The organism is Roseibium sp. LAB1 (assembly GCF_054658235.1).
This window is the reverse complement of the sequence record NZ_BAAGIB010000001.1, coordinates 308,316-363,444: the sequence shown is the minus strand read 5'-3', so window position 1 is coordinate 363,444 and position 55,129 is coordinate 308,316. Positions and strand designations below refer to the sequence as shown.

At 58.3% G+C, this 55,129-nt stretch carries 61 protein-coding genes, 1 tRNA gene, 1 pseudogene and 1 riboswitch (2 of these 64 only partly in view); of the genes and pseudogenes, 47 read left to right on the top strand and 16 right to left on the bottom strand.

Going from position 1 to position 55,129, the window contains the following annotated elements:
• The 23 genes from rpsC to ACYQ54_RS01625 all read left to right on the top strand — a co-directional run.
• Nucleotides 1-522, top strand: the 3' portion of a protein-coding gene (gene rpsC / locus ACYQ54_RS01735) for a 30S ribosomal protein S3 (RefSeq protein ID WP_006936448.1). Its footprint begins 207 nt before the window's first position; only the last 522 of its 729 coding nucleotides appear in the window; its start codon lies off the left edge, out of view; it ends in the stop codon at nucleotides 520-522.
• A gap of 47 nt (nucleotides 523-569) precedes the next feature.
• Nucleotides 570-983 (top strand): 50S ribosomal protein L16, encoded by a 414-nt coding sequence (gene rplP, locus ACYQ54_RS01730; protein ID WP_006936446.1) that lies wholly within the window; start codon nucleotides 570-572, stop codon nucleotides 981-983.
• Between the two features lie 21 nt (nucleotides 984-1,004).
• Nucleotides 1,005-1,205, top strand: a complete 201-nt coding sequence (rpmC, locus tag ACYQ54_RS01725; RefSeq protein ID WP_460078749.1) for a 50S ribosomal protein L29 — start codon at nucleotides 1,005-1,007, stop codon at nucleotides 1,203-1,205.
• Nucleotides 1,206-1,215: 10 nt separating this feature from the next.
• Nucleotides 1,216-1,446, top strand: a complete 231-nt coding sequence (gene rpsQ, locus ACYQ54_RS01720; RefSeq protein ID WP_148586607.1) for a 30S ribosomal protein S17 — start codon at nucleotides 1,216-1,218, stop codon at nucleotides 1,444-1,446.
• 69 nt (nucleotides 1,447-1,515) lie between these two features.
• Nucleotides 1,516-1,884 (top strand): 50S ribosomal protein L14, encoded by a 369-nt coding sequence (gene rplN / locus ACYQ54_RS01715; protein ID WP_148586608.1) that lies wholly within the window; start codon nucleotides 1,516-1,518, stop codon nucleotides 1,882-1,884.
• On the top strand, nucleotides 1,884-2,201 hold the full coding sequence (gene rplX, locus ACYQ54_RS01710) for a 50S ribosomal protein L24 (RefSeq protein WP_006936441.1): 318 nt from the start codon (nucleotides 1,884-1,886) through the stop codon (nucleotides 2,199-2,201). The genes rplN and rplX overlap by 1 nt, the downstream gene beginning before the upstream one ends.
• Nucleotides 2,194-2,751, top strand: a complete 558-nt coding sequence (gene rplE, locus ACYQ54_RS01705; protein ID WP_460078747.1) for a 50S ribosomal protein L5 — start codon at nucleotides 2,194-2,196, stop codon at nucleotides 2,749-2,751. The genes rplX and rplE overlap by 8 nt, the downstream gene beginning before the upstream one ends.
• Nucleotides 2,752-2,772: 21 nt before the next feature.
• Nucleotides 2,773-3,078 carry a 30S ribosomal protein S14 gene (rpsN, locus tag ACYQ54_RS01700; RefSeq protein ID WP_006936439.1) on the top strand — a complete coding sequence of 102 codons (306 nt, stop codon included), beginning with the start codon at nucleotides 2,773-2,775 and terminating at the stop codon, nucleotides 3,076-3,078.
• 12 nt (nucleotides 3,079-3,090) lie between these two features.
• On the top strand, nucleotides 3,091-3,489 hold the full coding sequence (gene rpsH, locus ACYQ54_RS01695; RefSeq protein WP_006936438.1) for a 30S ribosomal protein S8: 399 nt from the start codon (nucleotides 3,091-3,093) through the stop codon (nucleotides 3,487-3,489).
• A gap of 41 nt (nucleotides 3,490-3,530) precedes the next feature.
• Entirely contained in the window at nucleotides 3,531-4,064 is a 534-nt protein-coding gene (rplF, locus tag ACYQ54_RS01690) for a 50S ribosomal protein L6 (protein WP_022998247.1), read from the top strand.
• A 12-nt stretch (nucleotides 4,065-4,076) separates the two neighbouring features.
• Nucleotides 4,077-4,439, top strand: coding sequence for a 50S ribosomal protein L18 (gene rplR, locus ACYQ54_RS01685; RefSeq protein WP_022998248.1), 363 nt, complete (start codon nucleotides 4,077-4,079; stop codon nucleotides 4,437-4,439).
• A 41-nt stretch (nucleotides 4,440-4,480) separates the two neighbouring features.
• Entirely contained in the window at nucleotides 4,481-5,047 is a 567-nt protein-coding gene (rpsE, locus tag ACYQ54_RS01680; protein ID WP_006936434.1) for a 30S ribosomal protein S5, read from the top strand.
• Between the two features lie 41 nt (nucleotides 5,048-5,088).
• On the top strand, nucleotides 5,089-5,286 hold the full coding sequence (rpmD, locus tag ACYQ54_RS01675; protein WP_006936433.1) for a 50S ribosomal protein L30: 198 nt from the start codon (nucleotides 5,089-5,091) through the stop codon (nucleotides 5,284-5,286).
• A 23-nt stretch (nucleotides 5,287-5,309) separates the two neighbouring features.
• Nucleotides 5,310-5,777, top strand: coding sequence for a 50S ribosomal protein L15 (rplO, locus tag ACYQ54_RS01670; protein WP_229004084.1), 468 nt, complete (start codon nucleotides 5,310-5,312; stop codon nucleotides 5,775-5,777).
• A 47-nt stretch (nucleotides 5,778-5,824) separates the two neighbouring features.
• A complete protein-coding gene (gene secY, locus ACYQ54_RS01665; protein ID WP_460078745.1) occupies nucleotides 5,825-7,156 on the top strand; it encodes a preprotein translocase subunit SecY in 1,332 nt (443 codons plus the stop codon).
• Nucleotides 7,153-7,749, top strand: a complete 597-nt coding sequence (locus ACYQ54_RS01660) for an adenylate kinase (RefSeq protein ID WP_460078742.1) — start codon at nucleotides 7,153-7,155, stop codon at nucleotides 7,747-7,749. The genes secY and ACYQ54_RS01660 overlap by 4 nt, the downstream gene beginning before the upstream one ends.
• 179 nt (nucleotides 7,750-7,928) lie before the next feature.
• The gene (gene rpsM / locus ACYQ54_RS01655) at nucleotides 7,929-8,297 is read left to right on the top strand and encodes a 30S ribosomal protein S13 (protein WP_031268319.1); all 369 of its coding nucleotides are present in this window, start codon (nucleotides 7,929-7,931) and stop codon (nucleotides 8,295-8,297) included.
• A 71-nt stretch (nucleotides 8,298-8,368) separates the two neighbouring features.
• Nucleotides 8,369-8,758 (top strand): 30S ribosomal protein S11, encoded by a 390-nt coding sequence (gene rpsK, locus ACYQ54_RS01650; protein WP_006936427.1) that lies wholly within the window; start codon nucleotides 8,369-8,371, stop codon nucleotides 8,756-8,758.
• 90 nt (nucleotides 8,759-8,848) lie between these two features.
• On the top strand, nucleotides 8,849-9,871 hold the full coding sequence (locus tag ACYQ54_RS01645; protein WP_006936426.1) for a DNA-directed RNA polymerase subunit alpha: 1,023 nt from the start codon (nucleotides 8,849-8,851) through the stop codon (nucleotides 9,869-9,871).
• Nucleotides 9,872-9,951: 80 nt separating this feature from the next.
• Entirely contained in the window at nucleotides 9,952-10,377 is a 426-nt protein-coding gene (rplQ, locus tag ACYQ54_RS01640) for a 50S ribosomal protein L17 (RefSeq protein ID WP_055654713.1), read from the top strand.
• Nucleotides 10,378-10,638: 261 nt separating this feature from the next.
• Nucleotides 10,639-12,741, top strand: coding sequence for a methyl-accepting chemotaxis protein (locus ACYQ54_RS01635; protein ID WP_460078741.1), 2,103 nt, complete (start codon nucleotides 10,639-10,641; stop codon nucleotides 12,739-12,741).
• Between the two features lie 129 nt (nucleotides 12,742-12,870).
• On the top strand, nucleotides 12,871-14,322 hold the full coding sequence (locus tag ACYQ54_RS01630) for a DegQ family serine endoprotease (RefSeq protein ID WP_460078738.1): 1,452 nt from the start codon (nucleotides 12,871-12,873) through the stop codon (nucleotides 14,320-14,322).
• Between the two features lie 8 nt (nucleotides 14,323-14,330).
• Nucleotides 14,331-15,635, top strand: coding sequence for a replication-associated recombination protein A (locus ACYQ54_RS01625; protein ID WP_460078737.1), 1,305 nt, complete (start codon nucleotides 14,331-14,333; stop codon nucleotides 15,633-15,635).
• A 186-nt stretch (nucleotides 15,636-15,821) separates the two neighbouring features.
• Here the strand turns inward: ACYQ54_RS01625 and ACYQ54_RS01620 are convergent.
• Nucleotides 15,822-16,482, bottom strand: a pseudogene (locus ACYQ54_RS01620) (adenylate/guanylate cyclase domain-containing protein); the annotation flags it as partial.
• A gap of 487 nt (nucleotides 16,483-16,969) precedes the next feature.
• On the opposite strand from ACYQ54_RS01620, the gene ACYQ54_RS01615 reads away from it, so the two are divergent.
• From ACYQ54_RS01615 to ACYQ54_RS01590, 6 genes are all read left to right on the top strand, one after another.
• On the top strand, nucleotides 16,970-19,363 hold the full coding sequence (locus tag ACYQ54_RS01615) for a patatin-like protein (RefSeq protein WP_460078736.1): 2,394 nt from the start codon (nucleotides 16,970-16,972) through the stop codon (nucleotides 19,361-19,363).
• Between the two features lie 147 nt (nucleotides 19,364-19,510).
• A complete protein-coding gene (locus tag ACYQ54_RS01610) occupies nucleotides 19,511-20,251 on the top strand; it encodes a sterol desaturase family protein (RefSeq protein ID WP_460078735.1) in 741 nt (246 codons plus the stop codon).
• Nucleotides 20,251-21,030, top strand: a complete 780-nt coding sequence (locus tag ACYQ54_RS01605; RefSeq protein ID WP_460078732.1) for a sterol desaturase family protein — start codon at nucleotides 20,251-20,253, stop codon at nucleotides 21,028-21,030. Before ACYQ54_RS01610 ends, ACYQ54_RS01605 begins: the two co-directional genes overlap by 1 nt.
• A 56-nt stretch (nucleotides 21,031-21,086) precedes the next feature.
• Complete coding sequence (locus tag ACYQ54_RS01600; protein ID WP_460078731.1) at nucleotides 21,087-21,875, top strand: sterol desaturase family protein; 789 nt, start codon at nucleotides 21,087-21,089, stop codon at nucleotides 21,873-21,875.
• A 90-nt stretch (nucleotides 21,876-21,965) separates the two neighbouring features.
• Nucleotides 21,966-22,349: a fluoride efflux transporter CrcB gene (crcB, locus tag ACYQ54_RS01595; RefSeq protein ID WP_460078730.1), complete on the top strand. Its 384-nt coding sequence runs from the start codon at nucleotides 21,966-21,968 to the stop codon at nucleotides 22,347-22,349.
• Between the two features lie 123 nt (nucleotides 22,350-22,472).
• The gene (locus ACYQ54_RS01590) at nucleotides 22,473-23,492 is read left to right on the top strand and encodes an RluA family pseudouridine synthase (RefSeq protein ID WP_460078728.1); all 1,020 of its coding nucleotides are present in this window, start codon (nucleotides 22,473-22,475) and stop codon (nucleotides 23,490-23,492) included.
• Between the two features lie 25 nt (nucleotides 23,493-23,517).
• Here the strand turns inward: ACYQ54_RS01590 and ACYQ54_RS01585 are convergent, their stop codons facing one another.
• The 3 genes from ACYQ54_RS01585 to ACYQ54_RS01575 form a co-directional block, all read right to left on the bottom strand.
• The gene (locus ACYQ54_RS01585) at nucleotides 23,518-24,021 is read right to left on the bottom strand and encodes an AAA family ATPase (RefSeq protein ID WP_460078725.1); all 504 of its coding nucleotides are present in this window, start codon (nucleotides 24,019-24,021) and stop codon (nucleotides 23,518-23,520) included.
• A gap of 51 nt (nucleotides 24,022-24,072) precedes the next feature.
• Nucleotides 24,073-24,243 carry a hypothetical protein gene (locus ACYQ54_RS01580; protein WP_460078723.1) on the bottom strand — a complete coding sequence of 57 codons (171 nt, stop codon included), beginning with the start codon at nucleotides 24,241-24,243 and terminating at the stop codon, nucleotides 24,073-24,075.
• Between the two features lie 169 nt (nucleotides 24,244-24,412).
• Nucleotides 24,413-25,705, bottom strand: coding sequence for a DUF2778 domain-containing protein (locus tag ACYQ54_RS01575; protein ID WP_460078721.1), 1,293 nt, complete (start codon nucleotides 25,703-25,705; stop codon nucleotides 24,413-24,415).
• A 399-nt stretch (nucleotides 25,706-26,104) separates the two neighbouring features.
• On the opposite strand from ACYQ54_RS01575, the gene ACYQ54_RS01570 reads away from it, so the two are divergent.
• Both ACYQ54_RS01570 and ACYQ54_RS01565 read left to right on the top strand, forming a co-directional pair.
• Nucleotides 26,105-26,785, top strand: a complete 681-nt coding sequence (locus ACYQ54_RS01570; protein WP_460078719.1) for an HAD-IA family hydrolase — start codon at nucleotides 26,105-26,107, stop codon at nucleotides 26,783-26,785.
• Nucleotides 26,785-27,558 carry an ATP12 family chaperone protein gene (locus ACYQ54_RS01565; RefSeq protein ID WP_460078718.1) on the top strand — a complete coding sequence of 258 codons (774 nt, stop codon included), beginning with the start codon at nucleotides 26,785-26,787 and terminating at the stop codon, nucleotides 27,556-27,558. The genes ACYQ54_RS01570 and ACYQ54_RS01565 overlap by 1 nt, the downstream gene beginning before the upstream one ends.
• A gap of 62 nt (nucleotides 27,559-27,620) precedes the next feature.
• Here the strand turns inward: ACYQ54_RS01565 and mgtE (ACYQ54_RS01560) are convergent, their stop codons facing one another.
• From mgtE (ACYQ54_RS01560) to ACYQ54_RS01535, 6 genes are all read right to left on the bottom strand, one after another.
• Nucleotides 27,621-29,045 (bottom strand): magnesium transporter, encoded by a 1,425-nt coding sequence (mgtE, locus tag ACYQ54_RS01560; RefSeq protein ID WP_460078715.1) that lies wholly within the window; start codon nucleotides 29,043-29,045, stop codon nucleotides 27,621-27,623.
• A gap of 77 nt (nucleotides 29,046-29,122) precedes the next feature.
• Nucleotides 29,123-29,854 (bottom strand): peptidase, encoded by a 732-nt coding sequence (locus tag ACYQ54_RS01555; protein WP_460078714.1) that lies wholly within the window; start codon nucleotides 29,852-29,854, stop codon nucleotides 29,123-29,125.
• A 133-nt stretch (nucleotides 29,855-29,987) separates the two neighbouring features.
• The gene (locus ACYQ54_RS01550) at nucleotides 29,988-30,806 is read right to left on the bottom strand and encodes a transglutaminase family protein (RefSeq protein WP_460078712.1); all 819 of its coding nucleotides are present in this window, start codon (nucleotides 30,804-30,806) and stop codon (nucleotides 29,988-29,990) included.
• A 28-nt stretch (nucleotides 30,807-30,834) separates the two neighbouring features.
• On the bottom strand, nucleotides 30,835-31,785 hold the full coding sequence (locus ACYQ54_RS01545) for an alpha-E domain-containing protein (protein ID WP_460078710.1): 951 nt from the start codon (nucleotides 31,783-31,785) through the stop codon (nucleotides 30,835-30,837).
• Nucleotides 31,786-31,794: 9 nt separating this feature from the next.
• A complete protein-coding gene (locus tag ACYQ54_RS01540) occupies nucleotides 31,795-33,219 on the bottom strand; it encodes a circularly permuted type 2 ATP-grasp protein (RefSeq protein ID WP_460078709.1) in 1,425 nt (474 codons plus the stop codon).
• A 469-nt stretch (nucleotides 33,220-33,688) separates the two neighbouring features.
• Entirely contained in the window at nucleotides 33,689-34,639 is a 951-nt protein-coding gene (locus ACYQ54_RS01535) for an OmpA family protein (protein ID WP_460078707.1), read from the bottom strand.
• Between the two features lie 319 nt (nucleotides 34,640-34,958).
• Here ACYQ54_RS01535 and ACYQ54_RS01530 point away from each other — a divergent pair, with 319 nt between their 5' ends.
• On the top strand, nucleotides 34,959-36,491 hold the full coding sequence (locus ACYQ54_RS01530; RefSeq protein ID WP_460078705.1) for an acyl-CoA carboxylase subunit beta: 1,533 nt from the start codon (nucleotides 34,959-34,961) through the stop codon (nucleotides 36,489-36,491).
• A 119-nt stretch (nucleotides 36,492-36,610) separates the two neighbouring features.
• Here ACYQ54_RS01530 and ACYQ54_RS01525 read toward each other — a convergent pair whose 3' ends face one another.
• The 3 genes from ACYQ54_RS01525 to ACYQ54_RS01515 form a co-directional block, all read right to left on the bottom strand.
• A complete protein-coding gene (locus ACYQ54_RS01525; RefSeq protein WP_460078702.1) occupies nucleotides 36,611-36,922 on the bottom strand; it encodes a hypothetical protein in 312 nt (103 codons plus the stop codon).
• 164 nt (nucleotides 36,923-37,086) lie between these two features.
• Nucleotides 37,087-37,557 (bottom strand): hypothetical protein, encoded by a 471-nt coding sequence (locus ACYQ54_RS01520; protein WP_460078701.1) that lies wholly within the window; start codon nucleotides 37,555-37,557, stop codon nucleotides 37,087-37,089.
• 148 nt (nucleotides 37,558-37,705) lie between these two features.
• Nucleotides 37,706-38,182, bottom strand: a complete 477-nt coding sequence (locus ACYQ54_RS01515; RefSeq protein ID WP_460078698.1) for a hypothetical protein — start codon at nucleotides 38,180-38,182, stop codon at nucleotides 37,706-37,708.
• 202 nt (nucleotides 38,183-38,384) lie between these two features.
• On the opposite strand from ACYQ54_RS01515, the gene ACYQ54_RS01510 reads away from it, so the two are divergent.
• The 8 genes from ACYQ54_RS01510 to ACYQ54_RS01475 all read left to right on the top strand — a co-directional run bounded on the left by ACYQ54_RS01510 (nucleotide 38,385) and on the right by ACYQ54_RS01475 (nucleotide 47,279).
• A complete protein-coding gene (locus tag ACYQ54_RS01510; RefSeq protein ID WP_460078696.1) occupies nucleotides 38,385-40,397 on the top strand; it encodes an acetyl-CoA carboxylase biotin carboxylase subunit in 2,013 nt (670 codons plus the stop codon).
• A 116-nt stretch (nucleotides 40,398-40,513) separates the two neighbouring features.
• Nucleotides 40,514-41,167 (top strand): HAD family hydrolase, encoded by a 654-nt coding sequence (locus ACYQ54_RS01505; RefSeq protein WP_460078694.1) that lies wholly within the window; start codon nucleotides 40,514-40,516, stop codon nucleotides 41,165-41,167.
• Between the two features lie 108 nt (nucleotides 41,168-41,275).
• A complete protein-coding gene (locus tag ACYQ54_RS01500) occupies nucleotides 41,276-42,571 on the top strand; it encodes a sensor domain-containing diguanylate cyclase (RefSeq protein WP_460078692.1) in 1,296 nt (431 codons plus the stop codon).
• A gap of 74 nt (nucleotides 42,572-42,645) precedes the next feature.
• Nucleotides 42,646-42,819, top strand: a riboswitch (FMN riboswitch).
• Nucleotides 42,820-42,906: 87 nt separating this feature from the next.
• Nucleotides 42,907-43,797 carry a DMT family transporter gene (locus tag ACYQ54_RS01495; protein WP_460078690.1) on the top strand — a complete coding sequence of 297 codons (891 nt, stop codon included), beginning with the start codon at nucleotides 42,907-42,909 and terminating at the stop codon, nucleotides 43,795-43,797.
• A gap of 73 nt (nucleotides 43,798-43,870) precedes the next feature.
• Nucleotides 43,871-44,158, top strand: coding sequence for an acylphosphatase (locus ACYQ54_RS01490; RefSeq protein WP_022998281.1), 288 nt, complete (start codon nucleotides 43,871-43,873; stop codon nucleotides 44,156-44,158).
• A gap of 144 nt (nucleotides 44,159-44,302) precedes the next feature.
• Nucleotides 44,303-45,523: an NAD-dependent epimerase/dehydratase family protein gene (locus ACYQ54_RS01485; protein ID WP_460078688.1), complete on the top strand. Its 1,221-nt coding sequence runs from the start codon at nucleotides 44,303-44,305 to the stop codon at nucleotides 45,521-45,523.
• 8 nt (nucleotides 45,524-45,531) lie between these two features.
• On the top strand, nucleotides 45,532-46,398 hold the full coding sequence (locus ACYQ54_RS01480) for a glycosyltransferase (protein ID WP_460078686.1): 867 nt from the start codon (nucleotides 45,532-45,534) through the stop codon (nucleotides 46,396-46,398).
• Complete coding sequence (locus ACYQ54_RS01475; protein WP_460078685.1) at nucleotides 46,374-47,279, top strand: NAD-dependent epimerase/dehydratase family protein; 906 nt, start codon at nucleotides 46,374-46,376, stop codon at nucleotides 47,277-47,279. The genes ACYQ54_RS01480 and ACYQ54_RS01475 overlap by 25 nt, the downstream gene beginning before the upstream one ends.
• A gap of 226 nt (nucleotides 47,280-47,505) precedes the next feature.
• On the opposite strand, the gene ACYQ54_RS01470 is transcribed toward ACYQ54_RS01475, so the two are convergent.
• Nucleotides 47,506-49,473: a methyl-accepting chemotaxis protein gene (locus ACYQ54_RS01470; protein WP_460078684.1), complete on the bottom strand. Its 1,968-nt coding sequence runs from the start codon at nucleotides 49,471-49,473 to the stop codon at nucleotides 47,506-47,508.
• A gap of 248 nt (nucleotides 49,474-49,721) precedes the next feature.
• Nucleotides 49,722-50,429, bottom strand: coding sequence for a lipoyl(octanoyl) transferase LipB (lipB, locus tag ACYQ54_RS01465; protein WP_460078681.1), 708 nt, complete (start codon nucleotides 50,427-50,429; stop codon nucleotides 49,722-49,724).
• Nucleotides 50,430-50,528: 99 nt separating this feature from the next.
• On the opposite strand from lipB, the gene ACYQ54_RS01460 reads away from it, so the two are divergent.
• From ACYQ54_RS01460 to mgtE (ACYQ54_RS01435), 6 genes are all read left to right on the top strand, one after another.
• Entirely contained in the window at nucleotides 50,529-50,795 is a 267-nt protein-coding gene (locus ACYQ54_RS01460) for a FliM/FliN family flagellar motor switch protein (protein ID WP_022998287.1), read from the top strand.
• 132 nt (nucleotides 50,796-50,927) lie between these two features.
• Nucleotides 50,928-51,014, top strand: a tRNA-Leu gene (locus ACYQ54_RS01455).
• Nucleotides 51,015-51,234: 220 nt separating this feature from the next.
• Nucleotides 51,235-51,822: a hypothetical protein gene (locus tag ACYQ54_RS01450; protein ID WP_460078680.1), complete on the top strand. Its 588-nt coding sequence runs from the start codon at nucleotides 51,235-51,237 to the stop codon at nucleotides 51,820-51,822.
• Nucleotides 51,823-51,947: 125 nt separating this feature from the next.
• Entirely contained in the window at nucleotides 51,948-52,436 is a 489-nt protein-coding gene (locus tag ACYQ54_RS01445) for a hypothetical protein (protein WP_460078677.1), read from the top strand.
• A 94-nt stretch (nucleotides 52,437-52,530) separates the two neighbouring features.
• Nucleotides 52,531-52,797, top strand: coding sequence for a hypothetical protein (locus ACYQ54_RS01440; RefSeq protein WP_460078675.1), 267 nt, complete (start codon nucleotides 52,531-52,533; stop codon nucleotides 52,795-52,797).
• Nucleotides 52,798-52,970: 173 nt separating this feature from the next.
• The gene (gene mgtE / locus ACYQ54_RS01435; RefSeq protein WP_460078674.1) at nucleotides 52,971-54,386 is read left to right on the top strand and encodes a magnesium transporter; all 1,416 of its coding nucleotides are present in this window, start codon (nucleotides 52,971-52,973) and stop codon (nucleotides 54,384-54,386) included.
• Between the two features lie 28 nt (nucleotides 54,387-54,414).
• Here the strand turns inward: mgtE (ACYQ54_RS01435) and ACYQ54_RS01430 are convergent, their stop codons facing one another.
• Nucleotides 54,415-54,855: a DUF1330 domain-containing protein gene (locus ACYQ54_RS01430; protein ID WP_460078672.1), complete on the bottom strand. Its 441-nt coding sequence runs from the start codon at nucleotides 54,853-54,855 to the stop codon at nucleotides 54,415-54,417.
• A 49-nt stretch (nucleotides 54,856-54,904) separates the two neighbouring features.
• Here ACYQ54_RS01430 and ACYQ54_RS01425 point away from each other — a divergent pair, with 49 nt between their 5' ends.
• Nucleotides 54,905-55,129, top strand: the 5' portion of a protein-coding gene (locus ACYQ54_RS01425; RefSeq protein WP_460078670.1) for a TetR/AcrR family transcriptional regulator. 369 nt of this gene lie beyond the right edge of the window; the window shows 225 of its 594 coding nt (coding positions 1-225); it begins with the start codon at nucleotides 54,905-54,907; its stop codon lies beyond the right edge, outside the window.

Genomic DNA, 55,129 nt, shown 5'->3' with positions numbered 1-55,129 from the left:
TCCGGTCGTCCGGGTGTGGTCATCGGCAAAAAGGGCGCCGATATCGAGCGTCTTCGCAAGAAGATTGCCGACATCACCAATTCCGAAGTGCACCTCAACATCGTTGAAGTGCGCAAGCCGGAAATCGACGCGACCCTGGTCGCCCAGTCGATTGCCCAGCAGCTGGAACGCCGCGTTGCATTCCGTCGCGCCATGAAGCGGGCTGTCCAGTCCGCCATGCGTCTCGGTGCCCAAGGCATCCGGATCAACTGCGGTGGCCGTCTCGGCGGTGCGGAAATTGCGCGTATCGAATGGTACCGCGAAGGCCGCGTCCCGCTTCACACTCTGCGTGCGGACATCGACTACGGTGTTGCAAGCGCTCACACGGCTTACGGCGTGTGCGGTGTGAAGGTCTGGATCTTCAAGGGTGAAATTCTGGAACACGATCCGATGGCGTCCGAGCGCCGTGCGACCGCTGCTTCCGAAGGCAACCAGGGTGATCGCGGCGGACGCCGGGATCGGGGCCGCGAGCGCGCAGCTTAATTCAAGCTGCCTGCCGCTCGTAACTTAAGAAAGACGAGAGAAGAACGATGCTGCAACCGAAGCGCACAAAGTTCCGCAAGCAGCACAAGGGCCGCATCCACGGCTTGTCGAAGGGAGGCACCGACCTCAACTTCGGCGCATTCGGTCTGAAGGCTATGGAGCCGGAACGTGTTACGGCACGTCAGATCGAAGCGGCCCGCCGTGCTATGACCCGCCACATGAAGCGTGCGGGTCGTGTTTGGATCCGCATCTTCCCGGACGTCCCGGTTTCCTCGAAACCTGCTGAAGTCCGCATGGGTAAAGGTAAGGGTTCTCCGGATTACTGGGCTTGCCGTGTCAAGCCAGGCCGGATCATGTTCGAAATCGACGGTGTGCCGGAAGACATTGCGCGTGAAGCCATGCGTCTTGCTGCAGCCAAGCTGCCGATCAAGTGCCGTTTCGTTCAGCGTATCGGCGAGTAAGGCAGGCGAGGAGTTAGAGCCATGAAGGCTACCGATGTACGGGCTAAGACCCTCGACGAGCTCCGCAGTGAGCTTGAAGGCCTGAAGAAGGAGCAGTTCAACCTGCGCTTCCAACGGGCTACGGGTCAGCTTGAAAACACTGCGCGTGTCCGGCAGATCCGCCGTGATATCGCGCGTATCCAGACGATCATGCGCGAGAAGCGCGTGACGGCGAACGCGTAAGGAGACGGCCATGCCGAAGCGTATCCTGCAGGGCACCGTTGTCAGCGACGCCAATGACAAGACGGTGACGGTGAATGTGGAGCGCCGCTTCACTCACCCGCTGCTGAAGAAGACTGTGCGCCGGACCAAGAAGTACCGCGCACACGACGAAAGCAACCAGTACAAGGTTGGCGACATTGTTCAGATCGAAGAGTGCGCGCCTATCTCTAAAAACAAACGTTGGACCGTGGTCGCTCAGTGACCGCGCTCCATTCAGTGAGCATCAGGCGCCCGTGACCCGTGCGCCATCAGAAGAACAAGGCAGCCAGTCATGATTCAGATGCAAACAAACCTCGACGTCGCGGATAATTCCGGCGCTCGTCGTGTCATGTGCATCAAAGTGCTCGGCGGCTCCAAGCGTAAATATGCCCACGTTGGCGACATCATCGTCGTCTCCGTCAAAGAGGCAATTCCGCGGGGCCGCGTCAAAAAGGGCGACGTGATGAAGGCTGTCGTCGTGCGCACGGCAAAGGATATCCGCCGTCCCGATGGCAGCGTGATCCGGTTCGACCGCAATGCGGCCGTGCTGGTCAACAACAACAAGGAGCCGATCGGCACCCGTATCTTCGGGCCAGTGCCGCGCGAACTCCGTGCAAAGAACCATATGAAAATCATTTCGCTCGCGCCGGAGGTGCTCTGATGGCTGCGAAAATTAAAAAAGGCGACACGGTGGTTGTGCTGACCGGCCGTGACAAGGGTAAGTCCGGCGAAGTCATTCAGATGCTGCCGGCTGACAACAAAGCCCTGGTCCGCGGTATCAACATGGTCCGCCGCCACCAGAAGCAAACTCAGACGCAGGAAGCAGGCATCGTGGCCAAGGAAGCCCCGATTCACCTCTCCAACGTTGCGCTGGCCGATCCGAAGGACGGCAAGGCGACCCGCGTCGGCTTCAAAGTGCAGGACGATGGCACCAAGGTCCGTGTGGCCAAGCGTTCGGGAGACCTGATCGATGGCTGAGACCACTAACGTGCCGCGTCTCAAGACGCATTATGATGAAGTTGTGCGCAAGCAGCTTCTGGAGAAGTTCCAGTACAAGAACGTCATGCAGGTTCCGCAGCTGGAAAAGATCGTGCTCAACATCGGTGTTGGCGAAGCGGTCGCCGACTCCAAGAAAGCACGCATCGCAGCTGACGACCTGGCAATGATCGCCGGTCAGAAGCCGGTCATCACCAAGGCGAAAAAGTCCATCGCGACCTTCAAGGTTCGTGAAGGCATGCCGCTTGGTGCAAAGGTGACCCTGCGCCGCCAGCAGATGTTCGAATTCATGGACCGTCTGATCACCATCGCGCTGCCGCGCGTTCGTGACTTCCGTGGTCTGAACCCGAAGAGCTTCGACGGTCGCGGCAACTACGCCATGGGCATCAAAGAACACATCGTGTTCCCGGAAATCGAGTACGACAAGGTCGACCAGATCTGGGGCATGGACGTGATCATTTGCACTACGGCGCCGAATGACGACGAAGCACGCGAGCTTCTGCGCGCGTTCAACTTCCCGTTCACGAAGTAACGGGCAAGGAAGGGATCGACGATGGCGAAGAAAAGCGCAATCGAAAAAAACAAGCGCCGCGAGAAGCTTGTCAAGAAATACGCTGAGAAGCGCGCTGCCCTGAAGGCACTGGCTAAAGATGAGAGCCTGTCCTTGGAAGAGCGGTATAACGCACGCCTGAAGCTGGCAAAACTGCCGCGGAACTCCGCGCCGAACCGCGTTCGCAACCGTTGCGAAGTGTCCGGCCGTCCGCGCGGTTTTTATCGCAAGCTGAAGATGTCGCGTATTGCGCTTCGTGAACTGGGCTCCCTGGGTAAAATCCCGGGCCTGGTCAAGTCGAGCTGGTAAGGAGAAACTCCGATGGCAATTTCTGATCCGTTGGGGGATATGCTGACCCGCATTCGCAACGCGCAGATGCGTCGCAAGAACAAGGTCAGTTCACCAAATTCCAAATTGCGCGCACATGTACTTGATGTGCTCGCAAAAGAGGGGTACATCCGTGGCTACACCACGGTTGAATACGAGGGCGGTAAGTCCGAGTTGGAAATCGAACTGAAGTATTTCGACGGTGAACCGGTTATCCGCACGATCGAACGTGTGTCCAAGCCGGGCCGCCGCGTGTACTCGTCGGTGAAAAATATCCCGCATGTCTCCAATGGCCTGGGCGTGTCGATCATTTCGACTCCGCGCGGTGTCATGAGCGACCATCAGGCGCGGGACGAAAACGTAGGTGGTGAGGTTCTTTGCCGCGTCTTCTGATGCGGCATCCTCACTTTTAAAACAACGACAAGGTTGGTCATATGTCTCGTATTGGCAAAAAGCCAGTCCCCGTGCCAAGCGGGGTAACGGCATCGATCGACGGTCAGACGGTTACGATCAAGGGCCCGAAAGGCGAAAAGTCTTTCGTGCTCAATGATCTTGTTCTGGCCGAAATGACGGATGATGGGATCAAAATCGATCCGTGCAACAGCTCCAAGCCGGCTCGCTCCATGTGGGGCATGAGCCGTACCATGGTCGCGAACCTGATCACTGGCGTAACCGAGGGCTTCAAGAAAGACCTCGCTATCACCGGTGTCGGTTATCGCGCTCAGGTCCAGGGCAAGAACCTTCAGCTGGCGCTCGGTTTCTCTCATGACGTTGTCTATCCGATCCCGGATGGTATCGATATCGTGTGCCCGAAACCCACGGAAATCAACATCACTGGTACCGACAAACAGCGCGTCGGTCAGGTTGCTGCTGAAATTCGTGAATTCCGCCCGCCGGAGCCCTACAAGGGCAAAGGCGTTCGTTATGCAGGCGAGTTCATCGTCCGCAAAGAAGGCAAGAAGAAGTAACGGACCCAGATCATGGCGAACAGCAAACAAGCTTTCGAGCGCCGCCGCGATCGCGTGCGCCGTTCGATTCAGAAAGCCGCGAACGGTCGTCCGCGCCTTTCTGTCTTCCGCTCGTCGAAGCAGATCTACGCCCAGATCATCGACGATGCGAAGGGACATACGATTGTCTCTGCTTCAACGATCGAAACAGATCTCAAGAGCAGCCTGAAAACGGGCGCCGACGTCGCTGCAGCCGCAGCCGTTGGCAAGCTTGTCGCCGAGCGTGCTGCTGCCGCTGGCGTAAAGCAGGTCGTGTTCGACCGTGGCGGGTACCAGTATCATGGGCGCGTAAAAGCGCTTGCTGATGCAGCCCGTGAAGGTGGACTTGAATTCTGACCAGCGCCCGTTGGCGCTCTTAAGAACGGAAGACGTATAATATGGCGAGACAAGAAAATCGCGATCGCGACGAGCGAGACAGCGAATTCGTCGACAAGCTCGTTCACATCAACCGCGTTGCGAAAGTGGTCAAGGGTGGCCGTCGTTTCGGCTTCGCAGCACTCGTTGTGGTTGGTGACCAGAAGGGCCGCGTCGGCTTCGGTCATGGCAAGGCACGCGAAGTGCCGGAAGCCATCCGTAAGGCAACTGAGGCAGCAAAGCGCACGATGATCCGTGTACCGCTTCGCGAAGGCCGGACCCTCCACCACGATGTGGAAGGCCGTCACGGCGCTGGCAAGGTTCTGCTTCGTGCAGCTCCGGCCGGTACCGGTATCATCGCAGGCGGCCCGATGCGTGCCGTTTTCGAAACGCTCGGCGTCCAGGACGTTGTGGCCAAGTCGCTGGGGACGTCCAATCCCTACAACATGGTTCGTGCAACTTTTGCTGCGCTGACCAAGGAAGACAGCCCGCGTTCCGTCGCTGCCCGCCGTGGCCTCAAGGTCTCCGTGCTGCAGTCCCGCCGTCGTGATAACAACGATGAGGCGGCTTCCGCTGCCGCTGAGGCTTGACCTTAGCGGCTCCGGTCCCCAGCTGAGAGAGGGTATGTTCCATGGCGAACACCGAAAAGACTGTCACGGTCGAACAGATCGGCAGCCCGCTGCGCCGTCCTAAGGACCAGCGCGCGACGCTCGTCGGTCTCGGCCTGAACAAGATGCACCGCCGTTCCACACTGAAGGACACTCCTGAAGTGCGCGGCATGATCAATAAGGTCCAGCATCTCGTTCGCGTCGTCGAAGACAACGCGTAAGAACGGGGTGAGGAGATACGAACATGAAGCTCAATGAACTTCGTGACAACGAAGGTGCCGTAAAAGACCGCATGCGTGTGGCTCGCGGCATCGGGTCCGGCAAGGGCAAGACTGGTGGCCGTGGTGTCAAAGGTCAGAAGTCCCGTTCCGGCGTTGCCATCAAAGGCTTTGAAGGCGGTCAGATGCCGCTTCACCGCCGTCTGCCGAAGCGCGGCTTCACGAACATTTTTGCCAAGGACTACAACACTGTGTCCGTTGGCCGTGTTCAGAAGGCGATCGATGCTGGCAAGCTGAATGCGTCCGAGACGGTTACCGTCGAAGCGCTTAAGGCAGCAGGCGTTGTCAAGCGGGTCCGTGACGGTGTGCGCATCGTTGCAAACGGTGAGCTCACCGCTGCAGTGACCTTTGAAGTTGCCGGTGCCTCCAAGGGCGCTGTTGCAGCGATCGAAAAAGTTGGCGGCAAGGTTGCCGTTCTGGGAGCTCAGGCTTAACAGCCTGGGCTTCACCCATTTCTTGGGCAAGCATTCCGGAGTAGGGCATGGCATCGGCCGCCGAGCAACTGGCGTCAAATCTCAATTTCTCAGCTTTCGCCAAGGCTGAAGAACTCAAAAAGCGCATCTGGTTCACACTGGGGGCGCTTTTGGTTTATCGACTGGGCACTTACATTCCCTTGCCCGGCATCAATCCGGACGCCTTTGCGCAGGCCTTCAATCAGGCCCAGTCCGGCATCATCGGCATGTTCAACATGTTTGCCGGCGGTGCTGTCGAGCGCATGGCGATCTTCGCTCTCGGCATCATGCCGTATATCTCCGCCTCCATCATCATGCAGCTGATGACGACCGTTGTGCCGTCACTCGAGCAGTTGAAGAAGGAAGGCGAGCAGGGCCGGAAAGTCATCAACCAGTATACGCGCTACGGCACGGTTATCCTGGCGGCTTTCCAGGCTTACGGTATCGCCGTCGGTCTTGAGGGTGCCTCCAATGTGGTGACCGACCCGGGCTGGTTCTTCCGTGGCGCCACTGTCCTGACGCTGGTCGGCGGTACCATGTTCTTGATGTGGCTCGGTGAGCAGATCACATCGCGCGGTATCGGTAACGGTATTTCGCTGATCATCTTTGCCGGCATTGTCGCCGGTCTGCCGGTCGCGCTGGTCAACGTGCTTGAACTCGGCCGCCAGGGTTCGATGTCGACGATCCTGATTCTCGGCATCCTGATACTGGCTGTCGTGGTGATCGCACTGATCGTGTTCATGGAACGGGCTCAGCGACGGCTTCTGATCCAGTATCCGAAGCGCCAGATGGGCAACCGCATGTTCGAGGGCAACACCTCGTTCCTGCCGCTCAAGCTCAACACTGCTGGTGTGATTCCGCCGATCTTCGCGTCCTCCCTTCTGCTGGTTCCGGCCACCATCGGCGGCTTCAGTCAGGGTTCGGGCAATGAGTGGCTGACGTATATCACTGCGGCGCTTGGTCACGGCCAGCCGTTGTTCATGGTGTTCTACGCAGCGATGATCGTGTTCTTCTGTTTCTTCTATACCGCGATCGTTTTCAATCCGAGCGACACTGCGGACAATCTGAAGAAACACGGCGGTTTCATTCCCGGGATCCGTCCCGGCGAGCGTACAGCGCAGTATATCGACTACGTTCTGACGCGCATTACGGTGGTCGGTGCAATTTACATCACCGTCGTTTGTCTATTACCCGAATTCCTTATTTCGGCGACAGGCGTTCCGTTCTATTTCGGTGGCACCTCTTTGTTGATTGTCGTAAGCGTGACAATGGATACCGTGTCACAGATCCAGGGGCACTTGCTTGCGCACCAATATGAGGGTCTGGTGAAAAAAGCGAAATTAAGTGGGAGGCGTCGATGAGGCTTATTCTGGTTGGACCGCCAGGAGCGGGGAAGGGAACACAGGCCGCGCATCTCGTAGCGCAATACGGGATCCCGCAGCTCTCCACCGGAGACATGCTGCGGGCCGCAGTGGCCGCCCAGACCCCGGTAGGCCTCAAAGCCAAGGAAGTCATGGACGCGGGTGGACTTGTTTCCGACGAGATCGTCGTCGGCATCATCCGGGACCGCATCGCGGAAGAAGACGCCAAGAAGGGTTTCATTCTTGACGGATTTCCGCGCACGCTCGCCCAGGCCGAAGCGCTTGACGAGATGCTGGATGCAAACGGTCTCAAGTTGAACGCCGTCCTGGAATTGCGGGTCGACCAGTCCAAACTGGTTGACCGGATCATCAAACGTGCTGCGGACGCACAAGCTGCCGGTCAGCCAGTTCGCAAGGATGATGACCCGGAAGTTTTCAAGCAGCGCCTTGAAGCCTACAACCGTGATACCGCAGTTGTCGTACCGTATTACGAGAAGACAGGTCTTCTTTCCGTGATTGACGGCATGCAGTCCATTGATGAAGTGACGGCTTCCATAGATTCCGTTCTTCAAGGACTTGACGAAAAGGTTTAGAGCCGTTAAACGACCCGCTCTACCTTACAGTTAAGCCGGTTCCATGTAAGTGGGGCCGGCATTCTCTGTGCCGGGGCTGCCCCGGCATTTTCGTACCCGCAAGGGCCGGACTCCACCGGACGCGGGCATTACAACCTGCGGCAAGACCAAGGTCTCGCTGCGTAATCATGGAGACGAACGTGGCACGTATTGCTGGCGTTAACATCCCGACGAACAAGCGTGTTGTCATCGCGCTTCAGTATATTCACGGCATCGGCGCGAAGTTCGCGCAGGAAATCATCGAAAAGAACAACATCGATGCTGCCCGCCGTGTGAACGAGCTTTCCGACGCAGAAGTTCTGTCCATCCGCGAAACCATCGACCGCGATTACCTCGTGGAAGGTGACCTGCGCCGTGAGACCGCAATGAACATCAAGCGTCTGATGGATCTTGGCTGCTACCGCGGCCTGCGTCACCGCCGCGGCCTGCCGGTTCGCGGTCAGCGGACGCACACGAACGCACGTACCCGCAAGGGTCCGGCAAAACCGATCGCAGGTAAGAAGAAGTAATTACCCTGCCTGGATTGGTGGTGGAGCTGCCGGCATTACGGCAGTGACGAGATCAAAACAAGGATAAGAGAATGGCTAAAGACACGACGCGCGTGCGTCGCCGCGAACGCAAGAACATCTCTTCTGGCGTTGCGCATGTGAACTCCACGTTCAACAACACCATGATCACGATCACCGACGCACAGGGCAACGCGATCTCCTGGTCGTCCGCCGGTGCACTCGGTTTCAAAGGTTCCCGTAAGTCTACCCCGTATGCTGCTCAGGTTGCTGCGGAAGATGCTGCGAAAAAAGCTGCCGAGCACGGCATGCGCACTCTGGAAGTGGAAGTGCGTGGTCCGGGTTCCGGTCGTGAATCTGCTTTGCGCGCCCTGCAGGCTGCCGGTTTCCTGATCACGTCCATTCGCGACGTGACGCCGATTCCGCACAACGGCTGCCGTCCGCGCAAGCGTCGCCGCGTCTAAGGCTTCCCAGCTTTAGGTACTTGTTTCTCCAAATGGCAAAGAATGGCCTGGCTTTGATCTGCCAGGCGGGATAGCCGAAGGGACGAAAACGTGACCATTCAAAAAAACTGGCAAGAACTGATCAAGCCGACCAAACTCGAGATCAAGCCGGGTGAAGATCCGCGCTTCTTGGCAACCGTCGTTGCCGAACCTCTCGAGCGTGGCTACGGTCTGACCCTTGGCAACGCGCTGCGCCGTATCCTGCTGTCTTCGCTGCAGGGTGCCGCCGTGACGGCCGTTCAGATCGATGGCGTTCTGCATGAGTTCTCGTCGATCCCGGGTGTCCGGGAAGATGTCACCGACATCGTGCTGAATATCAAGGAAATCGCCATCCGTATGGAAGGCGAGGGACCCAAGCGCATGGTTGTGCGCAAGCAGGGTCCGGGTGTTGTTACCGCTGGCGATATTCAGACTGTTGGCGATGTCGAGGTTCTCAATCCGGAACTGGTGCTCTGCACGCTGGATGAAGGCGCTGAAATCCGCATGGAATTCACCGTCAACACCGGCAAGGGCTACCATTCTTCGGACCGGAACCGTCCGGAAGATGCGCCGATTGGCCTGATCCCGGTCGACAGCCTCTACTCTCCGGTCAAGAAGGTCTCCTACAAGGTGGAAAACACCCGTGAAGGCCAGGTTCTTGACTACGACAAGCTGACCCTGACTGTCGAAACCGATGGTTCCGTCAAGCCGGAAGACGCCGTGGCATTCGCTGCACGCATTCTGCAGGATCAGCTCTCCATCTTCGTCAACTTCGAAGAGCCGCAGCGTGAAGTCGCCGAGGACAGTGTCCCGGAACTGGCTTTCAACCCTGCGCTTCTGAAGAAGGTCGACGAGCTGGAACTGTCTGTCCGGTCTGCAAACTGCCTGAAGAACGACAATATCGTGTATATTGGCGATCTCATTCAGAAGACCGAAGCGGAAATGCTGCGGACTCCGAATTTCGGCCGCAAGTCGCTGAACGAAATCAAGGAAGTTCTCGCCCAGATGGGTCTCCATCTCGGCATGGAAGTTGCCAACTGGCCGCCTGAGAACATCGACGATCTCGCCAAGCGCTACGAAGACCATCAGTACTAAGGGCGTACGCGTCCTGTGAGGATCAACCGGGCAAGAGTTCAACCAGAGAACTGACTGCCTGAAAGAAAAAGGAGAGGGCCATGCGCCACGGTAAATCCGGCCGCAAGCTCAACCGGACCTCTAGCCACCGTAAGGCTATGTTCGCGAACATGGCAGCGTCGCTGATCAAGCACGAACAGATCGTAACGACCCTGCCGAAGGCTAAAGAAATGAAGCCGATCATCGACAAGCTCATCACTTTGGGCAAGCGCGGTGACCTGCATGCACGCCGCCAGGCCATTTCGCAGATTCGCGATGCGGCTATGGTTGCCAAGCTGTTCGAAACGCTCGGTGAGCGTTACAAGGACCGCAGCGGCGGCTATTCCCGCGTGTTGAAAGCCGGCTTCCGTTATGGCGACAACGCTCCGATGGCTGTCATCGAGCTGGTCGACCGTGATCCGGAAGCACGCGGTGCTGAAGACCGTGCTCGCGTTGAAGCTGAAGAAGCGGCTGAAAACGCAGCGTAAGTATTGCCGGATCGGCAAATGAAGAAGGCGGGCAACTTTGCCCGCCTTTTTTTGTTGTCCGGACACCTGTCCGCCTTGAGGTTTTCGTATCGAATAATGCGACCGCGATTATCAATGATTTAAGGAAAACTGCATAGCTTGTAATCCTGCCTCCTGGACTAGTGGGAGAGGCTGGGGAGATTTACTGTGATAGCCAAAACGAATTCCGCTTCTAAGAAGAGGACACCTTCTCTTCGACTTTCTTTTGTTATTCCGGCTCTGATGATCGTGATTACTGTCGCCGCTTGTGCCGCAGTTGGTGTCATCGGCTACATGACCGGTCGCGACGGATTGCAGCAAGCGGCTGAAGCCGAGCTTGGCATGGTCATCACAGCGCGCAACGCGCTCCTGCAGTCCCGCTTGCACGCCGCCGAGTCCCAGATCGTCAATCTTGCGTCCAGTGTTGCGGACCCGTTGAGCAATCTCGGCAACGCGACCATGAACCTTTCCAAGGAAAAGGACGAAATTCTCGGACTGTTCCAGGCGCCGCAGACACCTGAAGAACGCGCTACGGTGACCGGCAAAGAACAGAAGACAATGTACGCCTGGCGCCACACGGAAGCGCACCCGGCGTTCTACAACGTCTGGAAAAACGGCGGCTTTGCAGATCTCTACCTGCTCGATAACGCCGGTCTCATTCTCTATTCCGTCACGAAGGGCGACGAATTCCTGTCCAAGCTCGGCGAAGGCAGTGTTGCTGAAGGCACGGGCCTTCAAGCCGTCTTCAACGCCGCGAAGGAGCTTGGTGAAGGTGAAATTGCCGCCAGTGTCTTTGAACCCTATGCCCCGGCTGGCGGTGAAGGGTCCCTTTTCCTGGCGTCGCCGGTATTCATGAACTCTTTCGGCACAATCAGCCTGAGCGGTGTCGCTGTCATGCGGATCGATTCCGATTTCCTGAGCGATGTCGTGGCCAACCGCGACGATCTTGGCGAAACCGGTCAGGTCTATGTTGTCAACCAGGATGGTCTTGCTCTGAGCGACATGCCGCTGGCCAATGGTCCGACGGCGCTTAACACCACTGTGGCCTCCGGACCGGCGCTGGAAGCTGCTGCCGGGACCGCGGCGGCCGGTATCGTGAAGGGCGCAGACGGCGTTGACGATCTGATGGTTGCCCGTCCGCTTTCCTTCCAGGGCCAGAACTGGGCTATCGTTGCAGAAAAGAGCGTTGAAGAAACGCTGTCTGCCGTCACCCGCATGCGTGACCAGATGTTCCTTTGGTCGCTGGCGACTATTGCGGTTGCCGCTGTTATCGCCCTGTTCTTCTCACAGTCGATCACCCGTCCTCTGACCACTCTGGTTGGTGCGCTCAACGCCATTGCTTCCGGGGATCTCGGGGCAGAGATCAAGGCGGCAAACCGCAAGGACGAAATCGGTGACATTGGCCGCGCCGTTCTGCAGATTCGCCAGAACGCTGCTGAAGAAAATGAACGCCGTGCTGCTGAAGAGGCTGATGATGCGCGCCGCCAGGCCGAACAACGTCAGGAAATGCTGTCCAGCCTTGCCGGCGACTTCGAGGCCACTGTCGGCACCGTGGTCGACAAGGTGGCGCACACGGCTGCCGCCTTGCGCGAATCCGCCAACAAGATGCGCAGCATGACTGACATGGCCGGAGAAACCTCCGCCAATGCCGCAACCATGTCCGAGGAAACACTGGCGGAAGTGGAATCGATCGCTGCTGCCTCCGATCAGCTATCCAGCTCGATCCAGGAAATCTCGACACTGATCGAACGCTCGTCCAGCGTTGCCGCCGAGGCGACCAAGCGGGCCGAGACGACCAACGATACTGTCAGGTCGCTTGCGGAAGCAGCCAACCGGATCGGCGAAGTCGTCACGTTGATTTCCGACATCGCCGACCAGACCAACCTTCTTGCCCTCAACGCCACGATCGAAGCGGCGCGTGCGGGTGAAGCAGGCAAGGGCTTTGCGGTGGTTGCCTCCGAGGTCAAGGATCTTGCGTCCCAGACTGGCAAGGCAACCGGTGAAATCCAGCAGCAGATCGATGCCATCCGTGGCGCGACCGACGACGCTGTCGATGCTATCGGTGACATTCAGAAGACCATCGATGAAATCACCAAGTCTGTGAGCGAGGTTGCGGCTGCCGTTACCGAACAGAGCTACGCGACGCAGGGCATTGCGGAAAACACCCAGCGGGCGGCTGGCGGCACCTCCAAGGTGACCGAGGACATCCGCAATGTTTCCTCTCTGTCGAACGACACCAACATGGCGGCTCAGAACTTCTCCGAAGAAGCTGCTGACATGGCGTCGAAGGCTGATGAACTCGATCACGAGGTGCGCAGCTTCCTGGCGCAGGTCCGTTCGGCCTAAAATCATGTCTTCCGACTGAAAAAAGGGGCTGCCGCAAAACCGGCAGCCCCTTTTGTATTTGCCTCTTTTCCTCCCTATCTGCCATGTATCGCCATGGGTATCAGAAGATTCGAAAAAGAGGCTCCCGCCATGCGCCTGGTTCTGACCAGCATTTTGCGTCCCCTTGTCGTAACGGGCCTGGCCGGCCTGATCGGAATGTCGGCCGCGTTTGCCCAAACGGTGCAGCCGTCTCCCGCCGATCTGCGGCTGGTTCCGCAAAGCGACGCGCAGATCAAATTGTCTTTTGCCCCGATCGTGAAGAAGGTCGCGCCTGCGGTGGTCAACGTCTATGCCAGCCGCAAGGTGGTGCAGCGCCGTCAGGTGTCGCCTTTCATGGACGATCCGTTCTTTCGCCGGTTCTTCGGCCAGCCTGGTGGCAATGACAGGCCGCGGCAGCGGGTGGAATCTTCGCTCGGGTCCGGCGTAATCATTTCCTCTGACGGCACTGTGATCACCAACCACCATGTGATCAAAGGGGCGGATGAAGTTCGTGTTGCCCTGAACGACCGGCGGGAATTCGATGCGGACATCGTGCTCATGGATGAGCGCACGGATCTCGCGGTCCTGAAGATCCGGGGCGACGGTCCGTTCGAGAGCATCGACTTTGCCGATTCAGACAGTCTGGAAGTCGGCGATATCGTTCTGGCCATCGGCAACCCGTTTGGTGTCGGCCAGACGGTGACACAGGGCATCGTGTCCGCCACTGCGCGGACCCAGGTCGGCGTTACGGACTTTCAGTTCTTCATCCAGACCGATGCGGCGATCAACCCGGGCAACTCCGGCGGAGCGCTCGTCGACATGACCGGCAAGCTGGTCGGCATCAACTCGGCCATCTATTCCCGGTCGGGTGGTTCCAACGGTATCGGCTTTGCCATTCCGGCGCATATGGCCCGTTTCGTCGCCAAGGCCGCTGATCATGGCGGCAAGGTACAACGGCCCTGGCTGGGAGCGACTGTGCAGCTGGTGAATGCTGAAATCGCCGAAGCGCTGTCTCTCGACCGGCCGCGTGGTGTTCTTGTAACGGCCGTCTTCGAGGGATCGCCTGCCTTCGAGGCAGGACTTCGGGTCAGCGATCTGGTGATTGCAGTCGACGGCAAGGAAGTAACCGATCCGAATTCCTTTGGTTACCGCTTCGCGACAAAGATGATTGGCGAAGAGACGGACTTCGTGGTCTTGCGGGACGGTTCGGAGCAGCACCTCAAGGTTTCACTGAAACCGGCGCCGGAGACCATTCCGCGGGATACGCGCGAACTTGTCGAGTATTCTCCCTTCGAAGGAGCCACGGTGATGAACCTGTCGCCAGCGGTTTCGGAAGAACTCGGCATAGAAGGCCTGTTTGAAGGTGTCGTGATTGCAGAAGTGAAGCGCGGCAGCACGGCGGACCGGGTAGGGCTTCGCCCGGGTGACATCATCCGGGGCGTCAACCGGCAAACCATTGAAACCACGCAGATGCTGGAAGGCATCACCAAGAAGCCGCCGCGTGTGTGGCAGCTCGATATCGAGCGGGACGGCAAGGTCTCGCAGATCATCCTGCGCAGCTAGGTGACGGTGTGAGCGATCTGTTCGAAGCTTCCGGACTGAGCCAGTCCGGCCCGCGGCCGCTGGCGGACCGGATGCGGCCGACCCAACTGGCCGACGTGGTGGGGCAGGATCATCTGCTCGGGCCGGAAGGCACGCTGTCGCGGATGCTCAAGACGCGGACTCTCGGCTCGCTGATCTTCTGGGGACCTCCGGGGACGGGCAAGACAACCATCGCCCGGCTGCTTGCCAATGAAACCGATCTTGCGTTCGAACAGATCTCCGCAATCTTTTCCGGTGTTTCCGACCTGAAGAAGGTGTTCGAGACGGCCCGGGCCCGGCGCATGAGTGGCCGGGCGACATTGCTATTCGTTGACGAGATCCATCGTTTCAACCGGGCGCAGCAGGACAGCTTCCTGCCGGTGATGGAGGATGGCACGATCACGCTGGTCGGTGCGACAACGGAAAATCCGTCCTTCGAGCTCAATGCCGCCTTGCTGTCCCGGTCTCACGTGATGACGTTTCATTCCCTGTCGGCACAGGCGATTGAAAAACTGCTGGCGCGGGCGGAGGAGCTGGAAGAGCGGAAGCTGCCGCTTGACGAGGAAGCGCGAAAGGTCTTGATCCGGATGGCCGACGGCGACGGCCGGTCCTCGCTGACACTCGCCGAAGATGTCTGGCGGGCTGCCGCAGAGGATGAAGTCTTCGATGCGGCGCGGCTTCAGGACATCGTTCAAAGGCGGGCGCCGATCTACGACAAGAGCGCTGACGGGCATTACAATCTGATTTCGGCGCTGCATAAATCGGTGCGCGGATCCGATCCCGACGCCGCGCTTTACTGGTTCTGCCGGATGCTGGACGGTGGTGAAGACCCGCTTTATCTGGCACGCCGCCTCATCCGCATGGCGGTGGAGGATATCGGTCTTGCCGATCCGAACGCTCTGGTGCAGGCAAATGCGGCGCGCGACGCCTATCAGATGCTCGGTTCGCCCGAAGGTGAGCTGGCGCTTGCACAGTCGGTGATCTATCTGGCAACCGCGCCGAAATCGAATGGCGCTTATGTGGCCTACAAGGCGGCGATGCGGGACGCTAAATCCAGCGGCTCGCTGCTGCCACCCAAGCATATCCTCAACGCCCCCACCAAACTGATGAAGCAGGAAGGGTACGGCGACGGTTATCAATACGACCACGACGCTCCCGACGGCTTTTCCGGTCAGGACTACTTCCCGGAGCAGATGGGACGCAAGACCTATTACGATCCACCTCAAAGAGGGTTCGAGCGGGAACTGCGAAAGCGTCTGGATTTCTGGGACAAGCGGCGCAAGGAGCGCGGCTGAGCCTGCCTGCGGTGAGAGCGCAGGCTCAAGCGGTTTCGATGGACATCAGGCGGTCGAGCGCGCTCTTCAAGGCTTCAATCAGTTTCTCGCGGTCTTCCGGTGCCATCGTGTCGGAGATCTTCTCCAACTGGCGTGACACCTGATCCAGCTCCAGTTCACCCTTGATGTGTGCGGGCTCCTTGAGGCCGATCACTTCGTAAGTGGAAACCGGATAGGCGATGCCCTTGACGTTCACCTCGCCATTTTCAGCACATTTTATCTGATCCTTCACCTGGGAATAGGTTTCGAAAGAGATCAGGATCGAGCCGGGCGTGGCGAGACTTTCAAGGCGGGACGCCGTGTTCACGCCGCGGCCGATGATGGTGTAGTCCAGCCGGTCTTCACTGCCGAAGTTCCCCACAGTGCAATAGTCCGTGTGGATACCCATACGGCATTTCATCGGTTTGGAGATGCCGGCTTCCTGCCATGCCCCCTGCAGCGCCGTCATCCGTTCCTGCATGTCGATGGCCATGCGCACACAGGCAAGTGCATCTTCGGTGACACCGCGCGATTCCGGATCGCCGAAAAAGATAAGGATGGCATCACCGACGTATTTGTCGATCGTCGCGCCGTATTGCAGAGCGATGTTCGACATTTCCGTCAGATACTGGTTCAGGATTGCCGTCAGTTCTTCAGATTCAAGCCTGTCGGCCGTTTCGGTGAAATCGGCAATATCGGAGAAGAACACCGTCAGCTTCTTGCGCGAGGACGCGATCTTGACTTCCTGGCGGCCTTCGAAAATGGACTGGTAGACCTGCGGCGAAAGGTATTTGGCAAGCTGCCGGGAGAGAGCCTCGAGTTTGGTGGACTGATCCGCCAGCTGATCCTCGACGGCTTCGCCATGTTCGATAGTGGCTTCATAGAGCAAGCGCAGGTCTTCAAGCTCGGACCGCAGGTATTCGTTCTCCTCCTGCAGGGACTGCAGGTCGGTTTTCTGATCTGCTTGCCCGGTTTCATCCGGGTTTTGGGCTGCTTTATCTAAACTCTTGGCCATTTCATTCCGCGTCGAAAAGATCGGGTCTCGTTGTCTGTTTTATAGCGCCGAAATTTTAAGAATCATTGTTGGATCCGCGAACTATCTTAGCGGAATATAGAGAGCAGGCAGGGGAAAAATATAGCCGGTCATGTTCTGCCAAGGCCCCGGCAAGCCTCTTCGTCAAATCATGTTTGCACAGAAGTGATCGTTCCGGAGCATAGTTCCGCCATGTCTTGAATGGCGTATGAGACCGGTGCCTCGTAAAGTTTGTGGCCATTGTTTTATGCTAGGACATGAAGATGACCCCCGCGGTGACCTCATGAAGGAAATCGAACTCAGATTGGCCCTGGTGTTTTATGGCGGCGTTTCGCTTGCCATCTACATGCATGGCGTGAGCAGGGAAATCCTCAATCTTGTGCGGGCGTCCAGTTTTCGCCTCGACCGCAATTCGAACGGTTCCGCCAAGGAGACACCGGATCAGGATCTGCCGCCGGTGCAGAATGCCTACCGGGATCTTCTGGACCTGATGTCTTCGGTTGCCGATATCCGCGTTGTGGTGGACGCGATTGCCGGTGCCTCCGCCGGCGGCGTCAACGGCATCATGCTTGGGCGCGCCATCACCCATGACCTGCCGCTCGATAGTCACAGCGAGATGTGGCTGGAAAACGCCGACGTCACGCGTCTGGCACGGCCGCAAGGTGGTCTGTCCCGCTATCTGAAAATTTCCATTTCCCCGGTGTTGGACCAGCTGATCTCCACACGACTGGCAAAGCAGATTGAAAGTCCGGAAACGCGGGAAAAACTGCGTTTGTTCATGCAGGCGAGGTGGTTTACACCGCCCTTTTCCGGCGAACGGTTCATTAGCTGGATGCTGGATGCGTGCAAGAAGATGGAACGAGATGCCGTGCCCGGGCGCACTCTGATCCCGAGGGGGCAGACGCTCGACCTGTTCGTCACCATAACCGATTACAACGGCATCAAGCGGCGAATTCACCTGGACGATCCGGATTATGTCGAGGAATGGGACCACCGCCGGATCCTGAATTTTCATGCCGCCCACAGGACACCTGGATATATCGACAGCCAGTTTGATTCCGACAGCATTCCCGAAATTGTCTTTGCAGCTCGTGCGACGTCCTCGTTTCCAGGGGCATTTCCACCTGCAACAGTTGCCGAGATGGAGCGGGTGCTGGCCGATCACGACCTGACATGGCGCAACCGCGATACCTTCCTGGCAAGTGGGCTCAACCTCACCGCCGAGACGGCCGGTCAGCATTGCTTTGTTGACGGCAGCGTCGTCATGAACAAGCCGTTCGCGCCCGTGATCGACGTCATTCAGGATCGACCGGCGGTGCGGGAAGTGGCCCGCCGGCTGATTTATGTCGACCCGTCACCGGTGGTTCCGGTGGAGACGGAAAGCACCGTTTCGGAAATACCCGGGTTCTTTCGGGTGATCCTGGCCTCGCTCGCCCATATTCCGCGTAATGAGCCCATCGGCGACGATCTGAAAGAGCTTGAACAAAACAACCGGCGAAGCCGGTGGCTGTCGCAATTGATCGATGATGCCGGTCCGATGGTGGAAAAGGCGGTGTCCGGCATCCTGCCCAAGCGGCGGCTTGTAACGCCTGACATGCTGTCCATCTGCCGGAAGCAGGCAACCATGGCCGCTTTCGAACAGGCAGGGTTCGCCTTTCTGAATTATCAGTCTCTAAAACTGCATTCTCTTGCGGAGCGACTGGCAGGTCTGACGGCGCGACTCAGCGGACTGGAAAACGCGCGGGACCAGGAAGAAGCCATTCTGGGGCTGATCTCGCGCTACACCGGCCGTTTGACAGCCGAGAGCAAGGACATTCTGGGGCGCACGGATCCGCATGTGGTTGCCTTGCTGCGCGGCCTCGACGTCGATTACAGGATACGCCGTCTGCGATTTGCGGTCCGCAAGCTCAACGGATTCTATCATTACCGTCCCGATTCTGGCTTGCCGCCCCCTGATTTCGAGGTGCTCGATCAGATGAAGGGGTTGCTCTACGATCAGATCGATCATCTGGGCTGGCGCTGGAAGGAGCGGTTCTTTGGCGGACGCAGCCGTGATCAGGCGCAGGAATTCGTGCGTGCGGTCGAGGCGGGAGGGCCGAGCGCTGCAGAGCATGTGCAGCCCATGCTGAAATCCCTGACGCAGATGATGGGGCTCGCCGACCTGGACCGGCTTCATGACGAACTCTTTGCCGAGACGGCCCGCAAACTTCTCGACAAGAGCCGGCATACGTCCTTGATGGGCACCTATATCGGGTTCGGCTTCTTCGATCTGATCACTTTCCCGGTGCTGCAGCGCAACGACTTTTCCGAGGTCACGGAGATCCTAGTCGACCGGATCAGCCCGACCGATGCCACCAGCCTTTATTCGGAAGGCTTTGACCTCAAGGGCAAGTCGCTGAACACGTTCGGCGCCTTCTTCAATCGGGGCTGGCGGGAACACGACTATCTGTGGGGCCGGCTCAATGCCGCCGACCGGTTGGTCAGTATCGTGCTGTCCGCGGCCGGCGAGGGCACTTTGCCGCAGATCCAGGTAAATCAGGCGCGGGCGCGGATCTTTCTGGCGGTGCTGGAAGAAGAGCGCGATAAACTTTCTGAAATCCCTGAGGAAATAGACCGGATCGACAAGCTGGTCCGGTCCATCTATCCCGACTTTGCGCATGTCGCGGAAAGTGTCTGACCGGCGAATGTTCATAATTCGGCAAGTCATTCCTTGACGTGAGGTCCGCTCTTTCGCTACGCACAAAAGTGGCCAGGGAATTGCGTGTGGATATTTGACTTGATGACATTCATTGCCGAACGATTTGGGACGGGACCAGAGGTCTTTGTGGCATTTTTTCTGGGGCTTTATGCTGCCAGCTTGATCGTGCTGTTCACCACCGGCCTGACCATGACGGCATTGAACCGGCGTCATCCCGATCGCAAGATCCAGAAACGCCAGCCGACCCACGATGCCTTGCGCGATATCAAGTCTTCCATGGGACAGCTGTCGATCACCAGCATATGTCTTTCCATCGGCCTCTATGCCCAGTTGCGCGGCTGGACGCTGTTTGATCCTGTCGCTCTTTCCTGGTGGTCCGTGCCGCTGTTCTTCGTGATCTCGCTGGCCCTGCACGATACCTGGTTCTACTGGGGGCACCGGATCCTGCACACCAAGCTGTTCTATCGGTTCCACAAGCCGCACCACATGACGGTGACGCCGACGGTCTGGTCCAACGATGCAGGCTCCAGCGTCGACACGCTGTTTGCCCATTCCTACTATGCGCTCGTGCTGTTTGTGGTGCCGATTCCGCCGCTGGTTTTCCTGGGCCACCGGCTGTTCGACCAGGTGTCGGCGGCGATCGGCCATTGTGGTTACGAGCATTTCGCCAGCCCGAGTGCCCGCAAGCCCTGGCCGCTGCTGTGCACGCTCTACCACGATCAGCATCACCAGTATTTCGTCTACAATTACGCCAATTATTTCTCTTTCTGGGACCGGTTCTGCGGCACCATTCATCCGACGTATGACGAGCGGGTTGAAGGTTTCGAGGCGCTTTATGCCGGCACCGGCAAGCAGGACAAGGCATAATGGCGCTTTTCGTCGATTACATCATCGTTCTGGCTCTGACGTATACAGCCATGGTGGCCGTCTATTTCGCGACCGGGTTCACCATGATCGCGATCAATTCCCGCCACCCGGAACGCCGTATCCAGAAGCACCGCGACGGCATGAAACGTCAGGCCGAGGAAATCCGTGCCTCGATGCAGGCGCTGGCAACGTCGTCGGTACTGCTGTCGTCGGGTTATTTCGCGCAGACCCAGGGCTGGACACTGGTCGCACCGCTGGAGCTTAGCTGGTGGTCGTTTCCGCTGATGTTCGCCGTCTGCTTCGTGCTGTTCGACGCCTGGTTTTACTGGGGGCACCGGGTCCTGCATTGGCCGTCGCTCTACAGGTTCCATGTGCCGCACCACCGCTCGATCGCGCCGACGGTCTGGAGTAACGACAGCTCGACCACTGTCGATACCCTGATCGAGCATTTCTTCTATTTTCTGGTCTGGTTCGTGCTGCCCGTGCCCGCATTGAGCGTTTTTGCACTGCGGCTGTTCGACCAGATTTCGGGCATGGTCGGCCATTCGGGCTTCGAATATTTCGCATCGAAGTCGTCGCGCTTCCCGTCGCCGCTGATTTGCACGACGTTCCATGATCTGCATCATTCGCAGTTTCACTACAATTACGGTAACTTCTTTTCATTCTGGGACCGGATCTGCGGAACCGTGCATCCGAAGTACGATGTGCTGGTACGTTCCATGGAAGAAACCGGCGAAATTCCGGATTCGGAAGAAACGAAAGTCAAGGCAACCGGGTAAGCCCGCACAGTGCTCAATTGTGTCAGCCAACCGACAAACTGGATGTATGAAGAGATATGCTCGATCAGGCGCTGACGATACTGCTTGAATTCCTGCCGATTTATGCGGCCTGCTATGCTGTAAACGTGTTTCTGTATTTCGCCACGGGCTGGGTGCTCGTCAAGATACAGAACCGGCACCCGGAGCGTCGCATTCAGCAGAACCGGCGCGGTGAAAAGCGCATGTGGAAGGAAATCCGGGCCAGCGTCTATTCGCTGACTGTAACTGCCGGCTGTCTTGCCGGCGGCATCTTCCTGTCGATGAAGGGCTGGACGCTGGTCGCTCCGCTGGAGCTGACATGGTGGTCAGCAGTTCTGATGTTCGTCGTCTCCATCCTTGCCTTTGACACCTGGTTCTACTGGGGGCACAGGTTCATGCATACGAAGGCGATGTACCGGTTTCATGCCGAACATCACCGCTCCGTCGCACCGACGGTCTGGAGCACCTATTCAGACGATCTGGTCGATGCCTTCGTCATGCAAAGCTACTACCTTTGGGCCGTCATCCTTCTACCGATTCCGATCCCGGTGCTGATCGTTCACAGGCTGTGGGACCATTTTAACGGAACCATCGGCCACTCAGGGTTCGAGTTCTGGGCGTCGCCCATGTCTCGCATGCCCTCGCCAATGGTCTGCGTGACCTTCCACGACCAGCACCATTCGCGCTTCCGCTACAACTTCGCCAATTTCTTCTCGTTCTGGGACCGTGTCTGCGGCACCATCGACCCGAAGTATGACGGGCAGGTCAAGGTTTTCGAACAGATGGGCCAGGACACGGAAGCAAAGCCGGCAACTCCGGGCGAATAACTTGCGTCTTCAGGTGCCAGAACGAAGTCCGGCCGCTGGGCGTCCTGCATGCGCAGGGCGACAGGTAAGAATGAGAGACGGGGCAACGGTTTGAAACATCTTCTTCTGGTGATGCTGGGCGGTGGTCTCGGCGCGGGCGGGCGGCACCTGGTGTCTCTGGCGACGCTCAGACTGTTCGGTCCGGGATTTCCAATCGGTACCATGACAGTCAACGTCGCCGGGTCGCTGATCATGGGGCTCTTCATCGGCTGGCTGGTACGCCACGAGACCGGTAATCTGCAGGCACTGCGCTATTTCGTGGCCACTGGTTTTCTCGGCGGCTTCACGACGTTTTCCGCATTTTCGCTGGACACTTCCGTTCTGTGGGAGCGTGGCGACACGCACCTAGCGCTGATGTACATACTGGCCTCCGTTGCGCTGTCCATCCTTGCAGTGTTCGCCGGACTGATGATCATGCGCCAGGTTGCACCTTAAGAATTCCTTCCCTTTGCGACCGATTCCGCCTATACGCAGCGGAACGAATTTTCCCCCCGCCTTGATGCAGGGGCGATGGATGCGCGTGACGGCGGCAGGCCGCACGCCCAATTTGAGAAAAACATGTCCGCGATTGAACAGAAACAAGTGACCGCCGATGAGGCGGGCATGCGCCTCGACCGTTGGTTCAAGTCCCATTATCCGGGGCTTGGTTTCGGTCATCTGCAGAAACTCCTGCGCACGGGGCAGGTCCGTGTCGACGGCAAGCGTGCCGAGACCAACACCCGCATCGCCAAGGGGCAGATGATCCGCATTCCGCCTCTCGGGGTTGAACTGCCAGCGGACGACAAGAAGAACGCCAAGCCCAAGTCCACGAAGCTGATTGCCGACGACCGCAAGGCCATCGAGGATATGCTGCTGTTCGAAGACAACCAGGTGATGGTGCTGAACAAGCCGGCCGGTCTTGCAGTTCAGGGCGGTTCGGGTCTCAAGCGGCATCTGGACGGTATGCTGGACGCCTACACCGACCGCAAAGGCAACAAGCCGCGTCTGGTGCATCGTCTCGACCGCGAGACCTCCGGCATCATTCTGGTGGCACGGACCCGCCAGGCAGCGCAGGAGCTGACCAAGGCTTTCCGCCACCGGAATACGCGCAAGATCTACTGGGCGATCCTTGCGGGCGTTCCCAAACCCTTCCAGGGCCGCATTTCCACTTTCCTTGCGAGGAACGAAGGCGAGGAACGCATGCAGATCGTGCGTCAGGGGGACGACGAAGCCCAGCACGCGGTGTCGCTCTATTCCGTTTTCGAAAAATCCGGCCAAAAGCTTTCCTGGGTCACCATGAAGCCGGTCACGGGCCGGACGCACCAGTTGCGTGCCCATGCTGCCCATATCGGTCATCCGATCATCGGCGATGACAAGTATTTCAACATCGAGAACTGGGAACTGCCGGGTGGCATTCAGAACCGCCTGCACCTGCTGGCACGCCGGATCGTGATTCCGCATCCGTCGGGCCATGGCACGATCGACGTGTCCGCACCGCTGCCACCGCACATGCAGCAAACCTGGAACCTGCTTGGATTTGACGCCACGGACTATGATCCGGAAGTGGATGATCCGGACGACGCGCTCAACAAGCGCTAGACGCTGGCTTCACATCGCCAGATGTTCAAACGCTTGCGGGATGGATCTTCAGGTTGAAGGTCTCATCTTTCGCTGGCGGTTGAAAGTGGCTTGCAATCCGGTCGAATTCGGCTTCCGACACCGAGAATTCGTGCTGCCCGGCCGTATTGCGCTGGCGCAGCCGCCTTTTGCAGATCTCGTCCGGAATGTCGAGAAAATGAAGCTGGTGGGCGCATTCGGCCTTGTCGGCAATGGTCCGCATCCAGGTGCGGCTTTCCCTCGTGTTGGCATGGAAATCCAGTACCACCGAAAGGCCGCTTCGAAGCAGTGCCACAACATGCGGCGTTATCGTCTTCCTCAGCAGCGAAGAACAGCGGACAAAATCCGCAAGAGTGGACATTTGCTCACCATAGAGACCGGACAACCAGACGTCTTCCCGCAGAAGAATGCTGTTTGGCCGTTCGGCGAACCTGTCCGCCAAAGTCGACTTGCCTGAAGCAACCTTGCCGCAAAACAGATGCAGAGTTGGGGTGTCGTCTGGCGGTAACATTTGAAGTCTTGCTATTTGACGGACGTTGGCCGTCCCGGCGTCCGGATCGGACTAGATACCCTGAAAAAGCGCGCCCAGGATCACTGAGACAAAGGTGACACACACGACGCCAGCAACCAGTTTCCAGGCATCAGAGCGCTTCTTGAGGCCCGGCCAGCCAATCGGCTTGATCACCTGGATCGCGGCAATCAGGAATAGCAGCAGCAGGATGATCTTGGTCAAGAAAAGCTCCGGGCGGGCAGGGGCGCGTTATGCTGGATCAACAAGTGCCTGATTGGACCCGGCAGGCCCACTGTGGCCCCGGTTCCGACATGGCATAATGGAACATCCCGTCATTAGATGACAACGGGACGTTTCAAGGGCATAGCCAATCCGGCGGTTGCCTGCAAGGTCAGGCTCCGGTGCTCCGCTGAAGTTTTGCCAGATAGGTCGGCAGCTTTTCCATGGAGGGAACGACGATCAGCGTCTTGACGTTGCCGCGTTTGAAGGCGTTCAGGAACTTGTTGTAGTCCTTGAAGGCGACACAGCCATGCGAGCCGATGGACCGGCGCAGCAGGCGGGTGTGGGTCAGCATGCCGTCACGGCCTTTCATGGCTGCGCGGTCTTGCGGCAGCATGCGAATGGCTTCCACGCCATGGAACCGGCGCTCACGCATCCGCAGCGTATAGACGTTGGGAGGGGTCGGGCCGAGCATCTTCACGTGAGAAAATTTCGGATTGTCCATCCGGTGTCCGATGCCGGAATGCGCTTCAAGCTTGGTGCCGTCCGGCATATGGACGGTTGCCGCGCTGATGTCATAGACGGCAACCTTGGCGTGGGCTCCGGGAAGGCCAGGCTTTGTGTTGCCGAACAGCTTTCCGAGACCACCAAAAACGCCGTTTTCATTTTCGTCCGGATTGCCCGGCGTTGCATAGGCCAGAACAGGTGACGTTTGTTCCGGCTTGTCCCGGCCTTCAGGACGGTTTTCGGCGACCACAGGCGCGCTGCGGCGCGGCGGTTCGGGTTTCATGTCCGGGGTCGGCGGCAGAATGGCGCCGGGTTTGGCGGGATTGCTGGCTGCAAGGGCAACGGACACTGCTGCCGGCGCAGGTTTTGCCGCAACGCTTGTTTCCGCTTCAGCGCTTGCGCCGACATTCTGCAGGGCAGCCACGCTGACTGTGGCCTCCACGTCTCCAGTTGCCGTTTCACCAAGCGCTGCGACGTTTGTCGTCGTTTCTGCAGCAGCCCGGTGGGCCAGAAGTGACTGGGCGAGTTTCAGTCGGGCGAGCTTGGCGGCAAGGACCACCTTGGCCGCTTCACGAGCTTCAACTTCAAGCGCCTCGGCTTCCGCCTTCAAGGTTGCCTCGGCCTGCACCGCGAGTGCCGCTGCCTGCTCGGCCGCTTTTTCCGCAGCAAGCGTGGTCACGGTCCCAGAGGTTTGCCGCTTTTTCGGCGTCATGGCTATCGGTGCCAATCCGAGAGATGCGGCGGCCGGGCCGGCCTGCGAGAACGACAGATTTTCCTGCGGTACTGTGCCAGCGGCAACAAAATGAGAGGGGGCGATCGAGGTTCCAAGCAGGGTTGCTGTTCCGGCCAGCCCGGATATCACCAAAGTTGCCCCTGCCAGGATCGTGTAAAAAGTCCGGTTGGTCTTCCGGGGTGCTGCTTGACCCTTCAGGCCGACCTTTTGTTTCTTCTGAAGCATTCAGACAAAACCACTCTTTTACGCCGGTCTTTTCGACCGCGCTCCAAAATCCGTATCCTTTGGTGACAAACTTGCCCCAAACGTTCATGCCCACCCGCCTGCATCAGTATCGTCGAACATGGTAACCAAGATGTTTACGATAAAATGCAAACGGCCATGTGACCGGTAATCACTTTAAAGAGGCAATTTTCGGGCAGTTTTTCGAAATTGACGATATCCAAAGATTGAACGTCAATTTGCCGCAGAATGTGGAAGACTTTGCCTATTGTTAAAATTACGAGCTGTTGACGTAGGTGTCGCCAAATCTTCCAATCATGGGCGGCCAGCATCGGCTCTTGACCACCGGAGAAAAACCCGGCACATGCGGGCTACTTTCCGTTCGCTTGGCACAGGATGCCCATGTACCTGATCATCTTCGACGTCGATGGCACGCTGGTGGACAGCCAGAAAACCATCTTGCAGGGATTGCAAGTCGGTTTCGAGGCTGCAGGTTTGCCCATGCCGGACGCAGAAACGGCGCTTTCGATCGTCGGCAGGTCGCTGGATGAGGCTTTCCTCGATCTTGTCGGCCCGGCACACCAGGACAAGATCCCGGTGATGTCGGAGGCCTACAGGCAGGCGAAATGGTCTCGCAGGCGGGAAGGGCTTGATCTCGATCCGCTCTATCCGGGTGCCCGCGACGCAATCGACAGGTTGAACCCAAGAGAAGACGTTCTGCTTGGAATTGCCACCGGCAAGGCGATGCGCGGCGTCAGGCACATGCTGGATACCCATGATCTGCATGGGCGTTTCATGACCGTCCAGACCGCTGATACATCACCCTCCAAGCCGCATCCGGACATGGTGCTGCGGGCAATGGCCGAAACAGGTGCCGATGCCTCACGGACGATCATGATCGGTGATACCGGTTTCGACATGGCGATGGCGAAGGCTGCCGGAACGCACGCCTTGGGTGTCACCTGGGGCTATCATGACCGGAACCGACTGAGTTCCAACGGTGCAGACAGGATTATTCAGACCTTTGCCGAGCTGGATCTGGCGCTTGGTGAACTTCTGGATTTCGACAAGGAAACAATATAATGCGTGATTTTCTTGAAGCATTGGAGGAAGATGCGGTCAAGGATCCGGAGCAGCGGGCGCGTGAACTTTCCCGCCGCGAACTGCCGAAGCGTTTCTACAAGGAAGCAACCCATGTTGCTTCGGATGGTGGATTTGCGATCCACCTGGACGGCAGGCCGGTCAAGACGCCGGGCAAGGCCGCCTTGCTGCTGCCGAGCGAGGCGCTGGCGGCTGCAGTTGCTGCCGAATGGCAGGCGCAGGACAAGGAAATCAACCCGGCGACCATGCCTCTGACGCGGATTTCCAATTCTGCCCTGGATGCGGTGAGCGTCCGGTTTGATGAAGTGGCTGACGACGTTACGCGCTTCGCCGGCAACGATGCGCTGTGTTACCGCGCTGATGATCCCCAGAGCCTGGTCGACACCCAGACGCGCCTGTGGGACCCGGTCGTGGATTGGGCGGGAAGTTTGCTGGGTGGCCGTTTCGTGCTGATCGAGGGCGTCATACATGCCGCGCAGCCGGAGGCGCTGCTTGCCGCCTACCGCGCACGGCTTTCAGACCTGACGCCGATGCGCCTTGCTGCCTTGCACACGATCACCAGCTTGACCGGATCTGCGCTTCTGGCGCTTGGCCTTCTTGAAGACTATCTCGACGCCGATGCCAGCTGGACGGCGGCGCATGTGGAAGAGGACTTCAACATCGAGCGCTGGGGCGAGGATGCGGAAGCTGCTCTAGTCAGGGCTTACAAGCGCAAGGAATTCGACGCGGCGGTGCTGATCCTGAGGGAAGGCTAACCCTTGATTTTGCAGGCCTGCTTCAGCTTCGCAATTTGCTTGCTTTTTCCAAGGACCAGATTTCACCCCAGATAGAACGTCGTTGCCATCAGGAAGAAGATGAGCACGCCCAGGACGTCGTTGGATGAGGTGATGAAGACACCGATGGCCATGGCCGGATCTATACCGATCTTGTCCAGGATGATGGGTACGGTAGCGCCCACCATGGCCGCGAGCGTGGTGACACACAGCAGAGACAGTGACGTGGCAAGCGCGAGGTGCAGGGGGGCTTCCAGTGGTACGACCATGGACGCCAGCAGCACGAGGCAGCCCAGGATGGTGCCGGCGATGGCACCGTTGAAGAGCGCGGCGACAAGTTCCTTCATCAATCGATAGAAGATGTCACCCGACCACAAGGCGCCGGTTGCGATGCCCTGCACGGCGACCGCTGATGCCTGCAGGCCAGCGTTGCCGGCCATGGACATTGTGACGGGAATGAAAGCGGCCAGAATGGCTGCCTCTGCCAGCTGATCCTCATAGGAACCCACCACCGTTGCGGCAACACTGGCGCCCACCAGGCCTGCGAGAAGCCAAGGCAGGCGGCCGCGCACGATGCGCAGCACGGTGTCATCCGACCGGGCTTCGGCGGAGACACCGCTCATCAGCAGCATATCTTCGTTGGCTTCGTCCGAGGCGATGCGGGTCAGCTGCTTGGGCGTGATCCGGCCGATCAGGTGCCCTTCACCACTGACCACGGGCACGGTGCGCATGTCGCGCTTTCTGGCAAGCCGCAGGACTTCTTCCTGATCCGTGTCGGTGGAAACGGCAATCACGTCCCGATTCATGAAACTGGACAAGGGCGCATCCGCGGGGGCGAGCAGAAGCTTGCCGACTTCCACCGTGCCGGTCAGCTTGCCGTCGGCATCGGTCACATAGACGGTGAATATCTTGCGGATGCGGTTGGCTTCCTCGCGCATCTGCGCGACGGCCGCTCCCGCGGTGCAGGTCTCGGGCAGGGCAACAAATTTGCGCGCCATGACGCGGCCCGCGGTATCGTCGGCATAGGAGCCTCGCGTGGCGATGTCTTCCACATCCGGCAGGCGCGCGATCAGTTCGTCCGCGACATCGTCCGGAAATTCATTGAGTATTTCGGTGGCATCTTCCGGATCGAGCCCGGCGAGAATGTCGCGGAACTGCTCGAGCGTGGATTCCTCCATCAGGATAGACCGGAATTCCGGGCGCAGTTCGGCAACCACCTTGATCGACGGGTTGGCGGGCAGCCATTGGAACAGCTTGCGGGCATGTTTCAGCCGGAGCCGCGTCAGCAGTTGCATGACGTCGACCGGGTCCCAGCGCTTGAGCAGCTCAACCAGCTGCGTGCGCTGGCCTGCCTTGATCATGTCTCTGACGGCTTTTAGCGCGGTATCGTTGATATCCAGCGGTTCGTTGGCCGGCTCCCGGGTCCATGCGGCAGGATCAAGCTCGGCGACATCGCTGGAATTGTTCATGGATACTCACTTTCCGGAAAGGCCCGGACCGCTTCTACTGATGCATTGTGACGTCAGCCTGACAGTTGCCTGTCGGCTCAGACCTCAAATTCCTCAATATCGGCAAAGGCCTGCCGCAGCTTGTCGGACCAGCCCCGGGACAGCTTCTGGAAATACGGGTCGTCCTGCTGGATGCGCACCTGACGATCGGTGGAAAAACTGTCCGTGTTGTACAGCAACATGTCGATGGGCATTCCCACAGACAGGTTCGACCTCAAAGTGCTGTCGAAGGACAGAAGCACCAGCTTGGCGGCTTCACCGAGGCGCATGTCCGCCCGGGTGACCCGGTCGAGGATCGGCTTGCCGTATTTGTGTTCGCCGATCTGCAGATATGGGGTGTCTTCGCAGACCTCGATGAAATTGCCGGCAGCATAGACCTGGAACATGCGCGGTTCCTCGCCCTTGATCTGACCACCCAGAATGAAGGTGACGAAGAAATTTTCTGCGCTTGTCGCAAGAGCCTCGCCATCGATCGCCTTGACCTCACGTACCGCGCTGCCGACGAGGCGGGCAACCTGGAACATGGTCTTTGCGGTCATCAGCGTCGCGCGGTCGTTTTCCGCCGACGTGATGTGTTCGCTGAGCAGGGAGACAACGGCTTGTGTGACAGCCAGGTTTCCGGCCGACAGCAGGGTGATCACCCGCTCGCCGGGTTCTTCCCAAACGTGGAGTTTCTTGAACGTGGCAATATTGTCGACACCGGCGTTGGTGCGTGTGTCCGCGGCGAACACCAGCCCGCGATCCAGTTTCAAGCCAACGCAATAGGTCATTCCAACACCCTCAGACTGCGCCTTGCGACGCTGATGGACCTGCCGGGAGCAGGGGCGATCAGGCAGGGCGCAGGCTGCCCACTAATTTCTTCTTCGTGGGGTGAAGCCGGTTCTGGCGTCCGGAAAATGACACTTACTGCTGTTGCTGGAGCGCGGCCTGGGCCACGTCGACCTCAACATGCAGGTTTTCCTCTAGCCCGCCAAAACGGATCCCCCTGATAGGGGCAGCTGAACGGGAATCCAGGCCCACCGTCAAGCGGATATAGCGATCTGTCGGACACATTGCGTTGGATATGTCGAATCCGGTCCAGCCAAGTCCGTTTATCATCACCTCGGCCCAGGCATGGTGCGCTTCCGAAGCCTGCTCGTCTTCGAGCAGCAGATAGCCGGAAACGTAACGGGCTGGAACGCCGATGGCACGCGTGGCGGCGATGAAAATATGCGCGTGATCCTGGCAAACACCTTCACCGGCGGCCAGCACGGCGCTTGCGGGAGCGTGGGTTTCGGTAACGCCGACCTTGTAGTCCACCTTGTCGCGGATGGCATGCATCAGCGCATGAAAACCGGCGATCTTGTCGTGGCTTTCCGCGTTGGCTGCAAGTCTGCGGATCGCCTGGTTCGATTGCGTCAGCGGGGTGACCCTGGTGTAGATCCGTGGAGGAATGCCGGCATCTGGTTCGTGGCCGAGAATTCCGTTGGTGTCGGTTGTCTCGACAATGCCGCTGGCAGTGATCTCAACGTCCTCGATCGGTTCGCTGCGCGACACCATGTGAACCTGATTGCCGAAAGCGTCCTTGTAGGTCGTCGCGCGTTCGATGCCTGGCGCTTCGATGGACCATTCGACAACTCTCTGGCTCGGGCCGTTCTCAGGCGTCAGGCGCAGCTGCTGCATGGCATTGGCAAGCGGCGCTTCGTAGCGGTATCGGGTGGTGTGTCTGACAGTCAGTCGCATGCTGCACCGGTTCTGTGGGGTTCCAGGGTCAGGCGAAATTGTAGTCTTCGCAAAGCTGATGGGCGAACAGGTTGTTTTTGTTAATGAAATCCGAAAGGAAGTCATGTAGCCCCTGCTGATAGATCTCGTGCATCTGCTTTTCAGCCAGGTCTCTTGCCATGTCCGCCGCCATATCCAGGCTTGGCTCGCGTGACCCATAGAATTGAGCCAGGTCTTCCGCGGTATCGGCCATCCAGTCGTAGCAATGGGCAAGGGAACGGGGCATTTCCGTCCTGAGGATCAGGAATTCGGCAATGTTGAAAGCCTTCAGCCGTGCATTCGGATAGGCAAACCGGTAGCTGCGCCGTCCGGACAGCGCACGCAGGATTGCGGACCACTGATAGTGCTCAAGAGAGCCGTCATCAATGATGTCGCTGTCCGGCAGCAAGGTCCAGTAATAGGTGTCGAGGATGCGGGCCGTGTTGTCCGACCGCTCAACAAAATTGCCCATCTGGCTGAAAAAATAGCCGTCGTCGCGCAGGATCGTGTTCAGCAGCGCACCCCGGAACAGATGTGCCCTCTGATTTACCCAGGCAAGGAAGTCGGGCAGCTTTTCCTGGGTGATGGATTGCGGGTTCACATCGGTAAACTCGATCCACGTGGTGTTGATCGCTTCCCAGAGTTCCGCCGTTATGCCGGTGCGAACGGCGCGCGCGTTGTTTCTGGCAAGTTCCAGGCAGCTGCGAACGCTTGAGGAATTTTCCTTGGAGAAGATCATGTGGGCGGCCATGTTGCGGCCGTTCAGTTCCTCGTATTTCTGCTTGTAGCCGGTTTCGCAGTCCGAGCAGGCGAGGGCAAAGGTCCAGTGAGTGCCATCCTCCTGACCGGAATGGGAGATGATGGCGCCGCGACAGGCGACTTCCAGTAGACGGGAAACGTTCTGGGCACGCTCGTGGTAGCGCGACATCCAAAACAGCGAAGAGGCGGTTCTTCCGAGCATCTGGTTCTCTCAGTCCTCAAGTACCCAGGTGTCTTTTGTGCCGCCACCCTGGCTGGAGTTGACGACAAGCGAGCCTTTCTTGAGGGCAACCCGTGTCAGGCCGCCGGGGGTGATGCGGACCTGATCGCCGATCAACACGTAGGGACGCAGATCGACGTGACGCGGGGCAACGCCCGAAGCGACATGTGTCGGGCAGGCCGACAACGCCAGGGTCGGCTGGGCGATATAGTTGGAGGGGTTGGTTTCCAGCACCTTCCGGAATTCGGCGATCTCACGCTTGGAGGCGGTCGGTCCGATCAGCATGCCGTAGCCGCCCGAGCCGTGGACTTCCTTGACGACGATGTCCTCGAGATTGTCCAGCACATAGGCTAGGTCGTCCGGCCTTGAGCAGTTCCAGGTCGGAACATTGTTCAAGATCGGCTTCTGACCGGTGTAGAACTCGATAATGTCCGGAACATATGCGTATATCGCCTTGTCGTCGGCAATCCCCGTTCCCGGCGCATTGCAGATGGTGACGTTGCCGGCGCGATAGGCATCGAACAGGCCCGGCACGCCGAGCATGCTGCCAGGATTGAAAGTGAGCGGATCGAGGAAGGCGTCGTCGATCCGCCGGTAAATGACGTCGACCTGCTTGGGTTCGCGCGTGGTGCGCATGAACACATGGCCGGCATCAACGAACAGGTCCCGGCCTTCCACCAGTTCAACCCCCATGGAATCCGCCAGGAAGGCATGTTCGAAATAGGCTGAATTGTAGATGCCGGGAGTCAGGACAACGATTGTCTGGGACGACTTGGACGGATCCGGCGCGACGCTTTCCAGCGTCTGCAGCAGGTTCTCCGGGTATTGCTCCACGGGGGCGACCCGGTGGCTCTGAAAGAGTTCGGGGAAGAGACGCATCATCGTCTCACGGTTCTCCATCATGTAGGAGACGCCGGAGGGGGTGCGGGTGTTGTCTTCCAGCACGTAGAATTCGTTTTCGGACACGCGCACCAGGTCGGTACCGATGATGTGGGCATAGACCTTGCGGGCAGGGGTGAACCCCGCCATCTCGGGCAGGAACGCTTCGTTCTGCAGCACCAGGTCCGCGGGGATCCTGCCGGCGCGCAGGATTTCCTGGCGGTGATAGATGTCATGCAGGAAAGCGTTCAGGGCACGCACGCGCTGGTCGATGCCTGCAGAAAGCCGCCGCCATTCCGAAGCGGAGATGATACGCGGAATAGGATCAAACGGAATGAGCCGTTCAGTCGCTTCTTCTGCGCCATAAACCGCGAAGGTGATGCCAAGCCTGCGGAATATCGTTTCGGCGTCGCGGCCTTTCTTGGTCAGAAAGTTGGCGGGTTTGTCCTCCAGCCATTTGGCGAGCCGGGCGTATGGCTGGCGCGGCTCGTTGGCCTCGTCGAGCATTTCATTGAAGAAAGTGCGTTCGTCCGCCATTGCCTCCCCTTTGCCGATGCTTCGTTCTTGGGCAATCATGGCAAAATTCTGAAAGGTGTCAAAGTTCAATGTCGCGGCGACAGTGCCTGCAAATTAGGCAAGAGGCTGAAATCAGTCGAAAAATCCTGAGGTTCCCTCAGGTTGAATATATTTTTTTTGCCTATCGTAATGCGCTCCGTGGATGATGTTTTCCGCCGCGTGAGAGTGCGGACATCATCGAAATGACAGGCTCAAATGAACGTGACGGTACCTGTCCTTGCAGGCTGATCATGAGAAAACGAGTGACCGGTTCGCGATGTCTCTGCTTCCCGAAATTCCATTTGAACCAGTGTGGAAACAGCGTTCCTTCCGCTCGATGAATGGCGTTTCAAGATCTGAAGTGCACAGTCGATGCGCAGTCCGGACAGCCTTGCCGGAAATCCGGTCTGCTGCCCGGCGATTGTGCACTTTGAGGCTCGGGATGCGAGTGCTACCTCATCAGCGTTCTGCCGGTGGAGATCACGGACACGTCGCCGTATTTGCGTCCGGTCCACACGTGCAGGCCTGCACCGACCCCAAGCATGGGTATTGTATAGAGGCCCTTCTTGACGAATCCCTTGTTCTTGGTGAGTTCAATTGCAGCGTGGCTCAGTTCCTCGTATTTCTCCATCGTATTGATGATCTTGCCGATGCCCTTGATGCCTTTGAGGACGTCCCCCAGCTTGCCGGCGATCGCCAGATCGAGATCCCAATCGGACCATTCGCCCTTCTTGTTGAGCTCGCTGGCGGTTTTGACGCCGTGCGCCACAATGACGATGCCACCGACACTGCCGCCAAGGCCGCCGCCGATTTTCCAGCCATCGGCCATGAGATCGACGTAGTCGACATAACCATTGTCATCGGCACTGGCGCGGTAAATGCGCCCATTCCAGTTGTAACGCCCGACGGCGACCAGATCGCCCGAATGGCTTTCCCCGATGCCGACCCAGAGCGTTGAAGCCGCCTTTGGCTTGGGTTTCATCTTCTTGGGAGTTTTGATGACCTTGGGGTTGGGCGGTGTCGGCAGGGAGTGGACGTAGATCATCACGGCGCGGAACTGCCCGTCTTCAACGCCGTCTTCCTGACCCATTTCTTCAGCCAGAGATTCGCCAAGTCCGTCGACCAGATCGAAGGGGAAGCTGGACAGGAGGCATTCCTCCAGGAACGACTTCACCGCGTTTGCCCGCTTCATCGACAACGCCTTGTTGAAAGCAGCCTTGCCGCTTCGACTGGAAAGGCCGACGACACTTATGCTGCCGTTTCCCTTCAGCAACGGGACGACGTTCCGTCGAAGCCAGTTTTTGTGATCTTCCTTGAGGTTGGCCTGGCTCACGTCGAAATACTGCAGGCGGGCGAGCGTAATGACGCCGTCACGATGATCAACAACGAAATTTCCAGACATTAATGTACTCCGTTCAAATAAGGTTCTGGACCTGAAACGACATTTCTCAGGAATGGAATCGGTGCTCTGAAAGTGGGATGCGGTGAGGTGCTGTTGACAACTCTCCCGGAGTGGTAACGCTACGGCAGTAAGAGTTTCGGGTAAAGCTGGGCCGCGAAGGAGAGCGTCTGTCGTTCGTGAAGCGCCACCGTGGCTGAATTGTTGCGTTTTCCGCAGGCCTTTCACGGGGCGTAGTTTCCCCATAAGCCCATGTGCTGACTAGGCTCTGCCGGGGGATCATGCTACGGCGTGATCCAAGCTCAAGTTTTGGGAGGACCGGATGAAAGAAGTTCTGGCCGAATTGGAACAACGCCGTGAAACGGCACGCCTGGGCGGCGGACAACGCCGGATCGATGCACAGCACTCCAAGGGCAAACTGACAGCACGCGAACGTATCGAAATTCTTCTGGACGAAGGGTCCTTCGAAGAATTCGACATGTTCAAGCAACATCGCTGCACCGATTTCGGCATGGAAGAGCAGCATATTCCCGGCGACGGTGTGATCACCGGCTGGGGAACGGTCAACGGACGGACCGTTTACGTGTTCTCCAAGGATTTCACGGTCTTCGGCGGATCTCTTTCGGAAACGCATGCGGAAAAGATAACAAAGCTCCAGGACATGGCCCTGCAGAACCGTGCGCCTATCATTGGCCTGTTCGATGCAGGTGGCGCCCGAATTCAGGAGGGTGTCGCGGCCCTCGGCGGTTATGGCGAAGTGTTCCAGCGCAACGTTCTGGCGTCTGGCGTCATCCCGCAGATATCGCTGATCATGGGACCTTGCGCGGGCGGCGACGTCTATTCGCCGGCCATGACGGACTTCATCTTCATGGTGCGGGACACGTCGTACATGTTCGTGACGGGACCGGACGTGGTGAAGACGGTGACCAACGAGACGGTGACGGCCGAGGAACTCGGCGGGGCGTCGATCCACACGACCAAGTCCTCCATTGCGGACGGGGCCTTCGACAACGACGTCGAAGCGCTTCAGGAAATGCGCCGGCTGATCGATTACCTGCCCATGAACAATCGTGCGGACCTGCCGGAGTTGACGAACTACGACGACCCGGAGCGGATCGACACCAGTCTCGATACACTTATTCCGGACAATCCGAACAAGCCCTACGACATGAAGGAACTCGTCCTCAAGACGGTGGACGAAGGAGATTTCTTCGAGATACAGGGCAGTTTCGCCGGCAACATCATTACCGGGTTCGGGCGGATCGAAGGCCGGACCGTCGGCATTGTTGCCAATCAGCCTATGGTGCTGGCAGGCGTGCTCGATTCCGATGCCAGCCGCAAGGCTGCGCGGTTCGTCCGGTTCTGCGACTGTTTCGGCATTCCCATCGTGACCTTCGTCGACGTTCCCGGGTTCCTGCCGGGCACGTCTCAGGAATATGGCGGACTGATCAAGCATGGTGCCAAGCTGCTGTTTGCCTATGCTGAAGCGACCGTGCCGAAGATCACCGTCATCACCCGAAAGGCCTATGGCGGCGCGTATGACGTGATGAGTTCGAAGCATATCCGCGGCGACATCAACTACGCCTGGCCGTCCGCTGAAATCGCGGTCATGGGTGCCAAGGGGGCTGTCGAAATCCTCTACAGGTCCGAACTTGGCGACAAGGACAAGATCGCCAAACGGACGAAGGACTACGAAGACCGCTTCGCCAACCCGTTCGTCGCTGCCGAACGCGGGTACATCGATGATGTCATTCGCCCGCATTCCACGCGCCGGCGTGTATCCAAGGCGCTGGCTCTGCTCAGATCGAAGCAGGCGGACATGCCGTGGAAAAAGCATGACAATATTCCGCTCTAGCCAATAGAGCCGGTTTGTAATCATTCGCTTGGGTTCCGGAACACTGAACGCTGGGACGAAGCAATGGCATGAGAGCGTGTACCAGGCCGGATTTTCCGGCCTGTGTCATGTCTCCAGGGTTAATCCCAGCGGGACAGACCGCGCGGGAACAGCGGTTCCTTGCATTCGAACGCAACCGGGCAGCGTGGCGCGTCACGCGTTTGGCCGTACTGCGTGAACAGGACCTGGTTGCGATCGCAGTAACTGAGGTTCGAAACGAACATCGAATAGGTGTACTGACCCGTGGTGAAGACCACGGCACCATGCTGGCGCACCATGTTCTGCGCCTGGGCACAGGTCATCTTGCGAAGATCCGGACGAGCCTCGGCCGCCGTCGACATGACAAGGCCGGGAAGGGCGAGCGCTGCCGCGCAAAGAAACATTTTCCGCATGAAGGTCTCCTGACGTGCCGTTGCCACCGTAAAGGGACGCTCGGAAGGATAAACCCTTCAGAACGCTCCGGAAAGAAGGTGACAGGTCGAGTGTGCACCAACTTGCGGTGCGCAAATGTGATTGCGAGCACAAAAAACCGACCGGTCAGGATTTTACCAGGAGTTTATTGGATATTCTGGGCCATCCGGCTGGAGCAGACGGTCCCCGCCATGGCTTCCCGCACGCCGTTCAGGGAAAATCCGGAATAGCGTCTGTCTTCCAGTTGCACGGCGAATTTTACCGAAGAGCGAAGCCGGTGCCAGAAATAAGTCATGTTGTCGGAACAGGCCGGGCAATCATTGTAGATGTAACCGTCGTCTCCAGCCTTGAACTTGATCAGCTTGTGATCCAGTTCGACCAGCACTGTGGAGCCGGGGTCCGGCTTGCGACCCTTGATGCGCACGCCGATGAGGGCGTTCTTGACGGAATGGTTGGGCGGGCACCAGATCGTGAACCGTGCTCCGCTGGAGCTTTCGGTCCAGTAGCGCTCATAGCCATAGGCGGTGTCGGTATGCCAATTGCCGTGATCGGCGGCGGCTGCCTGCAAGGGGGCGGCCACGGTCAGGAGTACGAAAGAGAAAAAAGCGATCCGCATCGAGCAGTATCCGTATTTTGTCCCAGACGAAATTTACAGGTGTTCTGTTCAAACCCGTTTATTCAAGATGGCCTTTTTAAAGGCTGGCCAGGCTTAGCAGGCTGACCAGGCTGGGTGGGCCAGGCATGTTCCGACTTGAAAGTTTGTCTCAGGACCTGGGGTGCTGTTTCTGCCAGTCGGTGGGACAAACGTTGCCGGGTATGATCTTCTGGGCGCCGCGTAGTGAAAATCCCGCGTAGCTGTCGTCCTGGAACTTGACCGCAAGGGAATGGGACGATCGCAGCCGGTGCCAGACATATCCGAAACTGTCGGAACATGCGGCGCAACTTGTTTCAACATACCCTTGCTCGTTGGTCGGAAGCTCCAGGACCTCGCGGTCCATGATCAATTTGATCCTGGTATTTGGCGGCGGCATTTTTCCGTCGATATCAATATGAAGCAAGGTGCCGTTGATCCGGCGTTTTGGATGGCACCAGACTACGAAATTCGCGCCAAGGTTGTTGGTGGTCCAATAACGTGTAAAGCCATTGATTTCACCGCTCTTCCACTTGCCGACGGTTTCCGCCAGTGCGGAACTTGGTAGTAAAGCACTTGCGATAATTGCCGCTGAAAGGAGTCGTTGCATTATTTTTTCCCCATTGCCTTGGTAATTCCTGCAATAACTTTATTAAAATTCGGATAAACGGCTGCTTTGCCGCCGAACTACCTTTAGCCGGGTCACACCCTGGCGGAGCTATCCGCAAAATCACGTCTCGCCCTTTGGATAAGTTGCGTGCCAATGTGGTGCGGCCTACAAAATGGAAAATGGTCCAGCTGGGTGGAAATTCATGTTCTCCAAAATACTAGTCGCCAACCGTGGTGAGATTGCCTGCCGCGTCATCAAGACGGCCCGCCGTATGGGCATCAAGACGGTTGCGGTCTATTCCGATGCCGATCGCGATGCACTGCATGTGGAAATGGCCGACGAAGCGGTTCATATCGGTCCTGCAGCGGCATCGGAATCCTATCTGATCGCCGACAAGATCATTGCCGCGTGCAAGGAAACCGGTGCTGAAGCTGTGCATCCGGGCTACGGCTTTTTGTCCGAACGCGCCAGCTTTCCCGAGGCGCTGGCTAAGGAAGGCATTGTCTGGATCGGCCCGAACCCGCGCGCCATCATGGCCATGGGCGACAAGATCGAATCCAAGAAATTCGCCAACGAGGCGAATGTCAGCACCGTGCCCGGGTATCTCGGTGTCATCGAAAGCCCGGAGCAGGCTGTCGAGATTGCCGAAGACATCGGTTATCCGGTGATGATCAAGGCGTCCGCGGGTGGTGGCGGCAAGGGCATGCGCATTGCATGGAACGCGGACGAGGTCCGCGACGGCTATACCCGTTCAAAGTCCGAAGCGGCATCTTCCTTCGGAGACGACCGGGTTTTCATCGAAAAGTTCATCGAAAACCCTCGCCATATCGAAATCCAGGTGCTGGGCGACAAGCATGGCAACGCTATCTATCTGGGCGAGCGTGAATGTTCTATCCAGCGCCGCAATCAGAAAGTCATCGAAGAGGCTCCGTCGCCGCTGCTCGATGAGGAAACCCGCCGCAAGATGGGCGAACAGGCCGTCGCACTTGCCAGGGCCGTCGATTACGACAGCGCCGGTACGGTCGAATTCGTCGCCGGGCAGGACAAGAGCTTCTTCTTCCTGGAGATGAATACCCGTCTGCAGGTCGAGCATCCGGTGACAGAACTGATCACCGGTGTTGATCTTGTGGAGCAGATGATCCGTGTCGCCGCCGGTGAGAAGCTTGAACTTGTCCAGGAAGACGTCAAGCTGAACGGCTGGGCCGTGGAAAGCCGTATCTATGCGGAAGATCCGTACCGCAATTTCCTGCCGTCGATCGGCCGGCTCGTACGCTACCGGCCGCCGGCGGAAGAGGCTAGCAACGGAGTGACCGTTCGAAACGACACAGGTGTTGTGGAAGGGTCGGAAATTTCCATGTTCTACGATCCGATGATCGCGAAGCTGATCACCCACGCGCCGACCCGCGCAGAGGCTATCGACGCGATGAGTTCGGCGCTTGATGCGTTTTACGTCGACGGGATCCAGCACAATGTGCCATTCCTGACGGCACTCATGAACCATCCGCGCTGGCGCTCCGGCGAATTGGCCACCAGTTTCATTGCCGACGAATATCCGGACGGGTTTGAGCCGGCCGTTCCCGATGACGCAGCCTATTCGGTTCTTGCCGCCGTTGCGCTGTCGATGGGCGCTTTGCAGCGCGAGCGTCTGGATCATCTGCCCGGGCGGCTGCGGGCCCATTCCGGTGCCACTCGCGAAGACTGGGTGATCAAACTCGACAAGACTTATGTTCCGATCCGCCTCGCTGCGGGGTATCCGGGCACACCCATTGAAATTGATGTCGCGATCGGCGATGGACCGGTGGTCAGTGTGGAATCCGATTGGGCTCCGGGCGATCCGCTTTGGTCCGGCAAGGTCGGCACGCAGGACGTCACCGTTCAGGTCCGGACGCAGCGCGGCGGTTACCGCCTCGAGTGGCAGGGGTATTCGGTGGTCGCCAAGGTGATGACACCGCGAATTGCCGAGCTGGACGCCTTGATGCCGGAGAAGCTGCCGCCGGATACGTCCAAGATGCTGCTGTGCCCGATGCCGGGACTTGTGGTGTCCATCGCGGTGGAGGAAGGACAGGAAGTCAAGGCCGGCGAGCAGCTCGCTGTCGTTGAAGCCATGAAGATGGAAAACGTTCTGAGAGCAGAGCGCGACTGTGTCGTGACCGCCATCAAAGCAACTCCCGGCGACAGTCTTGCCGTCGATGCCGTGATCATGGAGTTTTCCTGATCCACTGGCAAGCGCCCGGCACAGCCTGATTGACAGGCATCGGACACTGCCGATATTCAGCGGCCTGCGACCATCCGGTCCGGGCCGCTTTCTTTTTCAATACTTTGCGGAGCATCATGACGATTTCCACTATCCTGTTCGATCTGGACGGCACTCTCACAGATCCCTTCGAAGGCATTACCCGTTCAATCCAGTATGCCGTTGAAAAGATGGGCGGGCAGGCGCCGGACACGGAAGACCTGCGCTGGTGTATCGGACCACCGCTCTGGGACAGCTTCAAGGTTCTGCTGGGGACGGAAGACAAGGCCCTGCTTGATCAGGCCGTTGCCTATTACCGTGAGCGCTATACGGTCACGGGGCTTTTCGAGAATTCGCTGATTGAAGGTATTCCCGAACTGTTGTCGGCACTCAGGAGGGACGGGTTTGTACTTCACGTGTGCACATCCAAGCCCCACAGCTACGCAGGACGGATCGTTGAGCATTTCGGTCTGATGGGCTTTTTCGGCACTGTCTATGGTGCGGAACTGGACGGCACGCGCTCCGCGAAGGCCGAGCTGATTGCGCATATTCTAAGCGAAGAAAACATTCTGTCTTCGCAAACGGTGATGGTCGGTGACCGCAAGCACGACCTAATCGGCGCAAACGCCAACGACGTGTCTGGCATTGGCGTGTTGTGGGGCTACGGTAGCCGGGAAGAGTTGGCTGCCGAACATCCGGTCCTGATTGCTGAAAAACCTCAGGACATAGCAACCCATTTCAACGTCCGGTAACGGCAAGCGTTTCGACGTGTCCGTGGGCTGGCTTCTTGTTGCAGGCGAACTTTCTTAACTTCGAATTTATCGATTTTCCCGTACGTTGTGTTTCAAGAGGAGTGCGCCTTGGCAGAACGGATGCATGCAACGGATACCAATGATACGACGGTACCGTCTGAGAGGGCGGTTGACGTTGGTTATTATTCGCCTGCCAACAGACCGCCTCCGCAATTGCCTGCCGGTTACATCCTGCATCAGGTTGGAGTTGTACAGCCGCTGTCAGGCTGTCCGTTTCAGGTCTGCCTTCTGGACGTTGGTGCAACGGGGGTATTACCCTCATGCGACCTTACCAGAATACGGGAGACGACCTTCATCATAGCCTGCACCAAAGGCAGACTACGGGCGGACGATCAGCTGAAATTGCTGGATGGCGGTGTGGATGATGTTGTCAACGCCGACGATGCGGATCTGCTGTTGCTTGCCCTTAAACGCGCCGAGCTCATGAACGCACGGCAAGGGGTTCTGTTCAGAAAGTGCCGTGACCTTGCCATTGAGCGGGACAACCTTCAATCTGCGATCGACAACCTGCCGTCGCCAATCTTCTTCAAGAACCGGGCCGGGATCTACAGCGGCTGTAACAAGGCCTTTGAGGCGTTCATCGGTTTGCCGGCCAGCAAGGTTTGCGGCGCCAGTGTTTACGACGTAGCGCCCCCCGAATTGGCTAAGGTCTATGAAGCGGCCGACGAAGAGCTGATGCAACGCGGTGGCATTCAGATCTACGAGGCGGACGTTTGCTATGCCGATGGCGAGCGTCGAACCGTGACCTTCCACAAGGCAGTCACGCACGATCGGGTTTCCGGCGAGGTGAACGGTCTTGCCGGTTCCATGCTCGATATTACCGAACGCAAGCGATTGGAAGAACGTCTCAAATGGGCGGCTGAGCGCGATTCACTGACCGAGGCCTATAATCGCCGCCGTTTCTTCGAATTGGCAGCTTCTGCTCAGGAACGGGCACAAAAGACGTCGACTAAACTGTCGTTTCTCGTGCTGGATGTCGATCATTTCAAACAGATCAACGACCAGTACGGGCATGCCTGCGGCGACGCTGCGCTGCATCATCTGGTCGGCCTGCTAAAGAGCGAGCTTCAAGAGCCTCACATCTTTGCCCGGGCTGGTGGTGAGGAATTCTACTGCCTGCTGGAAGGCTGCGACCTCGATAACGCCTTCGAAATCGCCGAGCGCATTCGAAGGGCGGTCGAAACCGTTCCCCATATGCATGAGGAACAGCACATTTCCATGCGGGTCAGCATCGGGGCTGCCTGCGTCGAGGAAGGCGAGAAAATCAGCCAGACCATCGCCAGGGCTGATGAAGCGCTTTACAGTGCCAAGCAGGCCGGCCGTAACCGGGTTTGCGTGGCCTGACATGCCGCCGCGGGTCAGGCGGGTCGTTCCTCTATTGCATCCCAGTCATTTCAGGGATACTGAAAGCCTCGGAGAGCAGTTCTCGGGGCGGGGTGAAATTCCCCACCGGCGGTATCAGGGAAACCTGGAGCCCGCGAGCGCTCCGGACAACATGTCCGGGGGTCAGCAGATCCGGTGAGAGGCCGGAGCCGACGGTTGAGGTGGCGTCAAGCAAGGCCACCCGAAAGTCCGGATGAGAGAGAACTTGACCGCCGCCATTCCAGAGAAGGGCGGTGGGCGTGTGTCTTTTGAGACTGTTCTGAAAGATGACGGAACGGATCGCAGATAGGACGCCCATGTCAACCACTCTCAAGAAACCTCTTTTCGCCGCTATTGCCATGATCGGGGCAGGGGCCTCGTTCGCCCTTGTAAACGGTGCCTTGCAGGCCTCGACCATGCAGCTGGGCGTGCCGTCGACTTCCGCCGCCTTCTGGCAATATGCGCTGGGCCTGCTGGTTGGACTGCCGTTCGTCCTGCGGCGGGGCCTGTCGGCATTGAAGACCAATCAGATCGGCTGGCATCTTGCCCGTGGCGGCCTTGCCGTGATTGGCATCCAGATGTGGGTTGCCGGTCTCGCAAGGGTGGAAATCTGGCAGGCAATCGCATTGGTGATGACCTCACCGTTTTTCGTGATCATTGGCGCCAAAGTGTTCTTCAAGGAACGGGTGGGCATGATCAGATGGCTGGCGACGCTGGCCGGGTTTTCAGGTGGCATGGTGATTCTGGAACCCTGGACGGAAACCTTCAGCCTCGCAGCGCTGCTGCCGGTTGGGGCTGCCGCCTTCTGGGCAGGTACTTCGCTGGTCACCAAGAAGCTGACCGCCACGGAAAACGCCGATTCCATCACCGTCTATCTGCTGCTTCTCTTGACGCCGGTCAACGCGTTGCTGGCCCTGGGTGAAGGAGGGATCGTGCCGACCGGAACGGCGCTCTGGCTGCTGATGGGGGCTGGTGCCTTGACCGTGCTGGCAAATTACCTGCTGACCCTTGCCTACCAGAAGGCGGATGCCGCCTTCGTCCAACCCTTCGATCATCTGAAGCTGCCGCTGAATATCGCGGTCGGCTTCCTTGCCTTCGGTTTTGCCCCGAGCGGTGCGTTCTGGCCGGGTGCACTGGTGATTGTCGGCGCGTCGTTGCTGGTCATGCTGGACGAGCAAAAGCGCGGCACACAAGTGTCCACAGCCTGAACCACACGCAGACGTTTGCGAACAGGCAGGTTTGCACTAAGCTTTTGCCGCATCGCGAACTTCGGAGACCTGAATGACCGCTGATCCATTGACCGTTCACGTGCTGATTGAGGGCAGGGTCCAGGGTGTTGGGTACCGCGCCTGGTGTGCGGGGGAAGCTGAAGACAGGGCGCTGGCCGGCTGGGTGCGCAATCTCAGCTCCGGTGGGGTGGAGGCCGTGTTTTCAGGCCCTTCCGATACCGTTGTCGACATGCTGGATGTGCTCTGGCATGGGCCGTCCCTCGCAAGGGTAAATCTGGTCAAGGACCTTGAGCCGGTAGAGCCCTGCTCGGGTGCCTTTGAGGTGCGCGATACGGCTTAACCGGCTGTGGCCAATCGTATTTTCTATATCAATCACGACATTCGAAGTTGAGTTGTCACGGAAATATCGCAATGATCTGATCTTTCAGATGAAGCAATCGGTGCCGCACGGTTGGTGCCGAAACGTGAAACCGGGAGATTTTCAGTGAAGATTGCGATACTTGGCGGTGATGGTTTTGTCGGCTGGCCCACATCCTTGCATTTGTCGGATCAGGGCCATGAAGTTCATATCATCGACAATCTGAGCCGTCGCTGGATCGATGCCGAGCTTGGCGTGCAATCGCTGACGCCCATGGATTCGATCCAGGAACGCACGCGGATCTGGAAGCAGGAAACCGGCAACACCATTCGGTTCCACCTGATCGATATTGCCCGCGACTACGAAGTGTTCAAGGCCTGGCTTGCAGAGAACAGGCCGGATGCCATCATCCACTTCGCCGAACAGCGCGCTGCGCCCTATTCGATGAAATCGGATCAGCACAAGAACTACACGGTCAACAACAACGTCAATGCCACACACCATCTGCTCAACGCGATGGTGGAGCTGGATCTCGATGCGCATCTTGTCCACCTCGGCACCATGGGCGTCTACGGCTATTCCAGTGTTGGTGCCGCTATTCCGGAAGGCTATCTGTCGGTCGACGTCGAGACCCTGAACGGCTCCAAAGCGGCGCAGGAAATCCTTTATCCGGCCAACCCCGGCTCGATCTATCACATGACCAAGTGTCTGGATCAGCTGCTGTTCCAGTTCTACGCCAAGAACGACGGACTAAAGGTCACCGACCTGCATCAGGGGATCGTTTGGGGCACGCATACGGAACAGACCCTTCGCCACAAACAGCTGATCAACCGGTTCGACTATGACGGCGACTATGGCACGGTTCTGAACCGTTTCCTGATCCAGGCAGCCATCGGCTATCCGCTGACGGTGCATGGCACCGGTGGCCAGACACGGGCTTTCATCCATATTCAGGATTCGGTTCGCTGCATTGAACTGGCATTGAAGAACCCGCCGAAAAAGGGCGACCGGGTCAAGGTGTTCAACCAGATGACCGAAACCCATCGTGTGCGGGATCTGGCGGAACTGATTTCACGTCTGACCGGCGCCAAGGTTGCCTACCTGCCGAACCCGCGCAAGGAAGCTTCCGAAAACGATCTGGTGGTCGAGAACAAGCAGTTCCTTGAGCTGGGCCTCAATCCGATCACCCTGGAAGAAGGGCTGTTGAGCGAAGTGGTGGATGTCGCCAAAAATTATGCATACCGCGTCGACCGCAGCCGTGTGCCGGCTGTGTCCGCCTGGACCAAGGAAATCGCAGGTGAGATCGAGCGGGATCCGGAGCATCCGCGTCTGAAATCTGTCTCCTGAGGCTGGGCATGCGAGATGTTCCAGAGTTCGACCGGGCACCGGAAAGTTCCTGCGCTTATGTGACACTGGTGACCAACCGGGACTACGTTCTCGGGGCGACCGCCTTGCTGCGATCGCTCCGGCACACGGAAACCGAAGCCGATCTGGTTGTCCTGTACACGCCGAGTGTCGATGAAGCGGATCTTGCCGCCTTGTCGGCATTTGGTCCGAGGTTTGGTCGGTGCGAGCACCTGCCGACGAGTGAAGGGTTCAACGAGCGCCATGAGCGAGGCCGGCTGCACAAGGCGGCTCCATTCACGAAAGGCGGCAAACCCGCCTTTCACACGCCGCTGGACAATTTCGTCAAGCTGCGCCTGTGGCAGCTTGCGGAATATGACCGGGTCGTCTTCATCGATGCCGATGCGCTTGTGCTGCGGAACAGCGACAAGTTGTTCGGCTATCCCGAATTCTGTGCAGCGCCCAATGTCTATGAAAACCTGCAGGACTTTCACCGGCTGAACAGCGGCGTCTTTACCGCCCGCCCGGACGACACCACATTCGAGGCCATGCTGGCATGTCTGGACCGGCCGGACGCCTTCTGGCGGCGCACGGACCAGACATTCCTGGAGCATTATTTCCCCAACTGGCATGGTTTGCCCGTGTTCTTCAACATGCTCCAATATGTCTGGTTCAATCTGCCTGATCTGTGGAACTGGGAGCAGATCCATGTGCTCCACTACCAGTATGAAAAGCCGTGGCAAACAGGACATGAAAAGACCGCCAAGCTGCGTCCGCTGATCGATCTCTGGCAGGCCTTTGCGACCGGTGACGGCATTCCAGATGATATTGCGGGTCTTCCTGGCCCTCTGGAGTGGGCCGCAAAGCAGGCTTCGTGATGCATGTCCTTCTGACAGGTGCCAGTGGAACGGTCGGCCGGTTCATCCTGCAGCGGCTGCTCGAGGACGGCTGCCAGGTTACGGTTCTGGGCAGGCGTGCGGTTGAAGACGAAAGGGTAGCCTTTCATGCCTTCGACCTGGTTGACCCCGATCCTGAGCTGCCACCAGCCGATGTCCTCGTTCATTGCGCGCTGGTGCATGAACCCGGAAAGTTCAGGGGCGGCGAGGGAAATGATCCCGAGCGGTTCGCCAGGCTGAATGTTGATGGCTCCCGGCGCCTCTTCGAAGCGGCCAGAACTGCGGGGTGCGGCCATATCGTTTTTCTCTCCAGCCGAGCGGTTTATGGCGATCATCGCAAGGGCGAAACACTTTCGGAAACGGACGTCCCATCACCCGATACGCTTTATGGCGAGGTGAAGCTGGCCGGGGAGAGCGCACTGAAGGCGTTGTGCGGCCCGGGCATGACAGGCACCGCGCTGCGGGCGACCGGTGTTTACGGCCTCATACCGGGCGTTGAAGAGCACAAATGGTCGGATCTGTTCCTGGAGTTTGCGTCGGGTTCTCCAGTTGTGCCGCGCAAAGGAACGGAAGTTCACGGGGATGACCTTGCTGCCGCCGTCAGCCTGGTTCTGACAGGAGGGGAGGCGGCAGGCGAACCATTCCAAGTCTACAACGTCTCTGACATTCTGATCGACCGTCGGGACCTATTGGGACTTTACGCTGCCGAAGCAGGTCTGGCTCTTGAACCGCCGGAAGCCTCGTCGCAAACACCGGGTGGAATGACGACTGACAGGCTGCGCTCACTCGGCTGGTCACCCGGTGGGTGGGGCAAGTTACGGGCGTTTCTGCACTCCTTGGGAAAATCGAATGTGGCGACGTGACCGTCAGTGCCACGCCTGTCAATCGCCGCGCGACGCCGTGCCACGCGCAGGACCGCGAGGGATTACCGCTTGAGCTCAATCCATCGTCGATCAGTCTCGCATTGCAAATGACCAGTCCTTGCGCTCCGCCAGGGAGTGGCCAGAGCGCCACGGAGGCTGGGTGCCGGTCCCCATAGAAAAAAGGCGGGCTTCAGGGCCCGCCTGTTTCCTTGGTCGTTTTGGCTGTTTATGCGGCGCGGATGTCGTTGAAGAAGCGATCCACCTTGGAGCTGAGCTTGGAGGACTCACTCGTCAGTGCTTCGGCCGTCGACAGCACGTCCGCGGCGTTGCGGCCAGTCGACTGGGCGCCGCTGGAAACCTGTATGATGGTCTCGGAGATGGCATCAGTACCGGTAGACACTTCGTTGACGTTGCGTGAAATCTCGTTTGTCGCGAGGCTTTGCTGTTCCACCGAAACAGAGATGTCCTTGGAGATTTCGGACATTTCCGCGATGACGTTGCTGATGTCGCGAATGGCTTCGGCTGCGCGGTTCGAGACGGTCTGCATTGCCTGGATCTGCGTTGCGATTTCCTCTGTTGCCTGTGCGGTCTGGTTGGCCAGTGATTTGACTTCCGAGGCGACAACCGCAAACCCCTTGCCTGCCTCGCCGGCACGTGCCGCCTCGATGGTGGCATTTAGCGCCAGAAGGTTTGTCTGGGCCGCAATATCGTTGATCAGGCTGACTATCTGGCTGATCCGGTCTGTTGTTGCCACCAGGCTTTGCACGGTCTGGTCCGTCTGCGAAGCAGCACTGGAAGCACGTTCGGAAATGCCAGCCTGTTCTTCGACGCGTCGGGCGATCTCCGCGATGGAGGAGGTCAGCTCCTCGGAAGCTGCGGCAACAGAGCGGACATTGGCGGCGGTGTCACCGGTGGTCCGTGCAGCCGATTCTGCATCAGTCGAACTCTGTTCGGAGGTTTGCGCCAGTTCGCGGGCCGTTCGTTCCAGTTCCTCCGTCGCGTTGGAGACGGTTTCCAGAACGCTGCGGATTTCCTGGTTGAAGCCGCCAAGCAGCTGGTCGACGGTTGCCGCCCGGCTATGCTTGGCTTCCTGTTCGGCGGCACGTTCTGCTTCCAGGCGTCGCTGTTCCATGCCGTTGGTCTTGAAAACTTCCACGGCGTTGGCGATCGAGCCGATTTCGTCGTTGCGCTCAAGACCTTGAACCGGGGTCTCCAGATCACCTTCCGCGATCTGTGCCATGGACCGGGTTACGGACGCGAGCGGACGGGCCAGAAGCGTCTGGAACAAGGTGCCGAGGATGACAAGCATCAGCACGGTTGCGATCACGGTCGCAAAGATTGCCGAATAGCGGAAGCTCGTCAGGCTGGCAAAGGCAGCACTCCGATCGACGGAAAGACCAATCTGCCAGTCCACCGGCAGACCGGTGACCGGAACGAACTGAAGGATGCGCTCTCCGTTGGCGCTGGAGGCGAATTGCGGTTCGGCGGTAACCTTCACCGGCTCGTTGGGGAACAGCTCGCTGAGTGGTTTCGAAATCATGTTGCTGTCCGGATGCACCAGAATGGTGCCCTTGGAATCGGTCACGAAGACGTAACCAAGGCCACTCATGTTCGATGAGGCCAGCATGTTTGCCAGAGTGGTGATGTCAAAGTCGCCACCGACAACACCGGTGAGTGCGCTGCCTGTTTTGACCGGGGTTGCGGCTGTCACGATGAGGTTGCCCGTCGATGCATCCTGATAGGGTGCTGTGATCACGGGACCGCCTTTGGTGACGGCATCCTTGTACCAGGGGCGAACGCGCGGGTCATAGCCTTCAGGCAGATCGGCCGGCGGCCACATGTTGAAGGCGCCGTCTGCTTCCACGCCGAAATAGGTCGCGCTGAAATTGCTTGTCAGGGTCTTCAGGTCGAAGAACTCGGGTGTCACGTCGGGCTGTTTGGCAATACGTTCCGCCAGCGCCTCAATGAGCAGCATGCGCGCTTCGAACCAGTTTGTGACGATGTTGACTTCAGACTGACCAACGCCGGTCATGTAGTCGCGCACTTCGTTCGTTTTTGCATTGCGCTGCAAGGTATCGTTGAAAAGGCCGAAGCCGGCGAATATCAGAACGATGACGCCGGCGGCCGCCAGCAGGATTTTGGTAATGACGCTCTTGCGGGAGCGAACTGAGAGAGCCTGGGTCACAAACTTCATTCCCATTCTTGAGAAGGTTTGTGCCTGTATTCGCCTATCTGAATGAAGGAATACTAAATCAGATCCTCTTCAGACGCGGTTTGGAACTGAAAAAATTGAAAAACTCATATATTCGCCAAATCTACTGGCAAAAGTAACAGTGAAATTTCTTGAAGTTGTCTTTCCAGGCTTAGTGCAACTCGAGCTTGATTCTCGCCTTACTTTACGTACGAAGTAGCGGGTCGAGATCCTCGTGCCACTGGCCTGCGTCAGACCGATACTGTCGGTCCGAAAATTTTCTCAAATTCCGCGCGCAGAACGCTGTCGTTTTCAGCCATGCTGACGGGAAGGCCAAGATCGACCAGGCTGGTCACGCCATGTTCGGTAATGCCGCAGGGAACAATTCCTGTGAAATGGTCCAGTTCGGGTTCCACGTTGAAGCTGATGCCGTGGAACGTCACCCATTTGCGCAGTCGAATACCGATAGCGGCGATCTTGTCCTCGATCGTTGCCCCACGATCCGGCCGGCGAACCCAGACACCAACACGGTCTTCCCGGCGTTCGCCGCGGATGTGATAGTGCCAGAGTGTGCTGATGAGCCAGGCTTCAAGGGCGGAGACGAAGGCGCGCACATCCTGCTGACGCCGTTTCAGATCAAGCATGACATAGGCAACACGCTGGCCCGGGCCATGGTAGGTGTGCTGTCCGCCGCGCCCGGTGCGGTAGACCGGAAACCGGTCCGGTGCGACGAGATCACTATCCTTGGCACTGGTTCCGGCTGTGTAGAGTGGGGGGTGTTCCAGCAGCCAAACCTGCTCGTCCGCTTCTCCGGCAATGATTCTCTGAACCCGTTCATCCATTTCCCGCAGAGCGGTTTCATAGTCGACCAGATCGTCGGATATCCGCCACTCGACGGGCCGGGAGCCGGAAACGGGCAGAAAACTCAGGGAAAGGGCGTCTCGATCGGCGGGTGACATGTGGATGACACTTCATTGTTTTTTGAGCTGGCTTGCCATGCCGTGGTATGGTCAAGCGCTGGCGGGTTAGTTTGCCCTATTTAAGGATCAAGGCGTCCGATGACCACCTTCGATGAAATCAAAGTCGATATTTCCGTCGTTCTCGGCGAGAATGAGATGCCTGTCCATCAGTTGCTCCGCATGGGCCGTGGTGCTGTGATCGACCTCGACGTCGCTGAAGACGACGACGTGAAGATCTACGCCAACAATACCCTTGTCGCCAAGGGGCAGGTGGTCCTGCTGGGTGAGCGGATCGGCATCTCGATCACCGAAGTTCTGATGCGCCCTCCAGACATCCGTCCCATGCGCACAGACGGGCCGCTTTGATCGGCTAAAACATTTCTGCATAAGAAAAATCGCGTCTCTGTGAATTATTGCAAAAAGGCCTCTTGCGCCCCCAAATTCCTTTTGCTACATGGAGCGCCTCGACGCTGACAGGCGCCGGGAACAATCGAATATGCGGTCGTGGCGGAATTGGTAGACGCGCAGCGTTGAGGTCGCTGTGGGGTAAAACCCGTGGAAGTTCGAGTCTTCTCGACCGCACCATATTCGAAGCATTCCTACCGATGCTTCCTCAAAAGGCTGCCCTTCAGGGCGGCCTTTTTGCTTTAGTGCGCGTGCCTGCAAAATACCTGATTGATCTGGGAAAATTCAGATACCGGCTTTTGGGACATGTTGCGATGTGCTTTTCTGGACGGAACAGGCCTCAGGGTTCCGCCGGTAAAATCCTGGTCGGCGCATCATGCGAAATCGAAGGAAGCCGCACGTGTCCAAATTTCGTTCCATCTTCAGCCTCGCCGGTGCCTTGGTGCTGTCCTCGAGCGCCTTGTCCGGCGCAGCTTGGGCGCAGGAGCAGGAGGCGATGGTCCCGGCCGGTGCAATTGCAGGTGCCGTGACCTCTCCTGTCGACGGCGACATCAATCGATACCGTGCAGTCCTCGTGGAAACGGATGAGGGCGGAGATCTCTATGTCTTTACCGACGCTGGTGACGGCTGGAAACAGGTTGCCCATGCAAAGGACATGGTGTGGCGCGGCGGCATGTACGGTCAGGAACCATGGATGGAGGCGACCGAACACGGGTCGCTGAAGATCTATTCGGAAAATTCGGCCATCGGGCGCAATCGCTGGGAGCAGATCCTGACCATCGCCTATCGCAATGGCGTATTCCGGGTCGCCGGCTACACATATTCCTACTACGATACCCTGGATCCGGATGCCAACGGGCAGTGCGACGTCAACCTCTTGACCGGCAAGGGCGTCTTGAACGGCAAGAGTTTCAAGACTTCTCTCGAAGCCCTGCCTGTGAAGGACTGGACCATGGATACCCGGCCGCCTGAATGCGAGGTGGAATGAAGCGGACTTTACGACGCAAGACAGCTGTCTCCACGTTCGGTTTCCACCAAGCGGCGCTGAAGCCCTCTTGAGGCCACTTTTACCTGTCGCAATTCGTGGATGTGGCGACCCGATGTGAGGATGGCATGACCGATACCGCAAAGCCGGACTGGCGCTGGGTTGTCCGGGGCGTGATTCTTACTCTGGTCGTCTGCCTGTTGCTGATCCAGCTTTTCCCGGAAGTTTATTCAGTCAAGGACTTCTGGCTGGTATCCGTGCCAAGTACATCTTTCTGGAGCGGTCTGTTTCCGCGCATATTGAGTGAACCCGGGCTATGGAAACTTCTTGTGACGAGTGCCGAAGGTGCGGCAATGATCGTCGTTCTCGTCCTGGTGGTTCTTCGACCCCTCGCTGCGTGGAAAGCCTATCTGGTCTGTGTCGGACTGACCGCAGTTTCCGCAGTCCTGTTTTTCACGTTTTTCCTGCCTGATATGCCAAACCGCACCATGTCCTTGATCCTGGCTGGCAGTCTCTATTCGATGTTTCGGTACGGCGTCACGCTGGCGTTGCTTTATGCCCTTGCACTGATGTCCGAACCTTTGCCATCCACGCTGGAGCAGTCTGCCCATGCATGAGTGTTTGAGGCGGGGCTTCGGGGGGGCGCTGAAGGCCCTGCGATGCGTCAGGTATCTCGTGGCGCTGGCCCTTTTTTGCTTTACGGGAGCAGCGGTGGCTCAGTCGCTCTCCGTCAATCCGGCCGTTGATCCGGGACGGTTCGGTGCGATGACGTGCCAGCAACTCTGGTATGTCGAGCAGGAGGTGTTGGCAGCGGGAAGGGTGTGCCTTGCCAGCGAGCGGGCGCGCCGGGCGTTTCGCCGTGCAGAGCGCTGCATTTCCGATGACGAGGCCATTCTGCCGCCAGACACCCGCGACTATCTCGACCATTTGCGAAGCGTTGCAGTGGACAAGGGCTGTGCCGGCCCGAAGCTGCGTTGACGGGATGCCAGAGCCAAAGGGCGCATTCGAACCAAGCTGGAGTTTCCGAGTTAAGTCTGTGGACCGGTTTCGCTTTTCCGGTGGCGCTTTGCTACCGCAAACGATAGATCTGGTGAGGAGTGTCCGGTGCCTTTCGCCGGAAGGGATCAACGCGTGTTGAGGGGAGGCGCCTGATGAGTGAAGCATCCGAGCTCGACGTCACAGCCTCTCAAGTTCCGGATATTCCGGTGCGCGACGAAGACGAGCACCTCAATCGCGATTTCATTGCGGCCGTTGAAGCAGCAATCGAGGCGGGCGATCAGGATAGCCTGAGACACCTTGCTGCCGACCTTCACGAAGCCGATACGGGCGACCTTCTGGAGACGCTGGAGGCCGAGGACCGCGCGTCCTTCATCCGGCTCCTGGGCGAGGATTTCGACTATACCGCCCTGACCGAGATTGACGAGGCGGTGCGTCTGCAGGTTCTGGAAGACCTGCCGAGGGAAGTCATTGCCGAAGGTCTGGGCGACCTCGATTCGGACGATGCGGTCTATATTCTGGAAGACCTCGACGAGGACGATCAGGCCGCCATTCTGGAAGAGCTGCCCTATGCGGACAGGGCCCAGCTGCAAAAGGCGCTGGATTATCCGGAAGAAAGCGCTGGCCGGCGCATGCAGACCGAGTTCATTGCGGTTGCCCCGTTCTGGACCATCGGCCAGACCATCGACTACATGCGCGAAGCCCGGGACCTTCCGGACAGTTTCTACGAAATCTATGTGGTGGATCCGACCTTCAAGCTGCTGGGGTCGGTACACCTGGACAAGATCCTGCGCACCAAGCGGGACGAGAAGGTCACTTCCATCATGGAGGAGACCCGCCAGGCGGTGCTTGCAACGGAAGACCAGGAGGAGGTTGCCCGCCGGTTCGAACGCTACAACCTCGTGTCTTCTGCTGTTGTCGACGAGAACGACCGTCTGGTGGGTGTTCTGACGGTTGATGACATCGTCGACGTTATCCAGGAAGAGGCGGAAGAAGACCTGCGTGCCCTGGCCGGTGTCGGTGACGAAGAGATCTCCGACAACGTCATGACCATCGCGCGTTCACGCCTGACCTGGCTGGTGGTCAATCTGGGGACGGCCGTGCTCGCATCCGTGGTGATTGCGCTGTTCGAGGATACGATTGAGGCCATGGTGGCCCTTGCGGTGCTGATGCCGATTGTCGCTTCCATGGGCGGCAATGCCGGCACCCAGACCATGACCGTTGCGGTGCGCGGTATCGCGACCCAGGAACTGGGCGCCCGCAACCTTCTGCGCGTTCTCAACCGCGAAATTCTGGTCAGTGCGCTCAATGGTGTCGCGCTGGCCTTCCTGATCGGCGTGACTGCCTGGTTGTGGTTCGCCAGTCCCGGGCTCGGGGTGGTGATTGGCGGGGCGATCGTCATCAACATGCTGTTTGCCGGTCTTTCCGGTCTGTTGATCCCGATCGTACTTGATCGGGTGAACGTCGATCCTGCGATCGCCTCCAGCGTCTTCGTCACGACGGTCACCGATGTGGTCGGTTTCTTCGCCTTCCTTGGCATTGCCGCACTCTGGTTCGGCCTGCCGTTCTAACCCTATTTCTGATCAACTGTATTTCGGTTCAGTCGCCGCAAACCAGAACCTTCTGGTGCAGACAGGCGGCGGTGCGGTGGTGAAACGCCTCACGATAGGTGCCGTCCGAGTAGAGTGCGACGAGAGCCTTCAGGTCGGGATACGAACCGATTGCGACAAGGTCCCAATCCTCGTCTTCACCCAGGAACATGCTCTGGAACGGCCCGACATACAGGAACCGTCCACCAGCCCGCTCCATGGCAGGCATGCTTGCGGCCGCATAGCTGGCAAATGCCTCCTGGCCTGTCTGGTCGGTCGTTCCGCCAGCGTATTTTGCGACTTCCCTCAGTTTGAAGAAATTGATCAGGGTCACCGGTTTTTCATCGTCGCGTCCCAGGATTTGTGTCCATTGGCTTTCCGTCGGGCTGCTGCCGTCGGTGCCGGGGCCGTACCAGGCTACGAATTGGTCTGACTGTTGCTTGACGTCCATGAGGGTTCTCCATAACTTTACACGTGTCAAATCGCAGGAAAGTTTACACGTGTCAAGTCAAGCAAGAGTGCAGCGCACTCACGCAGAAATTCTCGATAGTGCCTGGATGCTTATTTCGCAGCGGGGAGCAGACGTGTCTCTGGCGGAAATTGCCAAGGCCGCGAAAATCAGCCGGCAGTCCGTCTACGATCATTTCGGTTCCCGTGGTGGCCTGATCCTTGCGCTTGTCCGGCGGGCGGATGAACGGCTCGACATACGGGCGAAATTGTTTGCC

Coding starts and splice junctions, on each gene's coding strand:
- ACYQ54_RS01505 (WP_460078694.1), top strand. CDS start 40,514: ATGACGATTTCCACTATCCTGTTCGATCTGGACGGCACTCTCACAGAT.
- ACYQ54_RS01605 (WP_460078732.1), top strand. CDS start 20,251: ATGGCGCTTTTCGTCGATTACATCATCGTTCTGGCTCTGACGTATACA.
- lipB (WP_460078681.1), bottom strand. CDS start 50,429: ATGTCACCCGCCGATCGAGACGCCCTTTCCCTGAGTTTTCTGCCCGTT.
- ACYQ54_RS01575 (WP_460078721.1), bottom strand. CDS start 25,705: ATGCTTCAGAAGAAACAAAAGGTCGGCCTGAAGGGTCAAGCAGCACCC.
- ACYQ54_RS01570 (WP_460078719.1), top strand. CDS start 26,105: ATGTACCTGATCATCTTCGACGTCGATGGCACGCTGGTGGACAGCCAG.
- rpmC (WP_460078749.1), top strand. CDS start 1,005: ATGAAGGCTACCGATGTACGGGCTAAGACCCTCGACGAGCTCCGCAGT.
- ACYQ54_RS01495 (WP_460078690.1), top strand. CDS start 42,907: ATGTCAACCACTCTCAAGAAACCTCTTTTCGCCGCTATTGCCATGATC.
- ACYQ54_RS01515 (WP_460078698.1), bottom strand. CDS start 38,182: ATGCAACGACTCCTTTCAGCGGCAATTATCGCAAGTGCTTTACTACCA.
- rpmD (WP_006936433.1), top strand. CDS start 5,089: ATGGCGAACACCGAAAAGACTGTCACGGTCGAACAGATCGGCAGCCCG.
- rpsN (WP_006936439.1), top strand. CDS start 2,773: ATGGCGAAGAAAAGCGCAATCGAAAAAAACAAGCGCCGCGAGAAGCTT.
- ACYQ54_RS01520 (WP_460078701.1), bottom strand. CDS start 37,557: ATGCGGATCGCTTTTTTCTCTTTCGTACTCCTGACCGTGGCCGCCCCC.
- rplR (WP_022998248.1), top strand. CDS start 4,077: ATGGCGAACAGCAAACAAGCTTTCGAGCGCCGCCGCGATCGCGTGCGC.
- rplN (WP_148586608.1), top strand. CDS start 1,516: ATGATTCAGATGCAAACAAACCTCGACGTCGCGGATAATTCCGGCGCT.
- mgtE (WP_460078715.1), bottom strand. CDS start 29,045: ATGAACAATTCCAGCGATGTCGCCGAGCTTGATCCTGCCGCATGGACC.
- rplO (WP_229004084.1), top strand. CDS start 5,310: ATGAAGCTCAATGAACTTCGTGACAACGAAGGTGCCGTAAAAGACCGC.
- ACYQ54_RS01445 (WP_460078677.1), top strand. CDS start 51,948: ATGACCGATACCGCAAAGCCGGACTGGCGCTGGGTTGTCCGGGGCGTG.
- ACYQ54_RS01585 (WP_460078725.1), bottom strand. CDS start 24,021: ATGTTACCGCCAGACGACACCCCAACTCTGCATCTGTTTTGCGGCAAG.
- secY (WP_460078745.1), top strand. CDS start 5,825: ATGGCATCGGCCGCCGAGCAACTGGCGTCAAATCTCAATTTCTCAGCT.
- ACYQ54_RS01530 (WP_460078705.1), top strand. CDS start 34,959: ATGAAAGAAGTTCTGGCCGAATTGGAACAACGCCGTGAAACGGCACGC.
- mgtE (WP_460078674.1), top strand. CDS start 52,971: ATGAGTGAAGCATCCGAGCTCGACGTCACAGCCTCTCAAGTTCCGGAT.
- ACYQ54_RS01545 (WP_460078710.1), bottom strand. CDS start 31,785: ATGCTCGGAAGAACCGCCTCTTCGCTGTTTTGGATGTCGCGCTACCAC.
- ACYQ54_RS01480 (WP_460078686.1), top strand. CDS start 45,532: ATGCGAGATGTTCCAGAGTTCGACCGGGCACCGGAAAGTTCCTGCGCT.
- ACYQ54_RS01660 (WP_460078742.1), top strand. CDS start 7,153: ATGAGGCTTATTCTGGTTGGACCGCCAGGAGCGGGGAAGGGAACACAG.
- rpsH (WP_006936438.1), top strand. CDS start 3,091: ATGGCAATTTCTGATCCGTTGGGGGATATGCTGACCCGCATTCGCAAC.
- ACYQ54_RS01600 (WP_460078731.1), top strand. CDS start 21,087: ATGCTCGATCAGGCGCTGACGATACTGCTTGAATTCCTGCCGATTTAT.
- ACYQ54_RS01470 (WP_460078684.1), bottom strand. CDS start 49,473: ATGAAGTTTGTGACCCAGGCTCTCTCAGTTCGCTCCCGCAAGAGCGTC.
- ACYQ54_RS01635 (WP_460078741.1), top strand. CDS start 10,639: ATGATCGTGATTACTGTCGCCGCTTGTGCCGCAGTTGGTGTCATCGGC.
- ACYQ54_RS01460 (WP_022998287.1), top strand. CDS start 50,529: ATGACCACCTTCGATGAAATCAAAGTCGATATTTCCGTCGTTCTCGGC.
- ACYQ54_RS01615 (WP_460078736.1), top strand. CDS start 16,970: ATGAAGGAAATCGAACTCAGATTGGCCCTGGTGTTTTATGGCGGCGTT.
- ACYQ54_RS01630 (WP_460078738.1), top strand. CDS start 12,871: ATGCGCCTGGTTCTGACCAGCATTTTGCGTCCCCTTGTCGTAACGGGC.
- rplQ (WP_055654713.1), top strand. CDS start 9,952: ATGCGCCACGGTAAATCCGGCCGCAAGCTCAACCGGACCTCTAGCCAC.
- rplX (WP_006936441.1), top strand. CDS start 1,884: ATGGCTGCGAAAATTAAAAAAGGCGACACGGTGGTTGTGCTGACCGGC.
- ACYQ54_RS01535 (WP_460078707.1), bottom strand. CDS start 34,639: ATGTCTGGAAATTTCGTTGTTGATCATCGTGACGGCGTCATTACGCTC.
- ACYQ54_RS01510 (WP_460078696.1), top strand. CDS start 38,385: ATGTTCTCCAAAATACTAGTCGCCAACCGTGGTGAGATTGCCTGCCGC.
- rpsE (WP_006936434.1), top strand. CDS start 4,481: ATGGCGAGACAAGAAAATCGCGATCGCGACGAGCGAGACAGCGAATTC.
- ACYQ54_RS01490 (WP_022998281.1), top strand. CDS start 43,871: ATGACCGCTGATCCATTGACCGTTCACGTGCTGATTGAGGGCAGGGTC.
- rpsK (WP_006936427.1), top strand. CDS start 8,369: ATGGCTAAAGACACGACGCGCGTGCGTCGCCGCGAACGCAAGAACATC.
- ACYQ54_RS01430 (WP_460078672.1), bottom strand. CDS start 54,855: ATGGACGTCAAGCAACAGTCAGACCAATTCGTAGCCTGGTACGGCCCC.
- ACYQ54_RS01550 (WP_460078712.1), bottom strand. CDS start 30,806: ATGCGACTGACTGTCAGACACACCACCCGATACCGCTACGAAGCGCCG.
- ACYQ54_RS01590 (WP_460078728.1), top strand. CDS start 22,473: ATGTCCGCGATTGAACAGAAACAAGTGACCGCCGATGAGGCGGGCATG.
- ACYQ54_RS01555 (WP_460078714.1), bottom strand. CDS start 29,854: ATGACCTATTGCGTTGGCTTGAAACTGGATCGCGGGCTGGTGTTCGCC.
- ACYQ54_RS01540 (WP_460078709.1), bottom strand. CDS start 33,219: ATGGCGGACGAACGCACTTTCTTCAATGAAATGCTCGACGAGGCCAAC.
- ACYQ54_RS01565 (WP_460078718.1), top strand. CDS start 26,785: ATGCGTGATTTTCTTGAAGCATTGGAGGAAGATGCGGTCAAGGATCCG.
- ACYQ54_RS01525 (WP_460078702.1), bottom strand. CDS start 36,922: ATGCGGAAAATGTTTCTTTGCGCGGCAGCGCTCGCCCTTCCCGGCCTT.
- rplF (WP_022998247.1), top strand. CDS start 3,531: ATGTCTCGTATTGGCAAAAAGCCAGTCCCCGTGCCAAGCGGGGTAACG.
- rplE (WP_460078747.1), top strand. CDS start 2,194: ATGGCTGAGACCACTAACGTGCCGCGTCTCAAGACGCATTATGATGAA.
- rpsQ (WP_148586607.1), top strand. CDS start 1,216: ATGCCGAAGCGTATCCTGCAGGGCACCGTTGTCAGCGACGCCAATGAC.
- rplP (WP_006936446.1), top strand. CDS start 570: ATGCTGCAACCGAAGCGCACAAAGTTCCGCAAGCAGCACAAGGGCCGC.